Origin of the sequence: Gracilibacillus dipsosauri, from assembly GCF_003176895.1 — a bacterium.
Classification (GTDB): Bacteria; Bacillota; Bacilli; order Bacillales; family Amphibacillaceae; genus Gracilibacillus; species Gracilibacillus dipsosauri.
On the sequence record NZ_QGTD01000015.1, the window covers coordinates 1 to 57,671 of the forward strand.

Annotated in this window: 46 protein-coding genes, 11 tRNA genes and 3 pseudogenes; 14 read left to right on the forward strand and 46 right to left on the reverse strand. The window is 38.3% G+C overall.

The window, feature by feature from the left end; translation table 11 throughout:
• From DLJ74_RS15665 to DLJ74_RS15705, 9 genes are all read right to left on the reverse strand, one after another.
• Positions 1-7,611: SDR family NAD(P)-dependent oxidoreductase (locus DLJ74_RS15665; protein WP_146202441.1), on the reverse strand; the 7,611-nt coding region annotated here is incomplete at its 3' end.
• Positions 7,601-8,401, reverse strand: a complete 801-nt coding sequence (locus tag DLJ74_RS15670; RefSeq protein WP_109985161.1) for an alpha/beta hydrolase — start codon at positions 8,399-8,401, stop codon at positions 7,601-7,603. The genes DLJ74_RS15670 and DLJ74_RS15665, both read right to left, overlap by 11 nt.
• A gap of 15 nt (positions 8,402-8,416) precedes the next feature.
• Positions 8,417-9,085: an MBL fold metallo-hydrolase gene (locus DLJ74_RS15675; protein ID WP_109985162.1), complete on the reverse strand. Its 669-nt coding sequence runs from the start codon at positions 9,083-9,085 to the stop codon at positions 8,417-8,419.
• A complete protein-coding gene (locus DLJ74_RS15680) occupies positions 9,075-9,329 on the reverse strand; it encodes an acyl carrier protein (protein ID WP_054861643.1) in 255 nt (84 codons plus the stop codon). The genes DLJ74_RS15675 and DLJ74_RS15680 overlap by 11 nt, the downstream gene beginning before the upstream one ends.
• 12 nt (positions 9,330-9,341) lie before the next feature.
• Entirely contained in the window at positions 9,342-11,666 is a 2,325-nt protein-coding gene (gene fabD, locus DLJ74_RS15685; RefSeq protein ID WP_109985163.1) for an ACP S-malonyltransferase, read from the reverse strand.
• Positions 11,667-11,726: 60 nt separating this feature from the next.
• Entirely contained in the window at positions 11,727-12,497 is a 771-nt protein-coding gene (locus tag DLJ74_RS15690) for a 4'-phosphopantetheinyl transferase superfamily protein (RefSeq protein WP_181397602.1), read from the reverse strand.
• A gap of 121 nt (positions 12,498-12,618) precedes the next feature.
• Positions 12,619-13,287, reverse strand: coding sequence for a class I SAM-dependent methyltransferase (locus tag DLJ74_RS15695; RefSeq protein ID WP_109985165.1), 669 nt, complete (start codon positions 13,285-13,287; stop codon positions 12,619-12,621).
• A gap of 70 nt (positions 13,288-13,357) precedes the next feature.
• Entirely contained in the window at positions 13,358-14,707 is a 1,350-nt protein-coding gene (locus tag DLJ74_RS15700; protein WP_181397603.1) for an MATE family efflux transporter, read from the reverse strand.
• 1 nt (position 14,708) lies between these two features.
• The gene (locus DLJ74_RS15705) at positions 14,709-15,722 is read right to left on the reverse strand and encodes an acyltransferase domain-containing protein (protein WP_181397606.1); all 1,014 of its coding nucleotides are present in this window, start codon (positions 15,720-15,722) and stop codon (positions 14,709-14,711) included.
• Between the two features lie 1,000 nt (positions 15,723-16,722).
• Between DLJ74_RS15705 and DLJ74_RS20505 the strand changes: the two genes are divergently transcribed.
• Positions 16,723-16,884 (forward strand): hypothetical protein, encoded by a 162-nt coding sequence (locus DLJ74_RS20505; protein ID WP_181397608.1) that lies wholly within the window; start codon positions 16,723-16,725, stop codon positions 16,882-16,884.
• A 91-nt stretch (positions 16,885-16,975) separates the two neighbouring features.
• On the forward strand, positions 16,976-18,193 hold the full coding sequence (metK, locus tag DLJ74_RS15710; RefSeq protein WP_109985168.1) for a methionine adenosyltransferase: 1,218 nt from the start codon (positions 16,976-16,978) through the stop codon (positions 18,191-18,193).
• A gap of 398 nt (positions 18,194-18,591) precedes the next feature.
• Here metK and DLJ74_RS15715 read toward each other — a convergent pair whose 3' ends face one another.
• The 12 genes from DLJ74_RS15715 to DLJ74_RS15770 form a co-directional block, all read right to left on the reverse strand.
• On the reverse strand, positions 18,592-19,611 hold the full coding sequence (locus DLJ74_RS15715) for a LacI family DNA-binding transcriptional regulator (protein WP_054861651.1): 1,020 nt from the start codon (positions 19,609-19,611) through the stop codon (positions 18,592-18,594).
• An 81-nt stretch (positions 19,612-19,692) separates the two neighbouring features.
• Entirely contained in the window at positions 19,693-20,574 is an 882-nt protein-coding gene (locus DLJ74_RS15720; protein WP_109985170.1) for a carbohydrate ABC transporter permease, read from the reverse strand.
• Between the two features lie 11 nt (positions 20,575-20,585).
• On the reverse strand, positions 20,586-21,476 hold the full coding sequence (locus DLJ74_RS15725; protein ID WP_109985171.1) for a carbohydrate ABC transporter permease: 891 nt from the start codon (positions 21,474-21,476) through the stop codon (positions 20,586-20,588).
• A gap of 119 nt (positions 21,477-21,595) precedes the next feature.
• On the reverse strand, positions 21,596-22,918 hold the full coding sequence (locus DLJ74_RS15730) for an ABC transporter substrate-binding protein (protein ID WP_109985172.1): 1,323 nt from the start codon (positions 22,916-22,918) through the stop codon (positions 21,596-21,598).
• Between the two features lie 110 nt (positions 22,919-23,028).
• Entirely contained in the window at positions 23,029-23,883 is an 855-nt protein-coding gene (locus tag DLJ74_RS15735; RefSeq protein ID WP_109985173.1) for an NAD(P)-dependent oxidoreductase, read from the reverse strand.
• A gap of 25 nt (positions 23,884-23,908) precedes the next feature.
• Entirely contained in the window at positions 23,909-24,604 is a 696-nt protein-coding gene (locus DLJ74_RS15740; protein ID WP_109985174.1) for an RraA family protein, read from the reverse strand.
• A gap of 58 nt (positions 24,605-24,662) precedes the next feature.
• Positions 24,663-25,625, reverse strand: coding sequence for a 2-hydroxyacid dehydrogenase (locus DLJ74_RS15745; RefSeq protein WP_109985175.1), 963 nt, complete (start codon positions 25,623-25,625; stop codon positions 24,663-24,665).
• 40 nt (positions 25,626-25,665) lie between these two features.
• The gene (locus tag DLJ74_RS15750; RefSeq protein ID WP_109985176.1) at positions 25,666-27,156 is read right to left on the reverse strand and encodes an aldehyde dehydrogenase family protein; all 1,491 of its coding nucleotides are present in this window, start codon (positions 27,154-27,156) and stop codon (positions 25,666-25,668) included.
• 19 nt (positions 27,157-27,175) lie between these two features.
• On the reverse strand, positions 27,176-28,339 hold the full coding sequence (locus DLJ74_RS15755; RefSeq protein ID WP_109985177.1) for an iron-containing alcohol dehydrogenase: 1,164 nt from the start codon (positions 28,337-28,339) through the stop codon (positions 27,176-27,178).
• Positions 28,340-28,341: 2 nt separating this feature from the next.
• The gene (locus DLJ74_RS15760) at positions 28,342-29,433 is read right to left on the reverse strand and encodes an Ldh family oxidoreductase (protein ID WP_109985194.1); all 1,092 of its coding nucleotides are present in this window, start codon (positions 29,431-29,433) and stop codon (positions 28,342-28,344) included.
• Complete coding sequence (locus DLJ74_RS15765; protein ID WP_109985178.1) at positions 29,430-30,107, reverse strand: RraA family protein; 678 nt, start codon at positions 30,105-30,107, stop codon at positions 29,430-29,432. The genes DLJ74_RS15760 and DLJ74_RS15765 overlap by 4 nt, the downstream gene beginning before the upstream one ends.
• A gap of 39 nt (positions 30,108-30,146) precedes the next feature.
• The gene (locus tag DLJ74_RS15770; protein WP_109985179.1) at positions 30,147-30,842 is read right to left on the reverse strand and encodes an RraA family protein; all 696 of its coding nucleotides are present in this window, start codon (positions 30,840-30,842) and stop codon (positions 30,147-30,149) included.
• Between the two features lie 653 nt (positions 30,843-31,495).
• On the opposite strand from DLJ74_RS15770, the pseudogene DLJ74_RS20790 reads away from it, so the two are divergent.
• Together DLJ74_RS20790 and DLJ74_RS20970 are read left to right on the forward strand one after the other, a co-directional pair.
• A pseudogene (locus tag DLJ74_RS20790) lies at positions 31,496-32,401 on the forward strand (endo-1,4-beta-xylanase); the annotation flags it as partial.
• A 36-nt stretch (positions 32,402-32,437) separates the two neighbouring features.
• Positions 32,438-32,863: pseudogene (locus DLJ74_RS20970) on the forward strand (glycoside hydrolase family 5 protein); the annotation flags it as partial.
• An 83-nt stretch (positions 32,864-32,946) separates the two neighbouring features.
• Here DLJ74_RS20970 and DLJ74_RS20795 read toward each other — a convergent pair.
• Both DLJ74_RS20795 and DLJ74_RS15785 read right to left on the reverse strand, forming a co-directional pair.
• Positions 32,947-33,150: pseudogene (locus DLJ74_RS20795) on the reverse strand (IS3 family transposase); the annotation flags it as partial.
• Between the two features lie 735 nt (positions 33,151-33,885).
• Entirely contained in the window at positions 33,886-35,313 is a 1,428-nt protein-coding gene (locus tag DLJ74_RS15785; RefSeq protein ID WP_054861622.1) for a DHA2 family efflux MFS transporter permease subunit, read from the reverse strand.
• A gap of 281 nt (positions 35,314-35,594) precedes the next feature.
• Here DLJ74_RS15785 and DLJ74_RS15790 point away from each other — a divergent pair, with 281 nt between their 5' ends.
• On the forward strand, positions 35,595-36,179 hold the full coding sequence (locus DLJ74_RS15790) for a TetR/AcrR family transcriptional regulator (RefSeq protein WP_109985182.1): 585 nt from the start codon (positions 35,595-35,597) through the stop codon (positions 36,177-36,179).
• Between the two features lie 679 nt (positions 36,180-36,858).
• Here DLJ74_RS15790 and DLJ74_RS15800 read toward each other — a convergent pair.
• Together DLJ74_RS15800 and DLJ74_RS15805 are read right to left on the reverse strand one after the other, a co-directional pair.
• The gene (locus tag DLJ74_RS15800) at positions 36,859-38,397 is read right to left on the reverse strand and encodes a BCCT family transporter (RefSeq protein WP_109985184.1); all 1,539 of its coding nucleotides are present in this window, start codon (positions 38,395-38,397) and stop codon (positions 36,859-36,861) included.
• Positions 38,398-39,218: 821 nt separating this feature from the next.
• Positions 39,219-40,280 (reverse strand): tellurite resistance/C4-dicarboxylate transporter family protein, encoded by a 1,062-nt coding sequence (locus DLJ74_RS15805; RefSeq protein ID WP_245902361.1) that lies wholly within the window; start codon positions 40,278-40,280, stop codon positions 39,219-39,221.
• 165 nt (positions 40,281-40,445) lie between these two features.
• Here DLJ74_RS15805 and DLJ74_RS20300 point away from each other — a divergent pair, with 165 nt between their 5' ends.
• The 3 genes from DLJ74_RS20300 to DLJ74_RS15820 all read left to right on the forward strand — a co-directional run bounded on the left by DLJ74_RS20300 (position 40,446) and on the right by DLJ74_RS15820 (position 41,190).
• Complete coding sequence (locus tag DLJ74_RS20300) at positions 40,446-40,673, forward strand: hypothetical protein (RefSeq protein ID WP_146202442.1); 228 nt, start codon at positions 40,446-40,448, stop codon at positions 40,671-40,673.
• Between the two features lie 99 nt (positions 40,674-40,772).
• The gene (locus DLJ74_RS15815; RefSeq protein ID WP_109985185.1) at positions 40,773-41,015 is read left to right on the forward strand and encodes a DNA alkylation repair protein; all 243 of its coding nucleotides are present in this window, start codon (positions 40,773-40,775) and stop codon (positions 41,013-41,015) included.
• Positions 41,016-41,037: 22 nt separating this feature from the next.
• Positions 41,038-41,190 carry a small acid-soluble spore protein P gene (locus tag DLJ74_RS15820; RefSeq protein ID WP_054861617.1) on the forward strand — a complete coding sequence of 51 codons (153 nt, stop codon included), beginning with the start codon at positions 41,038-41,040 and terminating at the stop codon, positions 41,188-41,190.
• A gap of 273 nt (positions 41,191-41,463) precedes the next feature.
• Here the strand turns inward: DLJ74_RS15820 and DLJ74_RS15825 are convergent, their stop codons facing one another.
• The 10 genes from DLJ74_RS15825 to DLJ74_RS15865 all read right to left on the reverse strand — a co-directional run bounded on the left by DLJ74_RS15825 (position 41,464) and on the right by DLJ74_RS15865 (position 48,403).
• Positions 41,464-41,610, reverse strand: coding sequence for a DALR anticodon-binding domain-containing protein (locus DLJ74_RS15825; protein ID WP_109985196.1), 147 nt, complete (start codon positions 41,608-41,610; stop codon positions 41,464-41,466).
• Between the two features lie 61 nt (positions 41,611-41,671).
• On the reverse strand, positions 41,672-41,821 hold the full coding sequence (locus DLJ74_RS20510) for a hypothetical protein (RefSeq protein WP_181397613.1): 150 nt from the start codon (positions 41,819-41,821) through the stop codon (positions 41,672-41,674).
• A 127-nt stretch (positions 41,822-41,948) separates the two neighbouring features.
• A complete protein-coding gene (locus DLJ74_RS15830; RefSeq protein WP_054788347.1) occupies positions 41,949-42,233 on the reverse strand; it encodes a hypothetical protein in 285 nt (94 codons plus the stop codon).
• Positions 42,234-42,515: 282 nt separating this feature from the next.
• Positions 42,516-42,773, reverse strand: a complete 258-nt coding sequence (locus tag DLJ74_RS15835; protein WP_054861614.1) for a hypothetical protein — start codon at positions 42,771-42,773, stop codon at positions 42,516-42,518.
• A gap of 141 nt (positions 42,774-42,914) precedes the next feature.
• Positions 42,915-43,334 carry an NUDIX hydrolase gene (locus tag DLJ74_RS15840; protein WP_109985186.1) on the reverse strand — a complete coding sequence of 140 codons (420 nt, stop codon included), beginning with the start codon at positions 43,332-43,334 and terminating at the stop codon, positions 42,915-42,917.
• 291 nt (positions 43,335-43,625) lie between these two features.
• Positions 43,626-44,555: a prenyltransferase gene (locus tag DLJ74_RS15845; protein ID WP_054788349.1), complete on the reverse strand. Its 930-nt coding sequence runs from the start codon at positions 44,553-44,555 to the stop codon at positions 43,626-43,628.
• A gap of 659 nt (positions 44,556-45,214) precedes the next feature.
• Positions 45,215-45,973: a class I SAM-dependent methyltransferase gene (locus DLJ74_RS15850; protein WP_109985187.1), complete on the reverse strand. Its 759-nt coding sequence runs from the start codon at positions 45,971-45,973 to the stop codon at positions 45,215-45,217.
• A 166-nt stretch (positions 45,974-46,139) separates the two neighbouring features.
• Entirely contained in the window at positions 46,140-47,390 is a 1,251-nt protein-coding gene (locus DLJ74_RS15855) for an aminopeptidase (protein ID WP_245902362.1), read from the reverse strand.
• 436 nt (positions 47,391-47,826) lie between these two features.
• Positions 47,827-48,174: a DUF2178 domain-containing protein gene (locus DLJ74_RS15860; RefSeq protein WP_109985189.1), complete on the reverse strand. Its 348-nt coding sequence runs from the start codon at positions 48,172-48,174 to the stop codon at positions 47,827-47,829.
• Positions 48,164-48,403 (reverse strand): helix-turn-helix transcriptional regulator, encoded by a 240-nt coding sequence (locus tag DLJ74_RS15865; protein ID WP_054788350.1) that lies wholly within the window; start codon positions 48,401-48,403, stop codon positions 48,164-48,166. The genes DLJ74_RS15860 and DLJ74_RS15865 overlap by 11 nt, the downstream gene beginning before the upstream one ends.
• A gap of 629 nt (positions 48,404-49,032) precedes the next feature.
• Here DLJ74_RS15865 and DLJ74_RS15870 point away from each other — a divergent pair.
• The 6 genes from DLJ74_RS15870 to DLJ74_RS15895 all read left to right on the forward strand — a co-directional run bounded on the left by DLJ74_RS15870 (position 49,033) and on the right by DLJ74_RS15895 (position 55,745).
• Complete coding sequence (locus DLJ74_RS15870) at positions 49,033-50,541, forward strand: solute symporter family protein (protein WP_109985190.1); 1,509 nt, start codon at positions 49,033-49,035, stop codon at positions 50,539-50,541.
• Positions 50,534-52,273, forward strand: a complete 1,740-nt coding sequence (locus DLJ74_RS15875; protein WP_109985191.1) for a LytS/YhcK type 5TM receptor domain-containing protein — start codon at positions 50,534-50,536, stop codon at positions 52,271-52,273. Before DLJ74_RS15870 ends, DLJ74_RS15875 begins: the two co-directional genes overlap by 8 nt.
• A 26-nt stretch (positions 52,274-52,299) precedes the next feature.
• A complete protein-coding gene (locus DLJ74_RS15880) occupies positions 52,300-53,037 on the forward strand; it encodes a LytR/AlgR family response regulator transcription factor (protein WP_109985192.1) in 738 nt (245 codons plus the stop codon).
• A gap of 230 nt (positions 53,038-53,267) precedes the next feature.
• A complete protein-coding gene (locus DLJ74_RS15885; protein WP_425454589.1) occupies positions 53,268-53,564 on the forward strand; it encodes a DUF4212 domain-containing protein in 297 nt (98 codons plus the stop codon).
• Between the two features lie 3 nt (positions 53,565-53,567).
• Entirely contained in the window at positions 53,568-55,250 is a 1,683-nt protein-coding gene (locus DLJ74_RS15890) for a sodium:solute symporter family protein (RefSeq protein WP_109985193.1), read from the forward strand.
• A 30-nt stretch (positions 55,251-55,280) separates the two neighbouring features.
• On the forward strand, positions 55,281-55,745 hold the full coding sequence (locus tag DLJ74_RS15895; RefSeq protein WP_054788354.1) for a hypothetical protein: 465 nt from the start codon (positions 55,281-55,283) through the stop codon (positions 55,743-55,745).
• A gap of 617 nt (positions 55,746-56,362) precedes the next feature.
• Here the strand turns inward: DLJ74_RS15895 and DLJ74_RS15900 are convergent.
• The 11 genes from DLJ74_RS15900 to DLJ74_RS15950 form a co-directional block, all read right to left on the reverse strand.
• Positions 56,363-56,446: transfer RNA gene (locus DLJ74_RS15900), tRNA-Leu, on the reverse strand.
• Between the two features lie 10 nt (positions 56,447-56,456).
• Positions 56,457-56,530 (reverse strand) — tRNA-Cys (locus DLJ74_RS15905).
• 47 nt (positions 56,531-56,577) lie between these two features.
• A tRNA-Gly gene (locus DLJ74_RS15910) sits at positions 56,578-56,652 on the reverse strand.
• 4 nt (positions 56,653-56,656) lie between these two features.
• Positions 56,657-56,731 (reverse strand) — tRNA-Gln (locus DLJ74_RS15915).
• A gap of 15 nt (positions 56,732-56,746) precedes the next feature.
• A tRNA-His gene (locus DLJ74_RS15920) sits at positions 56,747-56,822 on the reverse strand.
• A gap of 14 nt (positions 56,823-56,836) precedes the next feature.
• Positions 56,837-56,907: transfer RNA gene (locus DLJ74_RS15925), tRNA-Trp, on the reverse strand.
• Positions 56,908-56,935: 28 nt separating this feature from the next.
• Positions 56,936-57,021 (reverse strand) — tRNA-Tyr (locus DLJ74_RS15930).
• Between the two features lie 34 nt (positions 57,022-57,055).
• Positions 57,056-57,131, reverse strand: a tRNA-Phe gene (locus tag DLJ74_RS15935).
• A 39-nt stretch (positions 57,132-57,170) separates the two neighbouring features.
• Positions 57,171-57,247: transfer RNA gene (locus DLJ74_RS15940), tRNA-Asp, on the reverse strand.
• Between the two features lie 26 nt (positions 57,248-57,273).
• Positions 57,274-57,350, reverse strand: a tRNA-Met gene (locus DLJ74_RS15945).
• 175 nt (positions 57,351-57,525) lie between these two features.
• Positions 57,526-57,601 (reverse strand) — tRNA-Val (locus DLJ74_RS15950).
• Positions 57,602-57,671 lie beyond the last annotated feature (70 nt).

Consider the following 57,671-nt stretch of genomic DNA (forward strand, 5'->3'; position numbering starts at 1 on the left):
CTGCGCTTCCCGTGGAGAAATCCCAAAAAATGTGGGATCAAATTCCCGTACGCCTGGCACCATGCCGAGGCGCCATGGTTCCCCCTCTTCCGACCAACGGGTCGTTGGTTGAACCTGCTCTTCTCCTTGGACCAGATGCTCCCACAGTTGCGCAATATTTCGTGCCCCAGGAAATCGGCCACTCATCCCTATCACGGCAATAGGTTCCGTATCTGGCTGGGTCGGTGCCGCTGGCACCTGAGGAGCGGATGGAGATTTTCGTTCCTCTAGCTTTTCTGATCTGACTGGCTGAGACGATTCCTTCGGCGCTGGCTGGTCCTCGGTTGATAAATGCAAGGATGGCTTTTCCCTTGTCGTCCCTTCCCTGTAAAAGTCGGCCATGGCTTCTTTGTGTTCCGTCATATAATAGTCCGTCAACTTCCCTAACGTAGGGTAGCCAAAAAAGAGAGCCGGGGTAATCTCCACCTGATAATGATCGGTCAATTGTTCGGCAAAGGTGGCTAAGGTAATCGAATCAAAGCCAAAGTCCGCCAGGTTACTCTCTACCTGCAATTGGTGCCGCGGGATTTGTAATAGCTGGGAGGCGATTTCCTTTAAATCCCACTCTACACATTGGGGGACACTTAACCCCTTCATTTCTTCGCGCCTTCCTTGCCCGGCTGGCACATCCAAGACATCAGGTTGCTTCGGTAATGGCTCCACTGTCTCCGGCTGGTCTATCCCTAGAAATCGGTAGACTCGCTCCGGTTGACCAGCCAGAACCAAATGCTGAGTGGAGGACTGACCGAGTAAGCGCTCAAAAAGAGCGAATCCTTCCTCTGTTTCCAAGGCTCGTTGGCCACTAGAAGCGAGATAGAGATGGGTCTGTTCCTCGTCTCCTAGCCCCATTCCCCCTTCTTTCCATAGAGGCCAATGGATCACGAGCGTCTTCCCAGGGTATATTGCTTGCCTTTGATCAGCATAGGCCAGGAGGAAACGGTTAGCGATCGCATAATCTCCTGCCCCCATATCTCCCAAAATTGCCGAGGAGGAGGAAAAATAACAGACAAAATCAAGGGATTCCGAGGCGAAAACCTCATCCAAGACCTGGACCCCTTGCACCTTCGGAGCTAACACATGTGCAAAATCAGCCGCAGACTTTGCCAAAAGAGGCGCTGTACTCGCTACCCCCGCCGTATGAATGACCCCGTCGATTCCTCCGAATCGATTCTTAGCCTCTGCAAGGACCGCTTCCATTGTCGCTCGATCACAAACATCCGCCTGACAGTACACCACTTGGCTGCCTGTTTCTTCCCATTGCTTGATCTCCGCCGCTAAGGAATCGGATAACGGGGACCGTCCTGTTAACACCAAATTGACAGATCGCGAGCGAGTGAGGTTAGCCGCCAATGAACGGCCTAAGCCCCCTCCACCGCCGGTGATAAGATACGTACCACCTTCTTGAATCTGCCCTTCCCCTTCCGTGATATCCGTCGACTTTATTCGGCAAACATGCCGTTTCCCTCCGTCATAGAGCACACTCTCTAGATCAGGGGTTCCGAGCTCGTCCGCGAGCCTATCCAGCCACTTCGTTATGTCCAGCGCTTCGGAGGTGGCTTTTTGTAGGATTCCTGCGACCTCCATCTGAGGGAACAGGAGACCCAGGGATCGCTCCCAGCCCATCCAAGATTCGAGATAGCTGCGTTCCAGTGGACTCGTCCACTCCCCTGCCCAGACAAAACGGGCTGGCTTCGCTTCCTGCGTTGCCTGGAATAGGTGGAAAAGGGGCCTATAATCGCTAAGGAAGTGCGGTTCCTCCAATGGCCACAGATAGAGTAAAGCAAAGCCCGTCCCCCAGTCAGCCGCTATGCGCTGAAGGGTTTGGCGGTAAGCCGCTCCATCCTCTCGAGGGAGCTGGTAAGAATAGGCATTTTCCCGAGAAGCTTTCGATCCTTGGGCAATAAAAATGACCTCTGTCCCAGGATAACGGGTTTGAAGGCCTGTACGCCATAATGATTGATAGCTAGGATCGGATAGAAAACAGACCCACACCTTCGGTGGGGCCCATCGCTCATCCGGTAGCTCTTGTTGTTGCCAGTTTTCCGCAAATGTCATTAACCGGGTTTCCTCCGCCGATTTTCCCATCGCTTCCGCTACTGGAGTCTGGGAGGAATCGGACGCAAAAGAGGCTTCCTTCGTAGGAGCCGTAACTTCCTCTGGTTGTGGTACCCAATACCGATCTGGCGAAAACGGATACGTAGGCAGGGGCACCCGACCATATTGACCTTCCGTAAACAGAGCAGGATAATCTAATTCATATCCCTGAACATATAAATCGGCCACGGTAGAAAGGTTGTCCATATAGTCTTCCTTATTAATTTTGCACTGAGCAATACAATGGTTACCAAATTTCTTTAATGCCGGCAGTTCCCTCTGTTCCCTTTCATATATAACATGAGTAAATATAGAAGAAGTAGATTTTCGCTCAAGCCATTGTGCTAATTGAGCAACCATATCCTGCTGATTACGTACTACACAGGCTAAACGATGATTAAAATGCTTTCGACCTACCATTAAGGTGTAGCAAATATTCCCAACATCCTCTGTATTGCTCTTACTATAATCAATCAGTTGTTGAGCTTGCTTTTGCAAAGCCTCCTCAGATCGAGCCGACAAAACTAATAAATAACCAAGCATATCCGGATGATTGCGGACTACTTCTGGTGCCTCTTCAATCACCATATGAGCATTCGTGCCACTCACTCCAAATGAGCTTACTGCGGCACAGCGTTTAGCACCTGATTTAACTTCCCACTCCTTTAATTCAGTATTGACATAAAAAGGACTATCTTTAAATTCAATATTGCTATTTCCTTGATCAAAGTGTAGTGAAGGGGGGATTTTGCGATGTTTTAAGGCCAAAAGAACCTTAATAACACCAGCAATTCCTGCAGCCATTTGCGTATGACCAATATTGGTTTTAATCGAGCCTATAGCACAGTAGGACTTCTTATCTGTGTAGTGTTTAAATGCCTGTGTCAACGCTTGATATTCAATTGGATCCCCCAATTTTGTTCCCGTTCCATGTGCCTCTACCATCTGAATATCCTTCGGGTTGATACCAAATTGTTTATAAATATTCTGCTCTAACTGAACCTGGGAACGAAGGCTGGGTGCTGTAATACCATTAGTTGTACCGTCTTGATTTATACCAGAACCCCGGATGACACCATAAATGTGGTCACCATTAGCAAGGGCATCTTCTAATCGTTTCAGTAAGACTACACCAACTCCTTCACCAGGAACAAATCCATTGGCTCGATCATCAAACGTATAGCATTGTCCTGAAGGAGATAACATTCCAGCCTGATGTTCTGCTTTATATAACTCAGGTGTGCAGCGTATAGATACTCCACCAGCTAATGCCATCTCTATTTCACCCGTCCATAATCCTTGACAGGCCACATGCATCGCTACCAATGAACTGGAACAAGCTGTGTCTATCGCAATAGCTGGACCCTGTAGATTCAGATAATAGGCAATCCGAGCTGGAATGACAGAACCTAGATTCCCCCAAAAGGCTTGGGGTACCTCATTGGAGGGGTAATTATGCATTAGATGGTGATAATCACCCTCACTACCTCCTACATATACACCACACGACCGACCTTGTATACTTTTTCCAGCATAGCCAGCATCCTCTAGGGCTTGCCAACATGCCATTAAAAATAGACGTTGCTGAGGGTCCATATGGTTTGCTTCTACGCCTGAAATATTAAAGAAGAAGGGGTCAAACTGATCAATATTCTCAATAAAGCTACCTATTTCCCACCTCTTTAAAGTTTCATCTTTATCATTTTGCTCCCTCCAGCGAGTTGTATGATCAACCAAATTAGTTCCCTTAGATAAATGCTCCCATAATTCATGCACATTTTCAGAATTAGCAAACCTGCCACTTATCCCTACAATAGCTATCTGGCCTTTCTTTTCAACATCTGACCCACGTTCTTTATAGCTTCTCTTCTCTTCTTTTGCTCCTACCACTTGTTCTGAAGAGGTTTCTTCCATAGATGATGGCGTCTCCTGTCCAAAAGAAGTAGTAATAGCTTCATTGTAATGAGTCAAAAGAAAATCCGTTAATTGATCAATGGTCGTAAAGTCAAAAAGTATGGTTGTTCCTAACTCAAGTGAAAAGGTGCTGTTAATTGTTTGAATGAGGTTAATTCCACTAATTGAATCAACACCGTAATCGCGAAATGCTGCCCCAAAATTAATGTTTTGAGCATCAGTTGATAAGGCATGTGATAAATGTTCTGCCATCCAGTCTTTCAATGCCCTCGCAATGTGATCATTCTTTACGGTGGTGACAGCTGGTTGTTTTTGCTCCCCTTGTTTAAAAGGTTGTTTTAGCATGGCTACTTGGCGCAGTTGGCCATCACTTAAACCCATAATAATCTGTTGACCTTTTTCATGGTCTTCTGCTACAGGAAATTGAACCTGTTTAAAGCCTTCTTGCTTCAATACTTCCTTCCATCCATTTGCAGATATAGCTGGACCACCAGATAGGCGCAATGTATCGTCTTGGAATAACCACCAGCCTTCCAAAAGACCAAAGGTCAAGTGTAGAAAAAGAGAGTTTTCACTAAGCTCATTTAAAATCAGCATACCATCCTTCTTTAATACCGCTTTAACCTGTTGCAAAGATTGCGCAATCTCTTTTGTGGCATGAAACACATTGGTCGCAATGGCAATATCATATGTATCAATTCGAATGCCTTGCTCCAAAGCTTCAGCCTCTACATTGTATACGGCATAATTGACAAAAGGATAAGCTTCTTTAAACCTTTTTTCCGCATAAACAAGAAAAGCTTTGGAAATGTCGGTATAGCAATATTCTTCTACATTGTCCCTATAGGGCTCTAAATTTTTCAACACAGAGGAACTTGTGGCCCCTGTACCTGCTCCGATTTCAATGATCCTTATACGCGCATTCGGATCCTGATGTAAAAGCTCCTGTATATATTCAACGACTTTCTGAGCAAGAATATTATTAAAATAATCAGCAATGTCATTATTTTGGTATATTCCTTCCACCAGTTCCATGGAGGAATTAGGAAACATAATATCTGTTGCCAGTATCTCACCAGTCAAAATCCGTGGTAAGGAACGAAGGGTATGTTCTACCAAAATCGTCTGTGCCTTAGCATCTTGATTAGTCAACCAATACTGTTTTTTCCTTTCCCAATCCTCCCAATCATCCATTTTCTGCGTAAAAGCAGGGTTCACACTATAGCGATTGGACTCATCACAAAATACACAGTGATTATCCATTAAAAACTGGAGACTGCGTTTCAACCATTTAGCATAAATTGATTGCAACCCCAGTTTCTTTTGCATATCCTCTAATGTCAACTTTTGATCATTTAAAATGCCAAGAGACTGTAATTGCCGTAACAATAATTTCGTAAGTAGTTCTTCCATATCCTCCATTTGAAGACCAAATGATGATAGATTTGTAGGTTCTTGATCAGTAGTTGCATCCTTCTCTTGTACCCAATAACTCGTTCTACAAAATGGATAAGGAGGAAGCGGTACCTTTCTATTTTTTTGATATAAGCCTGTCCAATCCATAGGATGGCCTTGTACATACAACTCGGATAATTTCACAACATAATCCTGATATCGATCCATATGTAATATCGTTTGATTAGACAAAGTATGAATTAACTGTTGTCCATAATTTATCCGTTCGAGATCTGATTGATAAGTAGTAACCCGATGACACCACGTCTCGTCTTCCTCAAGCCCCGCTTCTATCACTTTAAACAGTTGTTGCCTAAGTTCCGTCAAATTACTAGCAATAAAGGTACAACGAACATCATAATGACTTCGTGCCACCGATAAGGTATAAGCTACTTCTTCAGCAGAGTAATGCTCGCCTTCACTCTTTATCCAGAAAGCAAGATCGACTAGCTTTTGACGTAAAGCTTCTATGTTTTTAGCAGATAATAAAAATAGATAATATGGCTTAGGGATGGATGATATTGATTGCGGTGATTGGTCTACCCATTCTTCAATAATTATATGAGCATTGGTCCCATTGGAGCCCAACGCATTTAACCCTGCCCTTAAAGGTGTACCTGAAGAAGCTTTCCATGGAGCCAATGTAGTATTAAACACAAAAGGACTGTTTCTTAATGGATCCTCTTGATCTAGTTCTATTAAACGGTTTGGAGGTAAAACTTGATTTTTCATTGCCATCAGAATTTTAAATAATCCAGCCATACCAGCTGCCAGTGTAGCATGGCCAATGTTAGGTTTATGAGATCCGATAACACAATATTGAGTTTTATCTGTAAATTCTTCAAACACTTCGGAAAAAGCCTTTAGCTCCATTCGATCACCCAATACGGTACCAGTACCATGTGCTTCAATATAGCCTATCGTTTCAGGGTTAATCTGTGATTTAGTATAGACTTCTTTAATTAATTGCTTTTGGGAAGCAACACTTGGTGCTGTCATTCCATTAGTTTTACCAGCTTGATTAATAACAGATCCCTTAATAACCCCATAGATATGGTCCTGATCTCGAACTGCAGCATCTAGCCTTTTTAGCACAGCCATGCCTGCACCTTCTCCCAAAACCATTCCATTGGCCTCTGGATCAAACGCTTTACATTGCCCCTCCGGTGATAATAAACCAGCCTGAGAAGACATCTTAAAAAATTCAGGCGTACTTGCAATAAAAACTCCACCAGCTAGTGCCATTTCCGATTCACCCTTGCAAATACTATCACAAGCTAAATGAATGGCAACCAAAGAGGAAGAACAAGCTGTGTCCACTGTCAGACAAGGACCCTTAAAATTAAAGAAATACGAAATGCGAGATGCAAGCATTGACATCTCATTCCCCCAAAAGGTGTATGTATCCATCTCATCCTTTAATTTTGACCTGTAGTCAGATGTTCTTCCTCCAATAAATACGCCAACCTTTTTTCCAGCCAGTTTTTCAGCAGGGTAATCAGCATCCTCAAAAGCCTTATAGGTTTCCTCCAAACATATGCGCTGTTGTGGATCCATCCTTTCTGCTTCCTCTGTGGAAATATCAAAAAAGTCTGCATCAAATTGATCAATATGCGATAACATTCCGCCCCATTTACTGACTGAGCGATTTTTTTGGTTCGCCTGTGTTGTGAAGTACACCTTTTCATCCCATCCAGGGCGTTGAATTTCTTTCACACAACAATCTCCTGCTTTAAGATGTGTCCACAACTCCTCAATATTTTCAGAGTCTGCAAACTTACCAGCTATTCCGATAATTGCAATATCCGTAGATGAGTCTTCACTTATAGCATTCACAGAGGTGGCGCTTTTTTCTTCTATAAAGTATTGCTTTTCTATATGTTCAGCTAGCTCAGGAATACCACGAAAATCAAAGATTACTTCAACCCCTAATTCTAAATCTAGACTATCATTTACCGCTTCAACAAAGTCTACTGCCATAATGGAATTCATACCTAGCTCTAGAAAACTTTTATTGAGATCCAAAGGCTGATCTGTACCAACCACTTGAATAAACTTTTCAATTAATTTCTCTTTAATCGAATGTTCCGTTCCTTGATTACGCCTCATTTTTCCATTCAGTCCTCCTTTTTATAGTAAAAGCAAGGATATGTTCCGCAACCTCTTGCCAACGAGAACCCAACATCATGTCATGGCCCATTTCAGAAAAGATTATCGGTTCTGTTCGGTAAAATCGCCCAATCGAATGAGTGGTCTTTTTTGAGATCATAGCATCCTCATCCGTTCCTAGCACTAAAAGGGGAACTTGGGCTATTGTATTCTTAGGTACTACTCGTTTTAGGCAATCACTGCTAGCTTTTATTGATTCCGGTTGAAGCTTCTGGTTTAAGTCGTATTTTTCGGCAGGCTTTTCGTCATATAAAAATAAATCCACTGGAAAGTTGGTGGTTTTGCCCTGATTATATAGTTGTAGTTGAAAAAATTTCTTAGGGTGCTTGAACAACAGCCGTATTAAATCCTTCAGCATTCCTCCAGGCGGAATCGAAGCCAGTAAAACAGCTGAATCCATCCTATCCGGATGCTGATGCATGATTTTTTGTACGACTGCTCCTCCCATGGAATGACCAATAATAATAGGTTTTTGTTCAAAGGTTTGTAATACACGGTAGGCATCTTCTACATAATCATCCATTGTATAGGTATGTAGTTTTTCATACCCATCACTTTGGCCATGTCCCCGAAAGCTCATGGCATAGGACTGGAAACCATGAGCTTGGAAAAAAGGAAGGAAATATTCCTTCCAGCACCAGGCAGCATGATTTGCCCCATGAACAAAAAGGAGTGGTGGTGTTTCATTCCACTCCGAGGAGGTAGTTTGAATGACTTCTATTTCTCCCATATGGTCCTTTCCCTTCTATTGAAAATCAAATAAACCTAGTTGATTTTTTCGCATACGAAATTTAATAAAATGCTCACGATTTAGTTGAAGATAAATATTATTCTTACGAAGATGCTCCATCGTTTGTCCCGGTGGCATCCCAAATGAGTGTCCGGGAAAGATACAAACATCATTTTTTATTTCTCTTTTCAATCGTTGAATGCTAGAATACATGGCTTCCGGTGAACCTCCAGGCCTTATGCAGACACCACAGCCTTCTGTAAACAGGGTATCTCCTGTAAAAAGGCTGTTTCCTAGGTAAAAACACATGCTACCCGTTGTATGGCCCGGGGTTAATAGACAACGAAACGATAATCCTCCCAATGAAAGAGAGTCGTTATCGTTGATAGCGTGCAGTCGCTCACATCGAAAACCGGAAGCATTAATCTCCTTTTGCGACAAAAATACATCCGGTTGCATAGCTTCACTTAATGTTGGCACCAGATTCGTATGGTCGTAATGAGAATGAGTCAAAAGAATCGCTCGAAGTTTAGCATTATTTTTTTTCAGTAACTTGGTTATTTTTTCTAATTCCCATGCCGGATCAATCACAATAGCATTTCTAGAGTTTGGCTCCACAATTAAATAAGAGTAATTAATAAAAAATTGATAAGTCATTTTCAGAGAATATTGTTTATAAAGCATTCTTGTTGCTTTTTTCGAAAAGGATTTCAGCCAAACCTCCGAGATTTCTCGCTTCTGACAACTCAATACTAGGAATTTGTAAGGAAAGTGCTTCTAATGTCATCATAATAATTTCCGCTCGATCAACAGAATTGGCACCTAAATCCGCCAACCTGTCTTCCCACTCAAAATGATGTTGTTCAAGTTCTGGTACAATTTCACGTGTATGCTGTACTAATATAGAAAAAATGTCTTCTTTACTCATATTATTTCCTCCTTAGATAGTAACCGTTTGTAGTGATCCTGATTCTTTTACAGCCAAAAGCTGTTGAAAACGTTCGGTTAGTAGCTGCGCCGTCTCATCCATTAAATATTTTCCAATATGATCCACATGACGGTTATGCCAATTTTCTAAATCGGTTCCTTTGACCCATTCATTAAAGGACCCTAAAGCAGGTCCGCAATGAATCTGAAAATCTACTTTAGATTCCTGCTGATCGTTTAGTGTCAATTGATTGGTATAATGGAAATACCATTTAAATATTGCAGCCATTTTTTGTTTAGGGTTTTTTTCGAACTTCTGCAAATCTTCTGTCGTGTAGTGGTCTCTAATTTTTGCATAAACCTCTTCGTATTTGCACTTAAAATATATTTCTTCAATATGCTCCCGCACATGCTTATCTATAGATTCCCACGACTCATAATGACGGTACAATTCCCAAAGCTTATTGGCACGAGCAGGGAAAAATACTCCTTTTTTCAAGACTTGAATTTTGGCACCCAGTTCAAAAAGATCACCAGCAGGTGCATATTCCGTATCCTGTACATTCATTTGTTGCAACAAATTTTTTGCAGAATCACTAGTATTCGCTTCGACGGTACATTGATTAATGGAACCTGTTAGAATATATGCAGCACCGAGGGTAAAGGCCGCTGCTGCTGCTTCAGGTGTTCCAATCCCACCTGCTGCCCCAATACGAATCTCTCTATTATAAGCGTATTTTGTTTGAAGGCGATCTCGCAACCGAATAATGGTCGGAAGTAATGCATAGGCCACTCCAGCATCTGTATGCCCACCGGAATCAGCTTCAACGGTAAGGTCATCTGCCATTGGAATTTGTCGAAGCCATTTGGCCTCCTGGGAAGTAATTTTCCCTTCCATCTGTAGCTTATTGAGTAGACGTTCAGGTGGAGGACTTAAAAAAGCCTCAGCGACTTCCGGCCTCGAGACTTTAGCAATAATCCGATGATGACATCGAATGGAATTATCTGAAGAAGGCTTTAATCCTTTAGCTCGATAGATAATTAAGGCAGGTGTTATACCGAGAAAAGCGGATGCCTCCATAACTGTCACGTTATATTTTAATAGTAGATGGACGATTTCTTCTTCCCTTTGGGGATGATTAAACTGATGAACTAGATTAATACCATATGCTTCCCCTTGATTTAATCCCTTTTGGATAGTGATAATCGCTTGTTCAATTTCCACTGGTTTTAATCCACCACTACCAAAAAAGCCCATCATTCCTGCTTTTCCTACTTTCACCACTAAATCGGTAGAAGAAATGCCTCGGTACATCCCACCAGTTAAGTACGCATACTTAAGGTTGTAATCCCTCTTAAAACTATCACTTCCTAAGGAAGAGGCCGTCAAGCATAACCGAGGAGGTGAATCGGAAGGTGGAACCTTTTGTTCAGTCCTTCTTCCCATAGCTTCTTTATCCTTTGTCAACCTATCCTCTACGGTCAAAGGCTTTGATTTATTTTTAATTTGACCAATTAAACTGGTTAATACATGACCCGGACCTAGCTCTAGAAAATCCATCTCTCCCTTCCCCATTAAATAACGGATACTTTCGGTCCATTTCACCGGATGATCAATTTGAGCAATAAGATTAGCTTTTATATTCTCCCCATAAGGCCTAGCCTCAACATTGGATATGATAGGGATAGCTGGGGGAAAGAAGTGAAACTCATTTAAATAAGAGGAAAATTCCGATTTTACTTGTTGCATATAACGAGAATGAAAAGCACCACTTGTTTTTAAAGGGATAAACATCTGCACATTGGGCGTTTTTTCGAAAATTCCCTGTGCTTGTTTTATCTCCTCCTTCGGACCAGATAAAACTATTTGTGTAGGTGAGTTGAAGTTAGCAATATCCAATTGATCCAATCCGTTTAATGCTAATACTTCCGCAATTTGTTGTTCATTCAAACCGAGAACTGCAGCCATACCACCACCGTAGCATTGGCTCATCAACTCTCCTCTTTTTTTAACTAGCTTAAGACCTGTTTCGAAGTCAAATACCCCTGCCGCAAAAAGAGCATTATACTCCCCAAGACTATGACCTGCCACATAATTTGGCTTTTCATCTGTTTCTCTAGTCTTTTTAAGATAGTGAAATGCATTAACGGTATACAATGCTGGTTGTGTGTATTGAGTTTGTCCTAAAATCTCATCTGGGTTTTCCAAACAAACTGTTCGAATAGAATACCCTAATATGTCATCAGCAAGCTTCGTTAAGCGGGAGAACTCTGCAAATAATTCTTTACCCATCCCCTTTTGCTGGGACCCTTGCCCCGGAAAAACATAAACGGTCATTCTCTCATCTCCTTCATTTTGTTTTGCTAACTCCATTGAATGGAGTAGAACCATATCAAGTTATGTATTAATCCCATCTAATATAGGAATACCTTGACATAATAATTGATAAATAGAGTCCTTTGACCAATGAACCCCTTTAGGATGAGTAATCGAACAAACATAGGATGAAAAGATAAACGATGTCGTACAAAACTGTGGAAAGTAATTGAAATAACTTGTTATAACTGGATGAGCTACTTCTACTGTACGGATCGAAAAAATATCAATTGGGGATGTAAATCCCGTTTTTAATACTTTGGACAAGCTTTCTTTGACTGACCAGAAAAGTGTGAGCGAATGAACCGAAGAAAAAGGTAGTGATTTCATCACCATATGTTCTTCATCCGTCATCTGTCCAGCTAATACTACTTCTTTATCTGTTTGAATTCTCTCAATATCCACACCTAGGGGGCAGACATCACCATAAGCTAATGCCATACCTAAATCATCGCAATGGGAAATAGTGACTTGAGTTTCTAATCCATGAACAATCGGTTGGTGGAAAATACCTGGTTCAATTTCTATAGAACTTAACTTTTCTTCACCACTTAGTAAAGAAACAGCATTTTTACCTGCATATCTGCCCGCTAAATAGCTTTTGATTCTATTTTTAAACGTCAATTTATCTAAATAGGCAATTTCCTTCGGATGAAGAAATACTTTTGTTTGTAGGTAATCATCATAAGAATTGGAATAGCAAAGGCAACAAGTCGATAGAAAATTTCGTTCTTCCTCTTCTTTAAATACGAGATGGGTTGTCCACAGCATCGGTAAGCTTTCGATGTACATCAAGGCCATCCTTTCACCAATAAAATATGCTTTACATTAATAGAATAGATGGATAGTAGCAAAAAGGAGTATGAAGTTAGCCAATTTGTCTCTTCCTATCCTATTTTTTGGAGCTATCACGTTATCTCTCAAACCATGCCTCTATTCCAATAAGACCCTCATGTAAATCACATGTTTCGAAATCACTCTCTTTAACAAATCCCAGAAATTTCTCCTTCGTATAGGCTTGCTTAATCACTACATTCCGAAACATCCACTTGATAATCATAGCATTCAATCCTTTGAAGCCCATATCTTTCGTTACAAATTTATTAATGTCAGCTTTAGGCACATCCCCTTTAAAATCGATAATGACCACTTTTCCTCCAGGTTTTAAAACCCTTCTCATTTCATTTAAACATTTAACTGGTTGAGCAAAATTCTTAAAAGCGGCACGACAAACGATTAAATGAAAGCTTTGATCATCAAATGGCATATTTGCTGCATCACCATGACGGAAATCAATATTCAAACCTGCTTTATCAGCATTGTTTTTTGCCATTTGCACTAACTTATCACTAATATCCAATCCGGTAATTTGAAAATCGCCTAATTTAGCCAGTTCCATCGATAAATATCCAGGACCAGGAGCAAGATCAAGCACAGAATCTCCATCAGATAAGGCTTTTAATACCTTATTTGCATCTTGTGTGTATTTTTTGATTTTTTTCTTAGTGTTTTTAGCATACCACTTACCTATAAAACCGTTCATTTCTGGTCCCTTATAACTTTTAGTAGGATTTACAGACATTTCTTTTCACTCCTTCAAATAGTATTATTCCTTTCCTAATGGCAATAGATCGACGTACAATACAACCATTTCAAGATGGCATAGCCTTGTGTTCTTTCATCTCTGTTATTCCCCATTTCCATTTACCTGATCGATAATATAACCAACTACCTACTGCTAGTACGATAAAGCTGGCTAAAACAGCGTACCATACACCCGTTACATTCAAGCCCACTTGTGTAAGTATTGCAGCTACTGGTACCCTTATAACAATGAGAGAAACTAAAGAAAATAATAGCGTAACTCCGCTTTTTCCAGCTCCATTAATAATGCCATTGCAAGCATATAAAAGTGCAAAGAAGAGATACCCTAAGCTAATGATTTTCAAATAATCTACACCAATATTGACGACTGATGGGGTAGTGATAAAGATTTTAATAATATAATCTGGGAAGAGAAAACAGGATAGAGCAATTAAAAACGTAAAAGGAATATTAACAAGTAATCCTCCACGAAAAAGGCTTTTGATTCCCTCCATTTTTTTCCCATGTACAAATTGCTTTGTTAAAATTGTTATAGCTATCATTACCGCAATCGCCGGTAAAGCGACAATGGAATCAATTCGGCTAATAACATAAAACGCTGCAGTTGCGTCACTTCCAAAAGGGTTAACAAAAATAATAATGCACGTGTATCCTAAAGCTAACAGAGATTGTTGAATAAAAACAGGCATACTCACAGGTAATAAGGAGAATAGAATATCACGATCTAATCTCCATTGTGTCGGTTTAATGAATAGGCCCTTATAATTACGCAAGAGATATCCCAATGAAATAAAAAACGCCACTACTGAGACAATAAAAGAAGCAAATACAGCCCCATACAATCCTAACTCAGGGAAAGGCCCAAACCCGACGATCCACATAGGTACTAATAGTAAATTTCCAGCTGTAGCAATCGCTATAAAGAGCATTCTCGCAAAGGTATACCCTACATCTTTCAATAAGGATGTAATTAAAAATGAGAAATACATAATCGTGAACCCTAATGCCATAATCCGTAAGTATCCTGTAGCTAGCTCCATAACGCTTCCAGGAGTCCCCAATATGGTAAGAATCCCTCGAGCAGCTAAAAATACCCCTATGGTCACCAACAACACGCTTAAAACTGAAAAGGTCCATGACACATTAATTTGTTTTTGGTTATTATCTCGATCTATCTTTTTTTGAAAACCTTGTAACATTGGCTTTGAAGTTAATTTGGCTGCTCCATTAGCAATTGCGGACATTGCTAAAACGATAGGAAAGCATGCCCCTACAGCTGCGACAGCCTGGCTTCCTATCAAATGGCCGACCCAAATAATATGTATAAGGCCATCTACCATCACTAATGCACTTTCAATAAAAATTGGGAAAGCCAACTTTATAATTTTACCTCTCACTCTAACTTCTCCCTCCATGAACTCCTTGGATTTTTTGTTTACTACTTTTCCCTACATCATGAATTGACAATTTGGAATATACACTTTCCAACGCTTTGACATTATCCGCGTATGGTGAAAGAATACTAAAAATGGATAGATCATTTTGTTGCTTAAATTGAGCTTTTGCTAGATTAGCTAGAGTACCCGATGGACCTAAATCTATTAAGATCGCCCCATCATGATCCACCACTTCTGTTAAAGCACTAGTAAATCGAATTGGTTCTCTTAGCACTTCCCAAAAATAGGTAGCATTCATATTTTCCTTCCTATATCCAGTCACAGAGGAATAGAATGGGATAGTTGGTGTCTGATAATGTAATTCCGACAAGCGATTTTGGATAGCCTTACCAGCCACATCAATGTAACTAGAATGGAACGGAAAGGTTACAGGTAGCCTAAGAAAAGTAATTTCTTTTGTACGAAGATATTGCTCTATCTTTTTTACCCCCTCCAAATTGGAAGCGATTACAAAATGAGATTCATTGTTAATCGCAGCGAGATAGGAATGATGATGAAGAAGAGGTACCTCTTCATAAAGACTTGGAGAAGCTAGGATCGCAATCATTCCCCCTGGCTGACTAAATTTCTTTATAAAAAGCACTTGATCAATTAAACTATTTAAGACGTCTTCTTGGTGAAATACATTGGCCACTACTCCAGCTGCATATTCCCCTAAGCTTGATCCTATTACCGCATGTGGACGTATTCCTTTTTTGATCAGTAAATTAGCTAAAGCAACTTCAATCATAAAAATAGCCGGTTGCGTGTAGAACAAATCACTAAATTCATCGCTTTTCAATCGATGTTCATCATAGATATACTTTATTACCGAATTCCCTGTGGCCCTTTGAAAAGTAGCATCCAACTGATCCAAGTTCTCTTTAAAAATTGATTCCTGTTCATACAGCTCCTTTCCCATTTGAAAAAATTGAGATCCTTGTCCTGAAAACATAAAAATAATTTGGTCCTTCATGATTTCATCACACCTTACTTTCGACATCACTCTACTATGGATGTAATTATTCAAATAGACTAATAGAAGGAGTACCTTCATAAAAAGATAAATAGGAAATTACCGGAACTACTAAAGTTACTATTTAGCATTTTTCATATGCACATGTTCCACAGTCGCAATGGAAAGGAGCTTAATTATCGTTTTACTAATACTAAAAAAGCCCCCTCCAATTATATTGGGGAGACCTAGTGCAATTATTTAACAATGCATTACTGCCCGTCGAGAAACAGTGGAAATTCTCTACGGGGAAAAATAGTGCAGAGATGAACAGTAAAAATGGCAAACTGAATACTAGTCCACTCACTCCCCCTCTTTTTTAAGACCTACCTGAAGGCGGAAGTGGAACCGTCATACCAGCTATCAGTTTGTTCACAGATGCTTTAATATTATGTTATCTATAACTGCACTTTGCAATTTGCAAATATGTACATTCTAGCTTTATCTAACGTGCCGAAACATCGATTAGACCGCTAAAAATGATTATAGTTTATTACAAAAATTATTATAACATCCATTAATTATTAGTCAAGAGAATTTATGGCATTTAACTTTTTCTTAAAATAACATTTAAAAAAATATATTAAACTATTAATTTATCAAAAAAAGGTGCAATTTAAGTAAAATAATGTTAATATATAGAAAACATGGATAAAACTAAAGTTGTTTCGGCACTTTAGTTAAGATATGTTGTTATATTTTATTTTGTAGTGTACTGGTTCTAATAGATTTGTACATGAATAGGCGAAACCATGTTTTTATGAGGTTTGGCTTTATATAGAAATTTTCCTTATTCTCCTTTGAATTACTTAGATCAAAAAAAGTGCATAATATATCACTATATCCAAAACACATTCAATTGCCTATAGAATGTGTTTTTTCTATTAAGTTAATTTGGAATACTTAGTTGTTCACTGAAAAGCTTAATAAGCTTTCATATACAATGAAGGAGAGATAATCTATGAAAAAGAAGAAAATAGTAATGTTGAGTGTGTTGGGATGTGCTATGGTTTATAGTTTATTAAGTAATAAACCAATCGACAGAAAGAGCTTTAATAAAAGCAAAGGAGGTATTACAAGAAGAAAATATATCGAAATCCATCGACAACCCTATCAAATCTAATGTTTATCAATAACTAACCTTTCATTGTATTGCTATTTCAAATAACTTTTTTTATTTAATTAACTATATCTCTTTATGAGGAGGATGACAGATGTTAACAAATCGTCGTTTCTTTACTTCTGAATCAGTTACTGAAGGACATCCAGATAAAATTTGCGACCAAATTTCAGACGCTATTTTAGATGCCATTCTAACGAAAGATCCAAATGCACGTGTTGCAGCAGAAACTTCTGTTACAACAGGGCTTATTTTAGTCACTGGGGAAATTACAACGTCTATTTACGTTGATATTCCTAAAATTGTTCGTAAAACGGTGAAAGAAATTGGATATACTCGTGCGAAATACGGTTTTGATGCCGATACTTGTGCTGTATTAACCTCTATTGATGAACAATCATCCGATATTGCTATGGGTGTAGATAACTCATTGGAAGCTCGAGAAGGCAAAATGAGCAATGAGGAAATCGAAGCAATCGGTGCTGGCGATCAAGGTCTAATGTTTGGTTTTGCTTGTAACGAAACGGAAGAGCTTATGCCAATTTCCATATCTTTAGCACATCAATTATCTCGTCGTTTAACAGAAGTTCGTAAAAAAGAAGCTCTTCCTTACCTTCGTCCAGATGGCAAAACGCAAGTTACTGTAGAATATGATATAAATAACCATCCTGTCAGAGTCGACACGATTGTTATTTCAACCCAGCATGATCCTGAAGTTTCACTAGAGAAAATTAAACGTGACATTAACGAACAAGTTATTCAACCTGTCATACCGAAAGAATTATTAGATAACGAAACAAAATATTTTATTAATCCGACTGGCCGCTTTGTTGTAGGTGGACCTCAAGGGGATGCCGGTTTGACCGGTCGTAAAATTATCGTCGATACATATGGTGGATATGCTCGCCATGGCGGTGGTGCATTTTCAGGTAAGGATCCTACAAAAGTTGACCGTTCCGCGGCTTATGCGGCCCGCTATGTTGCAAAAAACATCATAGCTGCAGGTTTAGCAGAAAAAGCAGAAGTCCAGCTAGCATATGCAATTGGGGTAGCACAACCTGTATCCATTATGGTCGATACTTTTGGAACTGGTAAAATAAGTGAGGATATCCTTGTTAATTTAATCAGAAGTAACTTTGACCTTCGTCCAGTAGGTATCATTAAAATGTTAGACCTACTTCGTCCAATTTATAGACAAACCGCAGCCTATGGTCACTTTGGTCGTACAGATATTGTTCTTCCTTGGGAACGTACCGATAAAGCAGCATCTTTACTTGAACAACTTCGAGAATCAAACCCTTCATTGGTCTAAGTAGATATTTCCATATTTCCACAAAGTACAAAAAAGAAGCCTGTACGAGATACGTAAGGAGAGAGACTAACCCTTACAATTTTTTCAAAAAATCACAGACTCTTTTTAAATAGATTTATTCCGTTTAATTTCCTTTATTTCTGCCCATAGCTTTACGATTTCATCACCCATTCTTATCAATCAAAAAAAGATAGAAGATAGATCATTTAGATCCATCTCTATCTTTTTGTTTTTCGCTTATTTCCGTACAAATATAACTGACGACCAACCATTTATTATCTTATGCTTCGTCTCTATTTTAGCATTCTTCTAATAAGATAACAGAGTAAGAAGAATGATAGGGGATTGCAAGATGATTGAATCATAGCTTCTCTAACACAATTTTATTCTAGATAAAGTTAGTCTATCATTTTAATTTCTTGTGAAGATTCTCTTACTACAAGCTCTGGTTGAAAGATAATATCTTTAATAGTGGGAGATTCCTTAGATTTAATTTCATTAATGAGAAGCTTTGCTGATTCTTTTCCTATATCATATGAAGGTTGCCTAATAGTAGTTAAAGGAGGATTAATATGTTTCGCCCATATCGTATCATCGTAGCCTACAATACCAATATCTTCAGGCACTTTTTTATCTAATTTTTTTAATGCCTCTATCAATTCAAGCGTTAACATATTGTTAGTGGAAAATACCCCATCTATCATGGCATGATCTACTAAATATTTTTTTATTTGTTGGTTTGCTTTTCTAAGACTTGTAATTTCTAAAATATAATAAAAGTTTTCCGTCAAACCATGAGAAGTAAGTGCTTCTTGATAACCCTCTATTCTTTCCTGCCAGGTACTAATATTTTCATGTTTAAAAGTAATTGCCAATATATGCTTTCGACCATTTTCCAACAAGTGATTGACTGCCATAAAACCACCTTTAATATTATCAACAACGACATTGTTTGCATGGATGCTAGGTATTTTTCTATTGATGACGACCATGGGATACTTATTTGCTACTAATTTTTCATATAGGGATTGATTTCTAACGGTTGGGTTAATAACTATTCCATCAACCTGCCTCATCTGAAATTCTTTAATATATTGCTCTTCAAGTTTTGGATCACCATCAGAGTTACATATCATGAGGTTATAACCTTGCTCTTTACAAGTATCCTCAACACCTTCTAGTACTTTAAACCAAAATTCGTTTCGAAAATTAGACAAAACAATGCCAATTACATTCGTTTTCATTGACTTTAACCCTTTTGCTAACGCATTAGGTCGATACTCTAACTCTTCTACTACTTTTAATACTGTTTTAATAGTTTCAGGGGTATTATGATCAAGATTACCATTTAAGATCCGCGAAACTGTTGTTTTGGACACTCCGGCTTTTTCAGCAACATCAGCTATTGTCACCCTCACAGCTATCACCAATTTCCCATTTATTCATTATTTTCCAATTCCATGCACTTATCATATCATAATAAATACATATCTCCTAAATTATCCCTTTAAACCGCCTGTAGTGATTCCTTCGATTAAATACTTCTGAAAAAATATAAATACACCGAATAAAGGAATTAACGATAAAGTAGACATAGCGAACATTGGCCCCCAGGCACTCTCTCCAGCGGAATCCAAGAACATTCTAAGTCCCAGGGCCACCGTATATAATTTGATGTCGCTAATGTATAACAACTGACCGAAGAAATCATTCCATGTCCATATAAAAGTAAAAATCATTGTAGTTACAAGAGCGGGAATAGACAATGGTAAAATTAGATACCAATATGTCTTAATCTTTCCACATCCATCTATCTCTGCTGCTTGTACCAATTCATTTGGAATCCCTCGTATAAATTGAACCATTAAAAAGACAAAAAACCCTTCCACTGCAAAGAATTTCGGTAATACCAGTGGATAATACGTATTGATCCAGTCTAAATGATTAAACACGATGTATTGCGGGATGACAGTAACATGGAATGGTAGCATAAGAGTCATCAGCATCAATGCAAATAGGATAGATTTAAATTTAAACTTCAATTTGGCAAAAGCATATGCTGCCATGGAACAAGCCATCACATTACCAATAATCGCTAATACCACAATCAACAGCGTGTTGCCAAAAAATAATCCAAATGTATATCCAGACACACCTTTCCAGCCCTGTGTGTAATTATCCATTGTCCATTCTGACGGAAAAAATGATACAGAATTAAAAATATCTGAAGGTTGCTTAAAGGAACTGCTAACCATCCAAAACAATGGATAAAGCATCACTATCCCTAAAATGATAATAAAACTATGGATAACAATTTTCTTTATCTCCCTCTTATGTTTGGATTGCTTAGACTTCAGTACTACTCTGGAACTACTTTCCATTTTTATCACCTCTAGCCTTGATAATAGACCCACTTTTTCGATGTAGCAAAAACAATAGCAGTTGCAAGTGCAATAACAATTAGTAAAATCCAAGCCATTGCTGAAGCATATCCCATCGCAAATTGAGTAAACCCTTTTTGATAAAGGTATAATGTATAGAATAAAGTTGAATTTAGAGGACCACCAGTTCCACCTGAGACAATATAGGCAGGAGTGAATGCTTGGAATGCTCCAATAATCCCCATTACTAAGTTGAAAAAGACAACCGGAGTAATCAAAGGCAGAGTTATCATAAAAAATTGCTTTAATGGCCCCGCGCCGTCAATCTTTGCTGACTCATAAAGCTCGATTGGTACTTGCTTCAGTCCCGCTAAAAAAATCACCATAGATGCTCCAAATTGCCAAACCATTAATATAATCAAAGTGTAAAGTGCAGTATCTGGAGTAGATATCCAGTTAATGCCCCCCAATCCGAACTTATCTAGAATATTATTCACTAAGCCATTGCCTCCAAATATTTGTCTCCACAGAATGGCAATAGCTACACTGCCACCAAATAATGATGGGACATAGTAAACGGCCCGATATATTCTCAAGCCACCAATTCCCTTATTTAACAATACCGCTATAAATAAGGCAAAGGCCAACTGTAAAGGGACGCCTATTAACACATAAATAAAGGTGACTTTTACACTTTGCAACCACTTCGGATCTGAGAAAAGCGCCTCATAATTTTCAAGACCAATCCAAGTAGGAGCATTAAACATGTCATAACTAGTAAATGAAAAGTAAAGGGATGCCCCCATCGGAATTGCAGTTAATGTTAAAATACCTATTATCCAAGGAGTTAGAAATAGGTAGCCTATCCCATTATTCTTCCAAAATAATTTGAATTTTCCCATAGCGAATACTCCTTATCCCCAGAATCTCAACATTTAACGTGTTATAAAAAATCAGATTCAATTAAGAATAAAGAGATTTTTTAGCATAATTGAATCTGATCTTTAACTGTTAAACTTGGCTATTGTTCCAATATACTTCTTGCCTCATTCAAGAAGTCTGCCACTGCCTGTTCTACCGATTTTTGACCGAAAGCAATTGCTTCTGCATTGTCGGAAAATAGGGTTTCCACTTGATTTACCCCTTCTGGAGCATAAGCAGCAGGTTCAGCTAATTCCACAGTAGTTTGAATATATTCCACTGCTCTTTGCTCTGGTAGGGTAAGTTCTTCCAACACTAAATTAGAAGCCTTTGTACCTGCTGGAGGACCTTGTTCCGTTTTGAATATTTTTATAGCTTCATCATTACTGACAAAAAACTCAATAAATTTGGCAGCGGCATCTTTATGAGGGGAGTCTTCTGTAATACTGAGATAGGCTCCTTCGATATATTCACCATTTGGACCACCTTCAATATGTGGATGACGTACTATATTAATTTCACCTTCTGCCATCTGTTCTTCATATAGATACATCTGGTTGGCTGGTAATCCAAGTAACGCTACTTTTTTTGTGGCGAACATATTCGCTTCTAATGGCAACCCCTCATACTCATTGCTAGTAGCGGCATCTGGTATCACACCATCTTGTCTCATTTGATCCCACATTGTCCACCAATCTGTTAATACTTGTTCATCAAAGCCTAATTTTCCATCCTCAGTAAAGAGATCTTGACCACTTTGCCGTGCAAAATATCGAAACAATGGTTGTAGCTGGCCACCACTTCCATCCTCCACAGCCCATCCATCTCCGCCCATTGCTTCTTTAATTTCATAGGCCTTATCGACAAAGTCATCCCAAGTCCAATCAGATTCAGGATAGTCAATTCCTAAGTCATCAAAGACTGCTGTATTATACACAAAACCAGGCATGGTAATTCCTTTGGCAACCATAACAATATCTTCCCCAACTTTCCCACTATCTAGAGCAGCCTCTGGAAAATCTGATAAATCTAGTTCTCCATTTTCCACCTTATCATTCAGTACATGCAGTGCACCTCTCCTAGCATAATCTGATACATAAAATTGGTGCATACTAACAACATCTGGAGCATTCCCTCCCGAAACTTGTGTAGTTAACCGATCCCAGTAATCTTCCCAGCCTCCAAATTGTCTATCTACTTTTATATTAGGATACGCTTCTTCGAATAAATCAATGATTTCATTGTATTTTTCATGACGGCCTGTATCTCCCCACCAGGAAAAACTTATCTCAATTTGCTCACCAGACTTCGTACTATCGTCATCTGATTCACCTTTATCTGCTTCCTCATTATTACTAGAACAACCTAATAGTAATAAAAAGGTAAATGTTATCATGATGAACAACCATAAACTTTTCTTCATTGTTTGATCTCCCCTTTTTCAATACATTAGCCAAACAATACAAATAAATAGAAAAAATTGATCCACAAACTTAGCCAAGCTATCAGTAAACGACACAGATCAAACACATTCTAATGAATAAGGTTTTTACTTATTGCTGCGAAATCTAATTCTCCATCTTCCTTTTCTGCTAATTTATACAATTGTAAAGCAAGGGATGCTATTGGTAATACCGATGTTCTGCCTTCATCTACTGCTATTTGTACATCCTTTTTCATTAATTTCAACTTAAAACCAGGATCAAATTGTTGATTTACAATGGAATCAAGTTTATTCATTAACATCCATGACTGACCAGAGCTATCCCCAATTACTTCCTTCAGTATGGCAGTATCTACATCTAGTTCTTTTGCTAGGCTAATAGCTTCAGATGTTGCAATCATATGAATGCCTGCTAGCATTTGATTGATCGCTTTGATTGCTTTACCAGTACTTACATCACCAACAGAATAGACATTCTTCGCCATGGCACCTATTACTTCCTCTACTTCATTTAGTGTAAATGGATCACCTCCCACCATCGCGGTTAATGTTCCATTTTCTGCACCAGAGGTTCCCCCGCTAACAGGAGCATCTAGTATTCGAATCCCATTTTTGCGATAGACTCTATCCAAATTTTTGATGGCATCAGGCGATCCAGAGGTCATTTCTATTAAAATAGCATTTTCCTGAAAGGCTGCTATTATTTCCTCTGAAAGTAAAACTTCATTTAACTCTTGATCTGTTGGCAGAATCGAAATAACAACCTCGCTGCTTCGTATTACTTCTACTAAATTAGAATGAACTTGTGCGCCTTGTTTTTGGAGAACTATTACAGGGTCGGGATTTACATGTTGAGCAACCTGTAGTTCAAACCCTTGTTTTAGTAAATTTTGCGCCATTGGTAATCCCATAGCTCCTAACCCAATAAATCCTACCTTTTTCATAATTATCCCCCCACCTATTAGATTACTATTGAACCGTATCGTCTAATTCCCAGCCAAGTTTCTCATACAACTTTTTACGTCCTGCTTTATCCCCGGTTAATTCCTGATGAGCATATTTGGCAACTTCCTTGGCATATTTACTTGGTACCACTACTACCCCATCCCCATCTGCTACGATGACATCATTAGGATAAACAGCCACACCACCAATAGCGACGGGAACATCTTTCTCATAATAACGGATTCGCGTCTGATCCATTCCTTGCGAGACAAACCTTGACCATACGGGAATCCTTTGCATGATTACTTCATCGGTATCACGGATCCCTCCACCATTTGTAAGGTAACCTACTACCCCTTTATGGAGATGGTCTAAGGTATTATTGGAACCTAATATCCCTACATCTGTTCCAGCTACATCCATGACGATGAAATCCCCTTCTTCGATATCGTTTGCCCACTCATCTGTACAAACTTCACTGTAATACCATTTCACCCACTTCGTATATTCGTCCCCCGTCACGTTTGGGACAGGCCCTTCAAAAGGTAAATAACGGGCGGTCCTAGCTATCCCTACTACTTTTGTACGGAATAGTGGACGAATATGATGATCTACGGTGCCATAACCATGTAGCCCTACCCAGTCCATCCCATCACGTACGTCGGTTACTCGTAAGTCTTTGTACAAATCTAGTATTTCTTCACGATTAAATTTACTCATCTTTCATCACTCCTAATTATTTATTGGAAATCGTTACACCAATGAACACGAAGAAACCTTAGACCACTCTATATAAAGGAGGCTTATCCTGTAATACCCTTAGTAGATTTTTCGCTGCAACTTCCTCCATTTTCAGTCGAGTTTCTACGCTTGCACTCCCAATATGCGGTAAAGTAACCACATTAGGTAAAGACACAAATCGATTGGTGCTATCTATTGGTTCTTGTTCAAAAACATCAAGACCGGCTGCCCAAATTTGTTGATTCGTTAGAGCATGGTAGAGTGCATCTTCCTTTACAATTCCACCTCTTGACGTATTAATCAAAATACAGGTATCCTTCATTAAACTAAATTCTTTTTCCGCAATCAGGTTTTTCGTTTCTTCACTATACGGCACCAACACACATATATAGTCAGAAGTTTTTAATAACTCCTCCCATTCAAGATAATGAACGCCTAGTTCCTTTTCATGCCTTGGCCGCCGATTCCGATTATGGTACACGACATTCATTTTAAAACCTTTCGCCCTTCTTGCTAAAGCAGATCCAATACGTCCCATACCAATAATTCCTAGTGTTGCGCCATAAATATCTCTACCTGTTAATTGCATAGGGGACCATGTTAACCATTGGTTCGTTTTAATATAGTCAACCGCTTCTACAATTCGACGGGCAGTAGCCATTAATAAGGCAAACGTTAAATCTGCCGTTGTCTCTGTCAAAATATCAGGGGTATTCGTGACAATAATGCTGTGTTTCTTAGCTTCTTCGAGATCTATATTGTTATAGCCAACAGCCATGTTGCTAATCACCTTTAAATTGGGGGCCAAGCTTATTATTTCTTTATCAATTGTTTCAGTGAGTAAACAATAAAGACCTTCTACCTGAGACACTTCTTTCATTAATACCTCTTTTGGTACAGGTAGATCTTCTCTTCCCCACATGGAAACCTCACAGTACATTTCCAATTTCTCTTTCACACAAGCCTCTAACTTTCTCGTCACATATATTTTCGGTTTCATAAAGAGCTCCCCTTTTCTAACTAATCATGAGAGGGAAAGATTAATATTCAATATATACTGTTTTTAATTCTGTAAAAAACTCAATATTAGAGCTACCAACAGAGAATGCCCCAAAGCCAGAATTTTTGGTGCCTCCAAAAGGTAAATGAGCTGCGCTTGCCGTTCCATGATTGATATGCACCATTCCCGATTCGATTTTTTCCGCAAAGGAATGAGCAACAGTAAGATCTTCTGTAAAGATAGATGCTGCCAGCCCATAATCTACATCATTCGCAACAGATAAGGCCTCTTCCAGATTGTCTACCTCAATGATGGTTATAACTGGGCCAAATATTTCTTCCTTAGCTATCCTCATAGTAAGATTTACATTATCCAATAGTGCCGGCTTCATATAAGCACCTTGCTCATAGCGATTAGTCTTTAACACTTCTCCACCGTATATAAGATTAGCTCCTTCTTGAATACCTATCTCAATATAGCTTTGCACACTATCCAAGTGCTTCTTATTTACTAGTGGGCCCATATTTGCTTTATCATCCCAGGCAGGACCAATATTTATTTTTTCTAATTCATTGATTAATGCATGGACAAGCTCCTCTTTTTTGTCTTGTAATACAATCACTCTACTAATTGAGGTACACCGTTGCCCGCTGCAATTACAGGCAGCACTGATAATTTGCGTAGCTACTTGATGGACATCCGAATAGTCCAGTACAACAGCTGGATTTTTTCCGCCTAATTCTAATTGTGTTTTGGCAAACCTTGAAGAAGTCAATTGATTAATTCGTTTGCCTAAATCAGTAGAGCCAGTAAAACTAATCCCCTTCACATCTGGATGAGCAACTAGTGAGTCGCCAACGGTAGACCCACTGCCCACGATTAAATTAACTACACCATTGGGAATTCCAGCTTGGGTAAGTAATTCCATTATTTTAGCAGACGTCCATGGTGTTGCAGTTGCAGGCTTATAAACAACCGTACATCCATAAGCTAGTGCTGGTGCTATTTTGCGAATTGGGGTTACCATAGGGAAATTCCATGGAGCGATTTCTGCGATCACACCTATAGGATTTCTGGTAGTAGCATTCCAAACATTTTTTCTTTCCGCAGGCAGTGTATTTCCTTCCATTCTGAAAGCTTCTCCAGCACAAAAGCGCGCTTCCTTTGCCGCTCTAGTTACTTCACCAATAGATTCACTTAAAACTTTTCCTTGCTCTGCCGATACCATAAAAGCTAGTTCATGAAGATTTTCTTCTAACAAATCTGCTACTTTATAAAGAATAGCTCCTCGCTCAGGGCCAGGTAATGTAGACCAAGTTTCAAATGCATTACTTGCTGCCTTTACTGCTTGGTTAACATCTTCCTTAGTAGATTTAGGGAAAAATGCTAATGCTTGCTTATTATTGGCAGCATTATAAATGGTATAAACCTCTCCACTTGTGCTAGATACCCACCTGCCATTTATATAGTTTCCATAAGAATATGGCTGAAGATTTTTAAGGAACTGTCGCATTTTTTCTCCCAAGGTCATGACATTCATCACTCCTCACTTAAACCATGACAGATTTGCAAATATTTATTAAATCATTTACGGTTGGTTTGACAGGGTTAATCGGGGTGTTTCCAGATAACATCGCTTCTTTAGCAACTTCTTCTAAGTCTTCTTCTTTGACATGAAAGTCAGATAAATTTTGGCTTATCCCAATATCCTCGTTTAGTTTTTTAATAGCATTGACAGCTCTTTCAGCAGCTTCTCTATCAGATAAGCCAGCTATTTCCTCACCAAAAATTTCAGCAATTTCAATGAATTTTTTTGTATTTCCAATTAAGTTAAATCGCATTACTTCTGGTAATAATATGGCATTTACTAATCCATGTGGAATATTGAATTTTGCACCTAATGGAATGGCTAAAGAATGTGCGAGACCAAGTCTTGTCGTGTTAAATGCCATAGCTGCCATTGTACTCGCCAATAACATGTCTTTTCTAGCATTCAAATTCTCCCCTTGTACAACAGCCAGCCTTAAACTTCTAGATATAAGTTTCATAGCCTCTTTGGATAATGCTTCAGATATTGGCTGTGTTTCTTTATTAACAAAGGATTCTAACGCATGAGTTAATGCGTCCATACCAGTTGTAGCCGTAAGATGTGGAGGCAAGGTCAGGGTTAGTTCCGGATCCACTAACGCAATAGTTGGGCAATTAAACATACTGCCAACACTTAATTTCACTTTTTTTGTTTTATCAGATAATACCGAAAATCTCGTAATTTCACTACCAGTACCAGCAGTAGTTGGGATAGCAATAACTGGGTTACCCTGGGTAGGTACTTTATCTAAGCCAACATAATTACGGATGTCTCCACCATTACCAAGTAAAAGTCCAACTGATTTTGCAATATCAAGTGAGCTTCCACCACCAACCCCAATCACTACATCACAGTGACTTTCCTCTGCCAGCTGGTAAGCTTTATCCACTGATTCTATCGTTGCTTCTGTGCCAATATCATTAAACACTAGGTATGGAATGTTGGCTTTCTTTAGTGGAGCCTCGACTTTTTCAATAATTCCAGCGTGTAAAACACCTTGATCACCTACAATCAGCACTTTATTCCCTCTTACCTCATCTATATAATTTGCTAGATGGTCTACTTTACCAGCACCAAATTCTATTTTTACAGGCATTTCATATCTGAATTTTTCATTGACAAACATTGCTACACACCTTTACCTTCTGTATTATGGTTGAGCATTAAGGCATCCTTTAGCGATACGCCATATTTCATACCTATATTGGTTAATTCTCTTTGTACGTTCTGAGATAAATTAATACCATTCTTTTTCCTTTGTTCCGATCTTCTGCTTTCCATCTCACCAGGTATGAAAATTTCCTCAACATCTTCTGCCTTTGGTTCTGTTTTAATATCACGGATATATAGGTCCATTCTATGTTTAAATGTTTTAATATCCATAAACTTATTCACGTCAATGGTTATAAAAAAGTGACCAACGTTCTGAGGGGCCTTCCAATTTTCATACATGTTGTTGACATATTTCCCAAACCCAGCTCCGGTTAATACACCTGAAAAAATATCGATAAACATCGAAATGCCATAGCCTTTAGGCCCTCCTAATGGTAAAACAGAACCCTTCAATGCCTCTTCTGCATTTGTAGTGGATTTACCATTTTTGTCAATGGCCCATCCATGTGGAATGGCTTCTCCTTTTTGCGCGGCAACTATAATTTTACCTCTTGCCACTACACTTGTTGCCATATCTAATAAGAATGGTTCACATTCTCCACATGGAATGCCAACAGCTAAAGGATTCGTCCCGATAAATGGTTTTATCCCTCCCGTTGGTGGCATCGTCTGTGACGCATTGGACATAACGATGGTAACCAAATCTTCCTTTAAGCCCCTTAAAGCATAAAAGGCTCCTGTTCCAAAATGATTAGAATTTTTTACTCCAACCATTCCAACACCGTTTGCTTTTGCCTTTTTCATCGCTAGCTTCAATGCTTTATCTCCCACTACTGCACCAAAGTGATTGCATCCGTCTATTAAAGCGGTGGACTCATCTTCTTTTTCGATTCGGATTTTTGCTTTGGGGTTAATCATTTTTTGCTCGACCCTTTTTAAATAGATAGCTGTTCGAACCACACCATGAGAGTCTACACCACGCAAATCAGCTTGAACCAATGATGCAGCTACGATATCAGCTTGTTCCTTCTCCACTCCCGCTTTAACAAAAACACTAGAACAAAATTCCTGCAACCTTTTGTAGTGATAATGATTGAGGGTTGTCAATTCCATTCACACCCTTTTTCTTTTAAGATTGCATCTACCCAAGTTCGATCTACACTGCCATTTTCTATTGCTTGAAATATTTCTAACTCATTTTTCTCTTGAGATTTTATGTGTTCCAGTATGTCTAATGTTAAGGTCTGCGGAATAGCAATCACACCATCTTCATCGCCCAACACCAAATCACCTGGTTGTATGACCATTCCATCGATTGATATTGGGACGTTTATTTCACCTGGTCCATCCTTGTATGGTCCTCTATGTGTTACTCCTCTAGCATAAACTGGGAAATCGCCATTCCAAAAAGCTGAGGAATCTCGGATTGCTCCATTGATGACAAAACCTTTGATTCCTTTTTTTATCGATAATTTCATCATGATTTCCCCAACAATTGCATTCGTTGTATCCCCGCCAGCATCGACAACTAACACATCCCCAGGTTCTGCAAGATCAATCGCTTTGTGTACCATTAAATTGTCCCCTGGTCTTGTTTTGACAGTTAAAGCTGCGCCTAGTAATTTTCCCAGCATACAATAAGGTTTCAATTTAGTTCCACCAGAAAACATTCTGCTCATGTTGTCGCTCACATGTGGTGTCACCACATTTTCAAATTTTTTAATCACTGTTGAACTAACCTTCGACTCTCTTTTTAAAATTCTAAAGCCTATATTCTCCAAACATCCTTCACCTCTTTTGCCTACTACTAATATTGCGGATTATTGAACCGTATCGTCTAATTCCCAGCCAAGTTTCTCATACAACTTTTTACGTCCTGCTTTATCCCCAGTTAATTCCTGATGAGCATATTTGGCAACTTCCTTGGCATATTTACTTGGTACCACTACTACCCCATCCCCATCTGCTACGATGACATCATTAGGATAAACAGCCACACCACCAATAGCGACGGGAACATCTTTCTCATAATAACGGATTCGCGTCTGGTCCATTCCTTGCGAGACAAACCTTGACCATACGGGAATCCTTTGCATGATTACTTCATCGGTATCACGGATCCCTCCACCATTTGTAAGGTAACCTACTACCCCTTTATGGAGATGGTCTAAGGTATTATTGGAACCTAATATCCCTACATCTGTTCCAGCTACATCCATGACGATGAAATCCCCTTCTTCGATATCGTTTGCCCACTCATCTGTACAAACTTCACTGTAATACCATTTCACCCACTTCGTATATTCGTTCCCCGTCACGTTTGGGACAGGCCCTTCAAAAGGTAAATAACGGGCGGTCCTAGCTATCCCTACTACTTTTGTACGGAATAGTGGACGAATATGATGATCTACGGTGCCATAACCATGTAGCCCTACCCAGTCCATCCCATCACGTACGTCGGTTACTCGTAAGTCTTTGTACAAATCTAGTATTTCTTCACGATTAAATTTACTCATTTCCCATCGCTCCTTTTTCAATTTATCGTTTTCCAAAAACCTTTTCCATTTGCGTTTGCTACATCATTTTCGATATTTGAGAGCAAGTATGATAAGACTTTTCCTTTACTCTAAGCTGTTTATTAGATCATGTGTCTTGGAAATCGATTTCTAAACAGAGATAAAAACATAATTAAAAAGGTTATATTCCCATTTATATTGATTGATTTTTAATTAATTCCACTTTTCTATAAAATTTTAAAAAAACACTGAAAGTTATAGAAGTTATCGTTTTTTAATTGATAGTGTTAAAAATAGGATAATCGTATAGATAGAGCTTTACGTTTGTTGATTGGGATATGCTATATGCCTATCTAAACTTGCAAGTAATATATAAATATAAACGCTGGTACAATCTTTGCAATTAAAGACCCTAATTAATTTCGTTATCTTACTCCCCTCTCAAATCCCTATATTTTTCAAAGTTAAACCTAAACAAATTAAAGTATAATCTAGCAATAATTGTGCTATGATGTGACCAAAGGTAATGGAAGGAGATGGTAAATACAAACCATTTAATGTAAGCGTTTCATTTATGGGTTTGATAGATTAACGATGAACAGGAGGTTTTTATAATGAAAAAATTATCGAAGGTTAGCATTATAGTAATTCTCATGTTTTCAGCTTTTTCCTTAAGTTTTACGAAAGAAGTTTCGGCAGGGATAGCAGATGAAAAGTTTCTTGGGAATATTATCAGTCATTATGTGCCATCTGACTTTGGAGTTTATTGGGATCAGGTAACACCCGAGAACTCAACTAAATGGGGAAGTGTGGAATCAACGAGAGATAATATGAACTGGACGAATGCGGACACAAGCTACAATTTTGCCAAAAGTAATGGTTACCCATTTAAATTTCACACATTAGTTTGGGGGAGCCAGGAGCCGAGTTGGGTTAGTGGCTTATCTACTTTCGAGCAAAGGGCAGAATTACTAGAGTGGATTCAAGCATCTGCCCAAAGATATGGTGATGCAGAATATATTGATGTCGTTAATGAGCCTTTACATGCCCCTCCTTCTTATAAAAATGCCATTGGTGGCGATGGAGCAACTGGATGGGATTGGGTTATATGGTCTTTTGAACAAGCAAGACAAGCCTTTCCTAATGCAGAATTACATTTAAACGATTATGGTATCATTAGCGATCCGAATGCTGCTGCCCAATATGTAGAAATTGTTAATCTGTTAAACGAAAGAGGTTTAATCGATGGAATTGGTATTCAATCACACCATTTTAATATGAATAACGTCAGTGTCACTACAATGAACCAAGTATTAGATATGCTTGCTGCTACGGGTGTCCCAATCTATGTGTCTGAATTGGATATGAGCGGTGACGACCAAACACAATTAGCTAGATACCAGGAAAAATTCCCCGTCCTTTGGGAGCATCCAGCTGTTAAAGGAGTGACATTATGGGGGTACAAAGAAGGGGAAACATGGGCACAGGATACGCATCTAATCACGAGTTCAGGCGAGGAACGGCCAGCTCTTCAATGGCTAAAGCAATATTTTAGCTCATCAGGAGAAACTGGTGCGTACGCTAATTTCGAATCGGGTTTAGATGGTTGGAGTGGCACGAATTTAAACGCTGGCCCGTGGTCGACTGATGCATGGAGCTCTAAGGATTTGCGTTCATTACAGGGTGATATTAATATGTCTAGCGGGGATCAACATTATTTATCGAAAAAAGGACATTTCTCCTTTGCTGGTAATGAGCTAAGAGCCACTGTAAAAGGCGCTTCTTGGGGTAACTATGGTAATGGACTTGGCGTGAAATTATTTGTTAAGCATGGAGAAAATTATGACTGGAAAGCAAGTGATTGGCAAACAATTCGTGCAGGGGGAGAAATTAATCTAAGTTTAAATTTATCAGGAGTCCATAAATCAGATATTCGTGAATACGGTGTGCAGTTTATTGACGGCAGTAATTCATCAGGAGTGACAGCTGTTTATGTAGATAATGTTTATTTGTCTAATTAAGGTACTTGGAATGAACCGACTTTTCTCACACAAAAACAGCTACTAATCTGAAGTGACTCCATAAAGTTAAACAAGTTATTTTTTTAGACAGCTTGCGAGGTCTGAACCCGGTATTGAACTGAGCTCAGGCCTTTAAGTTTTGCATTGATACGTTTGTTGTTTTAGTAATCGATATACTTTGCTAATTCTTTCTTAGAATGTTCTACACTTTCGAATTCGTTTAGATAAAGAAATTCTGATCTCATAATGCCAAAGAAGTTTTCCATGACTGCATTATAGTAACAGCTTTACGTGGGATTCTGCGAGCCTCAAGAGTCCTTTCGCCAAAAATTCATGCCCTAGTTCATAGACTACTTGCGCTTTATTGGTGATTTTTCCTTGTTTTGAACTAAGGCATTCACCATACGCACAAACTCTTCAGTTGGTGCTTATTTTTTGTTGCTTTTTTATTTTCCATGGGTGGACGCCCTTTTTTTTGACTTTAAGGCGTCTATATCCGTGATATTCAAATTGCTTCACCCACATTCGAACGATTTAATGAATCGCCCCTAATGATGTTGAAATATCTCGCACACTTTCCCTGCCACTTTGATAAAGTAATACAGCGTTCATTTTTTGTTCTGATGTAAATTTAGTCACAAAATAATCCACCTCTAATTGCTGGTTATGTCTAACAATTGGGGTACAGTTCACTTTTCATACATTTGCAAGTATAGAGGGTCTAAAACAACTAGTAACTCTTTTTGAGGAAAACAACTGGATAAAAAATCATGGAATTGCGACTAGTCTTCAAAAAAAGTTAAACCATAATCAGTTAAAATCTTTCATTCATGCAGTAAAAGCACAAAGAGGAAAACAAATTGGTGAAGAGGCTGCTGATTACCTTCACAGAGATGCAAATGAATTAATGGAATAATTCGTGCCTCATAGTGGATTAGATGCAAAAAAGCAAAAATAGAGTAGTAGCACCTTAGCTACTGCTCTATTCATTCATTGTGATTCAAGATGATGAAGATCTCTTCTCATTCTTCTGGTTTTGAATTTTTTTTTGTAGTTTGCATGCTTTCTTCTGGTGCTTGTGTTACGCGTTTAATAAAGAACGAGAGCACAAGACTGATGAATGCAAAGAATAACATGGTAAAGTATGCGTCATTAATACCTTGAATAGATGCTTCCATTATCAAATCTTCATCTGTTCCGGTGGCACCATTTGTCATCATTTCTTGGAGGTGATCCTTCGTTCTGCTTGTCATAATTGTAACAATTAGTGATGTACCGATTGCTCCTGCTACTTGACGGGTTGTATTTGATATTGCTGTTCCGTGAGCGTGTAAACTGTTCGGTAATTGATTTAAACCTGCCGTTTGAAGAGGCATCAGGAATAGTGCCATACCTAATCGACGGCCGGCATACATTAAAATCAATACGGTGTAGCTTATCGAATCTGTCAAATTAGTAAAGGTATAAGTCGTAAGCAAGATGATGATTAATCCGATAATCGCGAGCCACTTCACTCCAAATCGATCAAACAGCTTTCCAACCATAGGACTTAATAAACCCATTAATAGAGCACCAGGTAACATTAACAAACCTGATTCAAAAGCAGTAAAGCCCCTTGCGTTTTGTAAATACAGTGGTAATAAAATCATATCTGCATACATGACAAACGTTACAGTACAGTTAATAATAGTCGTTAAGGAAAACATATTATAACGGAAAGCTCGCAGGTCAAGAAAAGGATCATTTGATTTAAGCTGCCTCCAACTAAATATCCAGATGGTGCTAAAGCCGACAAAGAGCGATATTACAACTTCCCAATGCCCCCAGCCAATATTACCTGCCTCACTAAATCCGTATAAAATACCGCCGAACCCAATAGTAGACAACACGAGACTGATAAAATCCATTTTGCTGGTTGTAGTTTCCGATACATTCTTCAAAAAGATCGACGCGCAAATAATAATGATAAAAACAAATGGAATCATTCCATAAAATAAAACGCGCCAAGAGAAATTATCTAATATATATCCGGCTAATGTTGGGCCAACAGCAGGCGCAAAAATAATTGCCAGTCCAACTGTTCCCATTGCTGTTCCTCGTTTTTCTGGTGGAAATAATGATAATACGACATTCATTAATAATGGCATCATGATACCTGTTGATGCGGCTTGGATCAGTCTACCAATAAGTAATACGGCAAATGTTGGTGCAATTGCCGATACAATTGTCCCTGCTAGGAAAATTATCATGGCCGCTAAATATAATTGTCTTGTTGAGAAGCGTTTCATTAAGAATCCGGTGACTGGGATTAATACACCGTTGACAAGCATATAGCCAGTAGTTAGCCATTGTCCAGTAGACGCTTCTATATTGAATGCTTCCATCAATGGTGGAAGTGCAACTGTCATAGTGGTTTGATTAAATAATGCAAAAAAAGAGCCTAGAATCATAATGGATAAAATCGACCATTTTTTCACATTATCACCAGTGTTAGCGCTAGATGTCAATCTTGTTCATCCTTTCTGTAACCGTCATTGTCTATAAAACTACTTAATTTACAAACTGTTGTCTAAATACAAGCACAAGGAATATTATAAGGGTTATCGTACTAGCATTCAACAAACAATAATTTATAAAGTGTAAATTAGTTTACAAAGTAGTTAATAGTGTAGCAAAATAGAAACAAATACTACATTAAATAATTAAATGTAAATAGTCTGGAGAAAAAAGAATGGTAAATAAAAAGGAGAAGATCGACCCACGTATCCTTCGTACAAGAAAGCTGCTACGAGATGCCTTTATCGAGTTGCTGTTAGAAATGGATATCAAAAAGATTTCAGTTAACAGATTGGCAGAAAAAGCAACCATTAATCGCGTTACCTTTTATCTGCATTACAAGGATATTACCGATATGATGGACAAGATGGCGGATGATATGGTAGAAGATATTTCAAATGTAATTGAAGAGGCAAGAGTCAATCGGACATCCAATCAGCCTACAGGTGAAGTATTGGCCAAATGTCTGGAATACATTGCAGTTAATGCTAACTTTTATAAAGTCGTTCTGACAACAAGGGGAGTTCCATTATTTAAAGATCGCCTCATGCAGCTTTTGGTGGAAAAGATCATGTCAGGAATAGAAAATAGAGGCAGTGAATCTTTTGGCGAGAAAGCAGGTATCCAAAAAGAAATTTTAATCTGGTATGATTCTTCAGCGTTGATAGGTACTATCGTTGCATGGCTAAAAAACGACATGCCCTATAGTCCAAATTATTTAGCACAGCAGTTCGCTTTAATTCATAACCGGCATAAATGAAGCTAGCACATAAAATGATTGAAACGCTTTTCGGGTTTAATTATTTCGTATTGAACATTAATCCGTATTCAAAATAGAAAATTATACTACTTATATCTCATGAAGGTGGATATCATCTACTAAAACTATAGCTACAAAAACTTTGACAATGGGGCTTTCACTTAATACGTTAAAAACACACAAAATTTAGCATTTTAGAATTAAAAACAAAAAGACAGGGAAAACCTGTCTTTTCACTTTGCTAATAACATTTTGTAACTTGTGTATATAAAACCTGACAGATGTATGATAACCTAACACCCTAGAGTTTAGATACATACTTGGCACACCAGCAACCACTTCTGCTTGGAGATAGTGGCTGTTTTTAGCAGTTAAGCTAATGCTAGCTTAAAATAGAATCATTAGACTTTCTAGCTTTTAATTAATCCACACTCTTCTTCCGAATTAACCAGGTTATGATAAATATTTTTCCTTGAAATTAACTCATGATGTTCCCCTTCTTCCACTACTAATCCTTTTTCTATCACAAATATATGGTCCGCATTTTTTATCGTTGACAGCCTATGTGCAATGATAATTGTTGATTTACCCCACATATATTTTAACGCCTTACTTTAGAGCCATAAAATCACCCCCGGAAGTTAGATTTTTCACTCTAACTTTCGGAGGCAGTTTCTCATTATTTTTTTCCAATAATATTTTGCTCTTTTGCCATTTTCTTCGCTATCCTTGGTGCATCCCATAGTGATGGGAGAAGAAGTAATGAAACTGGCGCTGCTGTTACAACAATAAAGTTTTGCAACATATCGACCGTTTCTTCGCCAATCGCTAATAAGGAAACAGCAACAACTCCAAACATTAGTGCCCAAAAGACGCGAATTAAACGACTAGGCTCATCGGTACCACTTAAAGTCACCGCAACAGTATAGGACATTGAATCGGCCGTTGTCGCAACAAAAATAATCGATACAATGATAAAACCAATCGCCAGTACGATGCCAAATGGGATTTGATTCATGATTGCCATCACAGTTGCCGGCATACCACTTTCATTTAGTGCAGTTGAAACAGAACCAGGGTTTTCCATTTCATAAAAAATACCTGAACCACCAACTACAGTGAACCAAAAATTACTAACAATCGGAGCAATAATGGATACTGCGATAATCAATTCTCTTATTGTTCTTCCTCGAGATATCCTGCTGATAAAAATAGCCATCATTGGACCATAGCCGATAAACCAACCCCAGAAAAAAATCGTCCATGACCCTAGCCAAGCCTGATCTACCCGATATAAGCTCATAGTCAAAAAGTTTTGCAGATAAAAGGCTTCCGAACCGATAAATAGATCGATAATAAATAAGGTTGGTCCGAGAATTAACATAGCAAACATTAAAACAACAACCAAACTAACATTTACTCGGCTTAGCCATTGGATACCACGCTCAATACCAGTTGCCGCCGAAATCGAAGCAATCACAGCTAAAAAAATAATGATCAAAGACTGTGTGATAAAAGTATTTGGAATACCCCATACCGCCTCCAATCCATAACCAACTTGAAGCCCAAGGAAACCGATTGGTCCTATTGTTCCAGCTGCTGTTGCTATAATGGAGACAATGTCAGCCGAAGAGCCAATAAAACTATTTTTAAATATTCTCTTACCAAACATTGGGTATAAAAAGGTGCGCGGCTTAAGTGGATAGCCTTTGTGATAATGGGCATACATAAGCACAATCGTCGCTAAAGTACCCAAGCTTGCCCATGCTGTGAAGCCCCAGTGTAGGTAACTTTGTGCCATTGCAGGAAATGAAGCTACCATTGTTCCTTCTTCAATACCTGTAAATAGCGGTGGCGTAGTCAAAAAGTGAAACATTGGTCCAGCCGCGGCCCAAAAGACTCCCCCACTAGCTAAAAGTGTACACAAAATCATAGCAATCCAACGAAAATTGCTATTCTCCGGTTTCTCCATTTTGCCAAGCCGTACTCTTCCATAATTGCTAAAAGCTAGTATCAATCCAATGACAAACATCACGAGCAGTAACACTTGCCAATAGGCACCAAAATACTTTGCTGCAAAAAAGAAGGATTCACTGATCCACTGCCCCACTAATTTTTCATTTAAAATGGAAGCGATGACGAATAGAACAAGCAGTCCTCCACTTACAATTAAGGTTATCCAATCCAATCTTTTCTTCTTCCTAGTATGGTCATCCATTCTTTTCCTCCTATAATAAATCCACCACATAACTTTTTATGTCACTTATTATTCGTGTCCTTTATCGATAAACTTATTAATTCAAAAAAGTTAAAGATAAATTTATATGTATTTAAACACAGACAATAAATTATAGATTAGTGAGGAAAATAAGTCAAAAACATACTGCCAAACTGCCTCGATAATATAATAAGTTCTACAAAAAAAGCGTTAATCCTTCCTTCCTGAATTAACGTTACCCGATAGCAAAACCCCCCCCTTGGATAGGCATAATGAAGGAATGAAAGGGCAATAGATCCGTTGAGGCATGGGAGGGATAGTCTCCAAGGACGGCGTGGAGAATGCGTGCAGTATATTTTGGAGATAAATGGAGAGTTTTTAAAGGCTCCTCTATTCCCACATGCCTTCATGTAGCCTTTATTATCAATATTCATTCCATCCATCGGTCATTGTTCTTAGAAGTGGTTTGAAATCCTGCGAATAAGCGAGCATTTGTGATTAAATAGAAGCTAACTGAGGGAGTTTTAAGTGAATTCCTTCACTTTCTAATGGTATTAGCTATAATAAAAAATTACTTATCCCAATAAAAATGATAGTGAGAGTACTGGTCAAAGCCTATGGATTTATAAAAGGATCATTATTATGAGTGAGAAGTATCATTAGTATCATCCATATGGATACCTGAAGAAGTCTTTACAGAGTATACAAACGCATGCTCTATGGAAGAACATGCGTCTCAAGAAAGGCTTTTTTATTAATATTTTTTAGAGGATCAGGTAACCACAGCGTACATTGCGTTCTTTTTCGTCGTGTGTTGCCTATTATACTCTCTCCCCACTAATTGATTTAAAATCAACCTTAGAATTTTTATAAAGGTGGTACAAAAGACTAATGAATACATAAGTCCAAGCAATGATTGCTATATACACCATAAACCTAGGAATCACCATTAATATTGGTAAATTTATGGCTTTGGATAGTTGCAATGTACTAGTTGTATACATGGCAATTGGGAAAACCATTCCCCATAATTGTGGTTCATAAGAAAGTGGATAGCGATTATATAAATGTCTCCATATCATCAGTATAAACAATAATGGTATCCACCATGTACCTGTAATCCAAAAGAATAGTGTAAAGCCTTTTAAAAAAGGGGTAATTTCAACCAGCAAAGACCATTTTTCTGCATGAAGAATTAGTGTAGAACCAGCTAATGTAGTAATTGCAACTGCCCCCATGTTAATCCAATACGGTGGTGTAAGTGCTGCGAATTCCAATTTTAAAAAAGTGAACCTGTAAAAAATAAGCGTAATAATATTTAAATAGAGCATACAGCCAAGGAAATACATGCATAATGTCAAAAATAATACAATGACTTGACCATTTTCCATAGATGGTGTTAGAAGCGTACCGAGTATGGAAATGGATTGTGTTGCAACAGCTGCGATCAACCAAGCCCCATTTATCCCCTCCGTAATGGAAGGCTTATCCTTTCTAATGGTGACAGCTGTAAAGAATGTATACATAATAAATAACCATAGTATTATGGCAAGTCCCCATAAATAAATAGCAATAGCAAATTGTTCAGCAATTATGATTAGTTGACTTCCGAATACACAAGTCCCAGCAACAAAAGTAAAAAAACCAGGTCCGAGAGTGTGGCTAGTTATGTCGGCCAGTACCCTTGGAAAAAAGAATATTATCCGGAAAATAGTGAGCACCCATAAAGTAATATAGGCGAACACATTCATGTATAACAGGATAGTGGAAAATAAAACCATATCAAGGAGATAGGCACCGATAGACAATGCACCCGTAGCCATTACAAGTGCAAAATAGCCAGGGAAAAAATTTTTTAAATTGTACTTTACTAAACGTAACACATACTCACTCCCGATTGTTGAAGCTACTTAATTAGTTTCCATTTAATTTTTACTTTTGGTCTCTCTTTAATCAATAGCCATACATCTAAAAGGAAAACAGAGATAATAAACGATAGTATTGCCTTGTTCATACTACTGCTCAGATTGCCCACAGGAGGCTTATTTATGGTTAATGCCATGAAAAATTCAATAATAGCATACAGAAAAAAAGACATCATTATAAGTAACAGGCTTAGGTTAAGGGCTTTCAAATCAACTCCACCTCCACTATTTATTAAAACAATTATAAACAAAAAGATGGATATTTACTGTGATTGTCATCACTTAACATCCTATATTGAGAGAGTTTATAACAATTTTACTCTTACTGTTCAAGCCTTATACCTTTCATAAAAAAAGTGAAGGCCTCTGTATAATTTAACAGAAATTAGAGAAAATAAAAGGAAAGTATCCGTCAAACTATCACTAATTATACAAATGGAGGTGTTTTACTTGAATCAGCCTTACCAGTGCCCTAAGTGTAAAACAAACCGTTCTCGTTTTAATGTAATTGAACAAGTTGCCAAACCAGTGAAATTAAACGCAGCTACTGGAGAAGTGATTAATAATTACGAGCAGGAAACGTTAGAGGCTTTTCATGTCGCGTACAACGGTCCTAACAGGAGAATACAATGCGGTATATGTGGCTTAATTGAAGATGAAAACACCTTTATTAAGCATGCCCAAACACGATAAATAAATCATGGAGGATGAAAATATGACCAAAAATCGTAAAGGACCGAAACAACAGGAACAACCTGATTTACCTAAAAGTGCTCAACAGCCCTATGGTGAACCATTAGCAGGATCACATAAAGTAAAAAATAAAAATCATACCCGTCAAAAAAATGATGCATCACATGATATGTGAGAATTCTGGAGTAGGAATTATTCAACACAATTTATCATCAAAAGTACTTTACTTCCTGATATTCAAAAAGGCAAACCCTCAAAATTTCTTGACTATAAACGGATTTAGAGGGTTTCCTTATTATTCTACTATGTTAAAACGTGTATTGCTCATTCAACATAAGAACCCTTTTACTAAGTTACACCTCATAAGGTGCTTCAATACCTAATAATTTCAACCCTTCTTTTAATACAATTTATGAACGGAATGTACAAGAGACTTGATTGTTTTTGCTCATGATCTTCTAAAAATACGAACGGAGCCATAATATTTATTAAACGCCTTGGAAAGTTCAAGTACATATTTTGCTATTTGTGATAGGTCATTCCCTTTAAATGCTCGTTCAATAATATCTGGAAAAGCAATTAAATTCGTTATAATGGACCAAGTTTTCCATCAACTATATCTATCTCTCCATTACTTTCCTGATAATTTCCTTTCCTTAATAGGGATGATGCTCGTGCATGACATATGGACCTGTTTCTCCTTCAAATCTCAACATATCTTCCAATGAGAATTCAATATCATTTAAACGATAGTTCTTTAAATCATGGAATATAACAGCACCAACCCCAACCTGTTGAGCCAGCATCGCTTTTGACTCAAGCATAAGTTCTACAAAAATAGCATTAATCCTTCTTGAATTAACGCCCCCGTTAGTTATACATAAAAACTTACACATTAATTGCATATTATATAAATAATGTGACAATAAGGAATTATTTCTTACCTTTTAGTTCTAAAAGTATAGGTGCTATATTTAGTAAGATAGAAACAATTGTCAAAAACCATAATGCCCTTTCCATACCAGGTACTACATCTGATAAAGCTGCCCAATCTTCCACTTTTACCCACCGAGATACAAGACTGTATTCTGCACAAAGTGTTAATGCTGTAAATGATAATCCCATCGCCATAGCAAGCTTATAATCCTTTCCTGCTTTATACATATAAAGATTTATAAAAGTTGCTACTATAGCAATCACCCCTAATATTACCCACATAACGATACCTCCCTATAGTTTTATTTATGTCCTGTAATAATACTAATGTGCTTCACTCAATTTTTTGCATTACTTTTTTATTGGACACTTAATACGGCTAATCTTATCTCACAGTAAATGCTCAATCCTTTTGTAATTGCTTATTGAACAAATCTGTTTCGTTACTTTAATAACTCCATGCTAACATAATATTCCAAGAGACAACATAGAATTTAAATAAGAAGGCAATCATTTTAACTGATTGCCTTCTAAACTTTTCCCCCTTTGTTAATAGTTTTATATTTATTTTGATAAGATATCACCTTTTTTATAAATCTTATATCCTGCTAGTATACCTACCAAAATCAATAAAATAGCGAATAGGTTTATAACAGTGAAATTAACTATATAGTCACTTCGAGAATAGCTACCTGCCATTGCAGCCTGAAAAGCAATCCGTCCCATCATAGGAAATACCTCATCCAAAATATTTGTTATAAACAATATACAAATTCCTATAACAGCTATTAGATTGCAAAAGAAAAAAAGAATTTTATTCATCTTAACTTCCCCCTACCATTTTTATTTCTCTAAATTTAACTAATTCTTGTTGAACTCTACTGCTCGCTCGTACAATAAAGCGACTTCCTTATTAAACAATCATACCCGTTAAGGCAGTAAGAAACGTTTCTATTAGCTCATCTAATTGAATATAAGGTTTAAATAATCTCCATGTCCTCTTATGAGTTCAATTTCATTTTCAGAAGAAATCCAAAAGTAATGAAATGTTAGACCTTCTTCTTTGTCTCCACCAGTAGGTTTATAATCCCATTTATCTTCGACAACGTCTACAGTTAGCTTATAAAAAAATCGATTATGTATCGCACCATCATCATTCTCCCAAAAGTCTTCAGTGATTAAATCTACAACCTTAAAATTCCTTAGTCCCGTTTCCTCTTTCATTTCCCTAATAACTGCATTTTTTGTATCCTCATTAGGCTTAACTGTTCCTTTAGGCACCTGTATGCCTGCTTCGGTGATTGGATGTTGAAAAACTAGTACCTGTGTTTTCCCATCTTTTATTCTTGTTACATAACCATAAGCCTTTTTAATTGGATTCATCCATATTTCCTTTCTATCTCTAAATATTTTTAATTAATTTTATTAACAACCCTTCTCATTTCCAAAAAAATACGCAGCAACAAACACCTTATTGTGTCACTCGCACGCTTTGCATCTAAATCACCATTTTAATATTAAACCCCTGCCATATTGGGGAAATTGTAACTCTTAATCGTAACTTCATTTTTATACCAGTCAGTACTCGCTCAGCAGGAGGACGAATAGAATGCATTTCAGCCCGAAGGACCCCAACTTGTGACGCTAACACCGACCGATGGAAGTCTCACTTTATTATACAAAAATACCTAACCATATTGCGATAGCAAGAGCGAGGCAAAGCAGCCGCTTCTCAACTGCTGTTAATTCCTCTACGTTCTCACCATTTACTCTTAAGACAATCCTGATTGCATAAACTAAGATCATACCAACACCTATTGCGGCAATCGGACGTGTACAAGCAATCCAGATGAATAGCAATCCTACAATCATGAAGTAAAGTAAAACAGGAAATTTGGCTCCTTTAGTTCCCATACGTTCTACTGCCCATACGACAGACGTTCGTTTCATTGGTTTTGCTTTTTGGTCTGCATGTCTGTCAGGAATATGATGAAACATGACCCATGCCATGCACCAAACGGCATTAACGAGCGCATTTTGCCATGCCCAAACTGGTATAGATTCTAGCATTATCCATGGCAAGGCAATGGCTATCGCTAGCATGGTAGGAAATAAGCTGAACCATTCTCCTATAAAAGGAATATAAGCAAATTGAAATGGCTTCAAAGAATACGACACTGCACCCCATATACCAACTAAGGTTAAAATGGCGAATTCTAGATAACCGAATATAGTAAAGAGAAAAGCCATTAAAATTAAGAAAACACTCATCATTGCACCAAGCTGTTTTAGCATGGTGACCGTCATTGTATTCGTTTGGATCACTCTACTTCCACCAGAAAGTATACCTGGACTATATTGATCTGTTCCCGATTGATGGTCCGCTATATCATTTAACACATGCGTTAATACACCATGAATCAAAATAGCACCTACCAAAAGCACAGAGGTGTTTCCCAATAAGGTTAACCACGAAATTTGATAATAGAAAATCAATGGCAGGAGCGTAGATAGGATCGTTGCTGCACTGGAGAATACAACGGCAACTAGACGTAATAACATACCAATTCCTTTTAGACTAAATGCTGATTGGGCTGGAATCATGGCAGACATCCTTTTTATTTTTAATTATGGGGTACAGACAATACTTTAACGAAAATATTCGAACAAATATCTATATAACCAAAATTCTTAATAACTTCATCTATGCGAGTAACGTGTTGCTTTAATAATGAACTATGCATACCTTTATTTCTAATAATCGGTAAAGTTTGTCGAAATCACATACAATTTGACTTTTTCTAAATTAAAAAAGATGGTACAGATGAAGTAGTAAATCATAATTGTTACTTTTTAAGCTTGTTTCAAAAGCATTTCATTTCCGTGTTCAAAAGAAGGATTGAATTAGTAACGCTATTCTTCTTACTATGAAAATCAATACCCAATATGCATCCCCCTCTTCTACTTCGTTATATTCAACGAGCATCTACTTATAACGTTCATCTAATAATTGTATTATCTTTTGGTTCTGTTTCACTTGAGTTTCACTATTTGATTTGATTTTGTAAATTTATATCAATAACAAAACTACCGCAACAGGTAAACCGATATATACAAACAAAATCCAAATAAATGCTAAACCCTCCATTATAATCCCCCTTTTTTGTTTGTATCTTCTCTTTTACGCCGGTAATTAGATAAATTACCACTTTCCATTCTAATTTCATTGCCAGATAAGGTACGGCTTATATTGCCGACCTCGTTTATCTCTTTTTCAATTTAAAAACAATAAAATCAGGACATCTAAAATCCTCTTCGAATGTTGGATATTTATTTAACATCTCTTCACTTGGCTTGGGCTCAACTAATCCTTCTAATGTAAAACCCGCTTTGAGGAAGGCATTCACGTAACTGGTTAGGGTTCGGTGGAATAATAGGATTTTTTCCTGTCCTCCCATCCTTTGTTCATAGGCACCTTCATAGAAATATTGATCTACATTCCAGTGCAATTTTTCGCCGTCATCTTTTTTCTCCCATCCACTAACTGGAGTAATAAAACAGGGATGTAAAATCGAGAAAATAAAACTGCCATTGTTTAGTAATAAACGATACATTTCTTTGAAAACCTTTTCATAATTAGCAAGGTCTTGTATGACCATATTCGAAACAATTAGATCAAAGCTCTCGTTTTCTAAAAAATTTAAATCCTCACAATTCCCATGTCTATAATCAATTGATAAATTAGGAGAAGTTCGTTTCCTAGCAATTTCTATCATCTTTTTTGAATAATCAACTGCTGTAACATGAGCCCCAGATTTGGCTAAAATTCTACTAAAATATCCTTCTCCACAGCCAGCATCTAAAATCTTTTTGTCGCTTTCTTTGCCAATCAGTGATAACAATGTTGGATTTAGAAAAACCTCCTTATGAAGGTCTCCTTGTTCTGCATGACTCTCAGAATATGTATCGGCATACCTATCCCACCTCTCAATAGCTTCCTCCGTACCGATAGATTTTTTCATTTTCCACCCAACCCCTTTATTTGTAACTCTCATTCTTAAAACTTTATCATTTTCACAGGTTTAAGTATATTCTTTAAAGGGATTTTGCACAGTATATTTTCACAATAACTAACACCAGATATAATCCAATTGAAATCAGCAGTCCCTTTTTTTAAGTTAAAAAGATTTAGAATTGAAAATCCCCATTCTTCATTAGCAGGACTTCAGTTCCATCTCCTTCTATCCCCACCACTTTCATATCTTCGGTACCAAAGGTCACATTGACTAACAAAAGTGAAGCATTGAGACCCGCTGCCTTCAACTCTTCCTCAGATTGGCTAATGCCATTTTGAATATTGGAAGGAGAGGCATTTCCGATTCCAATATGACAGGACGTATTTTCATCAAACAAGGTATTGTAAAAAAGAGTATCTGTCTGAGCAAGAGGTGATTGATTAGAGACTAGGGCAATTTCACCTAGATAACGTGAACCCTCGTCTGTTTCGATTAGCTGTTGTAATACTTCCTGTCCCTTTGCGGCATAATAGTCGGTAATCCGTCCCTCTTGAAAGGTGAAATAAAAATCATCAATGACCCTTCCCCCATAGATAAGAGGTTTAGTACCTACCAGTTTACCGTTTACCTTATTTTTATGTGGAGCAGTAAATATTTCTTCCGTAGGTATGTTTGGAAAGAAAGGTATTCCATTTTTATCTATGACACCTCCACCGAGATAAAGGTGATTTTTCGGTAGACCGATTAATAAATTCGTTCCACGGCTATTTGTAAAATGTAGTGCTTCCAATCGGCTCTCGTTTAAGAATTTTTTTCGGGACTCAAAGGCCCTATTGTGACTCTCCCAATCATTTATAGGATTTCCCCCATCTGCTCGAGATCCTTTTAAAATTAACTTCCATAATGATTGGACAGCTTCTTCTTTACTTAAGTCGGGAAACACTTTAGTTGCCCATGCAGCGTACGGGACAGCTAGAAGGCACCAACGTATCTCGTGGGATCTAATTTTCGCATAATAATCACTCAATTTGGTACGAGAAGCTTTTTGGAAACGACTTATCCTTTCTGCGGGAACCTCCTTAAAGACATCTAAGTTTTCAGAAATAATATGGATGTAAGCAGCACCTGCATCGTCCCATTCCTTAAAACGGGCAGCCTTCCAATCAGGAAAGTGATCGATGGCACTATCAGCTGCATGTAAGTAGAATTCTTTGGTTGATTGTTCATCTGTCCAATCGATAAACACATCGGAAGCTCCTGACTCATAGGCAACAGTTTGGATTAGACGTGCAAACGTAGCATTTTGTATATCACTATGAATAATCAATAATTGATTTTTTTGCAGATTTACACCAGCTCGTACAGCAAGTTCTGCATATTTTTTTAACTGTACTTCACTTATAAATTCATATATTTCTTTCATTATTTAGTATCTCCTCTGTGATGTTTTTGTATAATTTTAAACAGAACTCTAGCCTACTTAAACTTCACCTATACTATCCCTTAGCATTATTTTTTTACCATTTTAACATAATATCCCAATACGCTTTTAATTTTAGACAAAAAAAAGACGATCATTAAAAGATCGTCATGGGTGTAGAGCAAGGTTTGTATCTTAGACGTATCACTATTTCTTACTTAGATAGTACTGAAATAAACGTATTTAAAGCTAAACGGTTATTTAACATACTTGAACAAAGTATTCTTCTCTCCCAAAACCCTTCTAATGTTGAGACTTCTGTGATTCCCCATTTTATTTTCAATCAGAATTTTGAGTGTACCTGAGTTATTCATTTGCGCTATGGAGCCATGTCTCGTCTGTCTTTGTTTCACTTCATCTCCTCGTAGAAGAGCTACAATTAGAAAAAATCCTTTTTGTACCGAACAGCTAAGTAGATTGCTGAGGCAAGGAATGCAAAAGAATATTTATATAAGAAGAAAATTTGCCACATATATTCTTTTGGGAAAATCACATCACACAAAACAATTACACATAAGATTAGGAGGGCACTTTTTAATTTTATTTGATCTGTTCTCTCATCAGCTTTACCCATTTTTTTCTGTAATACGTAGGATAGAATTCCCGCAACAAATAACAACACAAAACCGCTAACAATGAGAATATTCCAATTTCCTTGCGATTGTTCCGCCCAAGACTTTAATGGGTTAAACATTGTGTTAGAGATATCCGAGATATTAATTATCATTTTGATCATTTCCTTTCACATAAGTAAAAATATCGTTTATATCGACTTTAAAATATTCAGCAATTCGATAAGCTAACAGCAGAGTCGGAACATAATTTCCTTTCTCCATGACGAAGATGGTTTGTTTGGAAACCCCGACTTTCTCTGCCAACTCTTGCTGAGACATTCTGGCAAGTACACGATATTCATAAACCCTATTTGATATCGAATCGCCAAAATCTTTCTTCATGAACATCACCTCTTGTCTCAAATTATAAAATATTTCATTATAAAAGTAAAGTATACTTATACAAAAGATTATTCTACTTTACCTTTAAAAAGAAAAAAGCAGATCAGACGCATATTTCGGAAGGGGAATTTTAATTTTCTATAATTATAAAAATGTACAAAATGGTGATCCTTGCAGGTATGTTCCTAAATGTTTAGACAGATAAATCAAATACTTTATTCTACAGAAAGAGGCCTCTTTTCTCTATGAACATCCTTTCATGCATGTCTTTTTACACAAAATATTTTTCACTCTCATTTTTCCAATATTGACCCAATTATAAAAACTCCTATATAATAACCTTACATTTAGTCTCATTAGGAGTGATCGCCATTCAACAGTTAATCAAACAGAAAGTGTTGATCTTACTTATAATCTCCATTCTATTAATTAGTTTCTATATTTTTTTCCCACTTCTATTATCAAGCATGTTGTCCAAGCAGCATTCGATGTACCTGCCCCTTGCCTGGGGGTATGTTTTTTCCATATTTGTTTTGACGTGGAGCATTGGGCTGTTTTATACGTATTACATGAAAGCAGTTGACCGCAAATCCTTAAGTGAACAAGCTAAGGATTAGGAGCGTCTAATTATGAATGTTACCTACCTTGTATTCTTTGCGATTATCTTAATTGGAACATTAGTTATTACACATTGGGCGGCGGCGCGTAGCCGGACTACCCACCAATTCTATGTGGTCTCCGGTAGTTTAACAGGTTTTCAAAATGGTCTAGCAATTGCAGGGGATTACATTAGTTCAGCATCTTTTCTTGGAATTACAGGATTAATTGCCTTTTATGGATATGATGGTTTTTTATATGCAACGGGTTTTCTCATTTCGTATGTGGTGTTGCTTCTTTGGGTGGCAGAGCCTGTTCAGCGTCTTGGAACCTACTCAGTTGCAGATGTAGTGTATGAACGGTTTCCGAAGCGGGGGATTCGGGTAATGGTCGCGATTAGCAGTATTCTCATTTCCATTTTATATATGATTCCACAGCTTGTCGCATCAGGTCTTCTCGTTCGATTATTGTTAGGTGTTGATTATACAGCCTCTGTCTGGATCATCGGTATATTAATGACTTTATACGTCGTTTCAGGCGGGATGGTTGCGACTTCTTGGGTACAGATCATTAAAACAGTGCTGCTTATGGGTGGCACATTACTTGTCGTACTGATCTTACTCTCATGGGTGAATTGGGATATTCCACAGTTGATTCATGATGCCAAAACTCAAAGCCCTCACGGTGAGTCGTTCTTTTATCCTGGGCATTTATTTGATCATTCGATGGAAAAAGCATCCCTTACCTTGTCATTAATTCTAGGCACTTCAGGCTTACCTCATATTTTGCTTCGATTTTTAACCGTAAAAAATGCGAAGGAAGCTCGTATGTCCGCCATGTCAGCCACTTGGGGGATTGGGCTATTCTATTTAATGGCCCTTGTGTTAGGAGTTGGAACCATTGCGATTGTAGGATGGGATTCCTTAGTCAGTTCTGATCCTAGTGGAAATCTAGCGGCACTTTTACTTGCAGAAGTGGTGGGTGGTGACTTTTTAGTAGCATTTGTGATGGCTGTTGCTTTTGCCACGATTATTGCAGTAGTGACGGGACTTATTTTTGCTGCGACATCAGCTTTTTCTTATGATCTTTATCATCACATTTGGAAACGAGAACAGACAGGTGAGAAAGAATTATTACTAGTTGCTCGTAGTGGCGCTGTCGCCATTGGGCTCATTTCTATTATTCTATCGATTGGGATGGAGGGTGTGAATGTTGCTTTTTTAGTCTCTATGACGTTTGCAATTGCGGCATCTAGTATGTTCCCACTACTTATTCTAACGTTTTATTGGAAGCGCTTCAATATAATAGGGGCATATTCAACATTATTAACAGGTTTTGTTGCTGCTATCCTGTTTATTTTCCTCGGTACTGAAGGTGCGGGTATTTTGCCATTAAGTAACCCTGCGATTTTTTCCGTTCCCTTAGGCTTTTTAGGAGGACTTATAGGAACATTATGGGCGAAACAAAAGCCAAGCTACAATGATGAATCCTTTATGTTACGTGTGCATATTGACAAGCAGGAGGTTTCACCACATGATTGAGTTGATGGTGATATTACTTGAACGTATTGGACTTCTATTATTAGTTGCGTTTATGTTAACCCAAATTCCAGGATTCCGGTCATTGTTGGATCGGGACATAGCTTGGGACACCGTATTTTATCATGCACTCATTTTTGGTCTTATGGGCATCTTAGGTGCACACACAGGAGTCATTATGGATCAGGAATCATTAGTCATCGAATCATGGAAGCTAACGGTGGATAATCATGAAATTTTAATAGGTTCTGGAATGGTTATCGTGATGATCGCAGGGCTTCTTGGTGGTCCTTATGTGGGTCTTGGGTCTGGATTAATAGTCAGTTTATATATGGTTTATATTGGCGGAGGTGCGTGGTTTGCTAATAGTCTGATCAATCCATTTGCCGGGTTGATTACGGGATGGACGGGTCAGTTTTTTTCAGATGAAAGGGTCATAGCTCCTGTAAAGGCGTTATTTATTGGGATGTTCCCGCCTGTATTGTACATGGGCATGATCTTAATGTTTATCCCAGATCAAGAGGCAGGAATTAGAATTGTCAATCATATTGGAATTCCGCTCGTCCTTACAAATGCAATTGCCCTTGCGATTATTACGATGATGATTCGTTCTGCTTTAAAAGAAATGGAACGTGAAGCGGCGCTCGAGACAAACCGGGCGCTATCCATTGCGGAGAAAACTCTTCCACATTTAAAGGATGCGACACTAGACAGTAATGCCAAAGCGATGGCTGATTTACTGTATGAAGAGTTAGATGCTGCGGCAATTGCTATTGCGGATCAACATAAGGTGCTAAGTTTTGTTGGGGAAGGACAGGATCATCACCAAGTTGGAGATCCAATCAAGATGCGGTTGTCACAAGTAGCGTTAAATACAGGAGAAATTCAGGTAGCGTATAATCAAAGTGAACTTCAGTGTTTGCATGAATCATGTCCACTTCAGACGGCCATTATGATACCCCTTTATCGCTCAAGAGAAGTTATTGGCTTAATTAATTTGTATTTTAAACACTCCCAACAAATCCGAGCTGTTGAAGTGGAATTGGCAAAAGGACTTGGAACCATCATTTCTAATCAGCTGAGCGGGTTTGAAGCAGAGAGAATGAAAGAACTATTAAAAGAGACTGAAATTAGAAATCTCCAGGCGCAAATTAATCCACATTTTTTATTTAACACATTTAACTTAATCCATTCGCTAATGAGGGTTGATTATGAGGAAGCTCGTCGCATTCTAGTTCGGTTTAGTCAATATATGAGAGCTAATCTAAATATCGCAAGTAAATCACTTATTCCATTAACAGAGGAAATGAATCATGTCGATGCCTATTTGGATATTGTGAAGGCTCGCTTTCCTGATCGTCTAAAAATCTATCGAAAAATTGATGCCAGCATTATGGATGTTCTCATACCTTCTGCAACCTTACAGCCACTAGTCGAAAACTGTATAGAGCACGGGTTAAAAAATGTGACATATACAGGTGTTATCAACATTCATATTGGACAAAGCTTGGAAGGAATAACGATGGAGGTTTCCGATAATGGGGTTGGCTTTCCTGAATCATTACTCACAACAATCGGGAAGAAGCCTTATTCAAATCGAACTGGAAATGGTACTGCTTTATATAACGTGAACGAACGACTTAAAGGCTTACTTGGAGACGAGGCACAGCTAATGTTCCGTAATTTAAAACAAGGTAGTTCGGTGTCATTTACCATTCCGATTGAGGAATACTAAACGATTAGAAAGGAGCGTGAGGTCACTTGAGTATACATGTGTTAATTGCAGAAGATGAACGTTTAGCAAGGGAAGAATTAAGCTATCTTTTAGAAAATGAACAGGATGTCGTCCTTTGTCCAAGTGCGAGAAATGGAGATGAGTTAATGAAGCATTACCAAGATCATGCACCTGACGTGTTATTTTTAGATATACACATGCCTGGTATGAACGGTATTGAAATAGCGGAAACTATCCGACGAGCAAATCCGCTCAAGCAGCCCCTGATTGTTTTTACTACGGCATATGACCATTACGCCGTTCAAGCTTTTGAACTTCAAGCCATTGATTATTTACTAAAACCTTTTGATCAAGAGCGATTCAGTGTCACCATGCAAAGAGTGAGGCATGCTCTGAATGCACGGTCCCCTAAGACTAAAGCAAAAGTGGATAAATTAATTATACAAACTGATGAAAAGATGGTCGTATTAAATCCGAGTGATATTGGCTATGCGGAGCGTATTGATCGTATGATTAAAATTTACACATTAAAAAATGAAGTCATTATAACGAAAATGAGCTTGAAAGAATTAGAAGAGAAGTTAAGTGCATTTCCTTTTTATCGCCCTCATCGTAGTTATCTTGTGAATTTGGATGCCATTGAGGAAATCACTCCTTGGTTTAACGGAGCTTATAATGTCGTCATTCGGGAACCACTCCACTCAAAAATCCCAGTAAGCCGAACCGCTGCGAAAGAGTTTTTTGAAGTACTTGAAAATATATAAAGGTGAGAGAAAAAGGTAATAACGAAAGCTATTTGTAGTAATATTAATATTTTTAATACCAACATTTTAAACCAGCTATTCTACATTTCAAACAAGAATTTCTACAATTTAAGCATGTCTACAATTGAATAAAGGACTCTGTTAATATACTGAAAACAAAAGTTAGAGTATTCCGTATTTTTATTGAATGAAAGCGTTTTCTATATCGGATACTCTATCAAAGCGAAAGGGTGAGGAAATTGAATCAAAAGAAGCAGCTCAATGAGAGACAAAAGTGGTATTGGAAAAAAAATATTCGATTCATTATAAGTTTATTGGTTGTTTGGGCAGCCGTTGCTTATGGCGGTGGTATTCTATTCGCAAAACCGTTATCTAATATTCAGTTATTCGGTGTCTCCTTTTCCTTTTGGATTGCACACCAAGGTGCGATCATCGTCTTTTTCTTGCTTATTTTAACTTATGCAATCAGAATGGACCGGCTGGACCGAGAATATGCCAAGTTACTTAAAGAGGATAGGGAGGGATAAGGATTGAGTGTTGAAGCGATTACGATTACGTTGGTTGTTATTACGTTCATTATTTATACAGGGATTGGCTGGTGGTCACGGGTTAAGGATACATCAAGCTTCTATGTGGCAGGTCAAAATGTTCCGACCGTCGCAAACGGGGCAGCGATTGCGGCTGACTGGATGTCGGCAGCATCCTTTATTTCGATGGCTGGCCTTGTTGCCTTTTTAGGCTATGATGGAACGATCTACTTAATGGGATGGACAGGTGGTTATGTTTTATTAGCATTACTGCTTGCTCCTTATTTACGTAAGTTTGGGAAGTTTACGGTTCCAGATTTTATTGGGGATCGTTTCTACTCAAGTAGTGCTCGCGCTGTTGCCGCGATTGCGACAATTTTCATTTCATTAACCTATATATCAGGACAGATGCGTGGTGTAGGGATTGTCTTTAGTCGGTACTTACAAGTCGACATCATTGTCGGTGTTCTAATCGGGATGGCGGTTGTTGGTTTCTTCGCACTACTTGGCGGAATGAAAGGTGTTACTTGGACTCAGGCAGTTCAATATTTCGTTATTATTATCGCATTCCTAATCCCGGCTTGTGCGATTTCAGCTCAGTTAACAGGTAATCCTGTACCGCAATTAAGCTTTATTACAAGCGATATTGTAGAGCGACTTAGCCAAATTCAAATTGATCTTGGGATGACGGAATATATGGCACCATTTACGAATTTGTCGATGTTAAATGTATTCATGATGACGTTAGCTCTTATGGCTGGTACAGCAGGTTTACCTCACGTCATCGTCCGTTTTTACACAGTTAAAAGTGTACGTGCTGCTAGATGGTCTGCTGTTTGGGCGATTATCTTTATTGGACTATTATACTTAACAGCTCCTGCAGTTGGGGCATTCGCAAAGTATAATTTAATTGATACGATTGCGGATAAACCAGTTGAAGAAGTTCAAGACATCGAATGGGTGAAAAAATGGGAGACAACGGGCTTACTTCAGTTTGATGATAAAAACGGCGATGGCAACGTCAATTATACAGCTGGTGATGATAATGAAGTGATGATTGATGGAGATATCATTGTATTATCGACACCAGAAATTGCGAACCTAGCGCCATTTATTATCGCCCTGGTTGCTGCAGGTGGGCTTGCAGCCGCCTTATCAACCGCCTCAGGATTACTGATCACGATGACCAGTGCCGTCTCGCATGATATTTACTATAGGATTTTTAATAAATCAGCAAGCGAGGCGCAGAGATTGCGTGTTGGAAGGATCACGTTATTAATTGCTTTACTCGTTGCGGCCTATGTTGGTATTAACCCACCAGGATTCGCAGGTGAAGTGGTTGCCCTTGCCTTTGGGCTTGGGGCTGCAAGTTTATTCCCAGTCATCTTGCTTGGAATTTTTGATAAACGAATGAATAAGGAAGGCGCGATCGCAGGTATTCTAACCGGTTTGGTCTTTACATTGTTTATGATCGGAACTATTCTATCCGAATCCATTTTTGGTACAGAAGGGGCACTCATTGATAGTTTCTTTGGCATTAATGCTCAAGGTGTCGGAGTTGTCGGAATGTTATTAAACTTCATTGTGAGCTTTATTGTGTCAAGAATGACAACAGAGCCACCTCAAGAAATTCAAGAGCTTATTGAAGATGTAAGAGCACCAGAGATTGATGAGGATGTAAGCTAAAAACTTTAGATAAACGAAAGGGGTAGCGTGATGAATTGGACACTCATATTTGGTTGTTTAGCGATACTTGTGTATTTATTAAGTCCTTGGATGAATATAAAAACAGTGCAACGGGTGATTGGCATAACATTATTTCTTGAGATCTTCTATCTCTCCGGCCACTACATTATGGAATGGCCGTTTCCAACACCGATAATATTATTGCAGTTATTAGTCGTATCTGGCCTAGGTGTGGCGTTAGGAGTCTGTTTTTCAAAAATTTGGCCTTTACCGCTTCATAAAGGGTTTGAGCGGATCTTTCGAACATTTTTAATCATCATTCCATCTTTAGGGCTAGGGATGGGACTGCAAATTCTGCTTCAAGGCGCTTACGCAACACAGGCAATTTATCTACTCTTTGCGTTAGCAGCATGGATTGGATCAGGTCAATTTATTAAGGTAGAAGATAGTGAAGAATCTGTTTCTAATAGTAAAATAGCTAGTGGAGTGTCTTAATTATTTGCGCTACCTATTCTATGAAAACAGTCTTAAGGTTAAATTTAACTTTAAGGCTGTTTTATTTAGTAATGATTATAATTCAATTTGTATTCTAGTTATCCAAATCAAAAGTTTATTTTCTAATTTTTCATCTCATTCCCCGTCATAACTAAGTTGCTACATTCTGGCATGTCTTATAACTGTCAATATTCTCTTCTCTAATAGATCCTTAAGTAAACTGATCGGCCCATTAACCTTTAGCATAATCCCTCTTTCAACTTTGATTTTTCTAAGTACGATTGTCGAAGTTTAGCATTTTTCTTAATTAATTTGATTTCTCGTAAATTAGAAGGACATGTTACCTCTATGAAAATATCGGCCCAGAGTTAAGGCAGTATTTATGTGATAGTAATATGTGAGAATTCCTTGATTATCAAATTTACCAATGGAATCGAATCTTTACAGATTCTAGATGAAAAGTGACATTAAAGGACAAGTTGACCAAGCTGCTCATATAATAGCGTTTCAGTGAAATTTGGTTCTACAATCGCGTGATAAAAATCGATCAGTGAAAAAAAAGAACACAAAAAAGGCGATACGCTCCGTAGAGAATACCGCTATATCGATGTTTTAAATACCGGTGGTCGGGGTCGAACCGACACGTCCGTGAGGACACGGGATTTTGAGTCCCGCGCGTCTGCCAATTCCGCCACACCGGCATAAATAAAATGGAGGCGGCAACCGGATTTGAACCGGTGATAAAGGTTTTGCAGACCTCTGCCTTACCACTTGGCTATGCCGCCTCGATAAAATCATTATATGGTTATTAGGTGAAAATGTTAATTAATAATGGAGCGGAAGACGGGATTCGAACCCGCGACCCCCACCTTGGCAAGGTGATGTTCTACCACTGAACTACTTCCGCAAAATGGCTGGGCTAGCTGGATTCGAACCAGCGCATGACGGTACCAAAAACCGTTGCCTTACCGCTTGGCTATAGCCCAACATTTGAAAGTAAATGGGGCGGCCAGTGGGGATCGAACCCACGCATGCCGGAACCACAATCCGGTGCGTTAACCACTTCGCCATGACCGCCATCATACAAAAAACAGGGGTAGTAGGAATCGAACCCACACTGGAGGTTTTGGAGACCTCTGTTCTACCGTTAAACTATACCCCTACGAAAAATAATACATATATTAATAAAATGGTGGAGGGAGTAGGACTCGAACCTACGAACCCGATGGGAGCGGATTTACAGTCCGCCGCGTTTGGCCAACTTCGCTATCCCTCCAAATAAAATAAATTAATTGAGAAAAAATAAAAGGTGGTGGCTCGGGACGGAATCGAACCGCCGACACACGGATTTTCAGTCCGTTGCTCTACCGACTGAGCTACCGAGCCATTTTCAATGAATGATTTAATTTTGATAAGTAAATTTAGTGGCGGTCCGGACGGGACTCGAACCCGCGACCTCCTGCGTGACAGGCAGGCATTCTAACCAACTGAACTACCGGACCATTGTAGAAAATACTTGAAAGTATTTTGGTTGCGGGGGCAGGATTTGAACCTACGACCTTCGGGTTATGAGCCCGACGAGCTACCAGACTGCTCCACCCCGCGATGATAAGAAATATTAAATTGAAATCCATAATGTTACAAATAGTGTAGTCTACGGTGACCTCTGCATCTACTAGCTTACTCTTAGATGTAGGGTGCTTCGAGGTTACTCGAAGTTTATTCGGTGGATGTTTTACTCGTTGCTCCACCCCGCGATGATATGAAATATTTAATTAAATGGTGGAGGATGCAGGGCTCGAACCTGCGACCCCTTGCTTGTAAGGCAAGTGCTCTCCCAGCTGAGCTAATCCTCCGCCGCACAGGATGTGCAAGTGCATGCATTGCGACAGGACGTCGCGATCTTAGCATGCCATCCTTAATAAA

What these genes read in the sequence shown, in the direction of transcription:
- DLJ74_RS15725 (WP_109985171.1), bottom strand. Translation starts at nt 21,476, where the DNA reads ATGGGAAAATTCAAATTATTTTGGAAGAATAATGGGATAGGCTACCTA.
- metK (WP_109985168.1), top strand. Translation starts at nt 16,976, where the DNA reads ATGTTAACAAATCGTCGTTTCTTTACTTCTGAATCAGTTACTGAAGGA.
- DLJ74_RS20505 (WP_181397608.1), top strand. Translation starts at nt 16,723, where the DNA reads ATGAAAAAGAAGAAAATAGTAATGTTGAGTGTGTTGGGATGTGCTATG.
- DLJ74_RS15870 (WP_109985190.1), top strand. Translation starts at nt 49,033, where the DNA reads ATGAATGTTACCTACCTTGTATTCTTTGCGATTATCTTAATTGGAACA.
- DLJ74_RS15720 (WP_109985170.1), bottom strand. Translation starts at nt 20,574, where the DNA reads ATGGAAAGTAGTTCCAGAGTAGTACTGAAGTCTAAGCAATCCAAACAT.
- DLJ74_RS15745 (WP_109985175.1), bottom strand. Translation starts at nt 25,625, where the DNA reads ATGAAACCGAAAATATATGTGACGAGAAAGTTAGAGGCTTGTGTGAAA.
- DLJ74_RS15830 (WP_054788347.1), bottom strand. Translation starts at nt 42,233, where the DNA reads ATGTGGGTAATATTAGGGGTGATTGCTATAGTAGCAACTTTTATAAAT.
- DLJ74_RS15695 (WP_109985165.1), bottom strand. Translation starts at nt 13,287, where the DNA reads ATGTCTGTAAATCCTACTAAAAGTTATAAGGGACCAGAAATGAACGGT.
- DLJ74_RS15740 (WP_109985174.1), bottom strand. Translation starts at nt 24,604, where the DNA reads ATGAGTAAATTTAATCGTGAAGAAATACTAGATTTGTACAAAGACTTA.
- DLJ74_RS20510 (WP_181397613.1), bottom strand. Translation starts at nt 41,821, where the DNA reads ATGCTGGCTCAACAGGTTGGGGTTGGTGCTGTTATATTCCATGATTTA.
- DLJ74_RS15750 (WP_109985176.1), bottom strand. Translation starts at nt 27,156, where the DNA reads ATGACCTTGGGAGAAAAAATGCGACAGTTCCTTAAAAATCTTCAGCCA.
- DLJ74_RS15690 (WP_181397602.1), bottom strand. Translation starts at nt 12,497, where the DNA reads ATGTACATCGAAAGCTTACCGATGCTGTGGACAACCCATCTCGTATTT.
- DLJ74_RS15845 (WP_054788349.1), bottom strand. Translation starts at nt 44,555, where the DNA reads ATGATTCCAGCCCAATCAGCATTTAGTCTAAAAGGAATTGGTATGTTA.
- DLJ74_RS15800 (WP_109985184.1), bottom strand. Translation starts at nt 38,397, where the DNA reads ATGGATGACCATACTAGGAAGAAGAAAAGATTGGATTGGATAACCTTA.
- DLJ74_RS15755 (WP_109985177.1), bottom strand. Translation starts at nt 28,339, where the DNA reads ATGTTTGTCAATGAAAAATTCAGATATGAAATGCCTGTAAAAATAGAA.
- fabD (WP_109985163.1), bottom strand. Translation starts at nt 11,666, where the DNA reads ATGACCGTTTATGTTTTTCCGGGGCAAGGGTCCCAGCAAAAGGGGATG.
- DLJ74_RS15730 (WP_109985172.1), bottom strand. Translation starts at nt 22,918, where the DNA reads ATGAAGAAAAGTTTATGGTTGTTCATCATGATAACATTTACCTTTTTA.
- DLJ74_RS15840 (WP_109985186.1), bottom strand. Translation starts at nt 43,334, where the DNA reads ATGAATCCAATTAAAAAGGCTTATGGTTATGTAACAAGAATAAAAGAT.
- DLJ74_RS15680 (WP_054861643.1), bottom strand. Translation starts at nt 9,329, where the DNA reads ATGAGTAAAGAAGACATTTTTTCTATATTAGTACAGCATACACGTGAA.
- DLJ74_RS15670 (WP_109985161.1), bottom strand. Translation starts at nt 8,401, where the DNA reads ATGGGAGAAATAGAAGTCATTCAAACTACCTCCTCGGAGTGGAATGAA.
- DLJ74_RS15675 (WP_109985162.1), bottom strand. Translation starts at nt 9,085, where the DNA reads ATGCTTTATAAACAATATTCTCTGAAAATGACTTATCAATTTTTTATT.
- DLJ74_RS15850 (WP_109985187.1), bottom strand. Translation starts at nt 45,973, where the DNA reads ATGAAAAAATCTATCGGTACGGAGGAAGCTATTGAGAGGTGGGATAGG.
- DLJ74_RS15835 (WP_054861614.1), bottom strand. Translation starts at nt 42,773, where the DNA reads ATGAATAAAATTCTTTTTTTCTTTTGCAATCTAATAGCTGTTATAGGA.
- DLJ74_RS20300 (WP_146202442.1), top strand. Translation starts at nt 40,446, where the DNA reads ATGGTTAATGCCATGAAAAATTCAATAATAGCATACAGAAAAAAAGAC.
- DLJ74_RS15735 (WP_109985173.1), bottom strand. Translation starts at nt 23,883, where the DNA reads ATGAAAAAGGTAGGATTTATTGGGTTAGGAGCTATGGGATTACCAATG.
- DLJ74_RS15860 (WP_109985189.1), bottom strand. Translation starts at nt 48,174, where the DNA reads ATGATAATTAATATCTCGGATATCTCTAACACAATGTTTAACCCATTA.
- DLJ74_RS15705 (WP_181397606.1), bottom strand. Translation starts at nt 15,722, where the DNA reads ATGAAGGACCAAATTATTTTTATGTTTTCAGGACAAGGATCTCAATTT.
- DLJ74_RS15875 (WP_109985191.1), top strand. Translation starts at nt 50,534, where the DNA reads ATGATTGAGTTGATGGTGATATTACTTGAACGTATTGGACTTCTATTA.
- DLJ74_RS15790 (WP_109985182.1), top strand. Translation starts at nt 35,595, where the DNA reads ATGGTAAATAAAAAGGAGAAGATCGACCCACGTATCCTTCGTACAAGA.
- DLJ74_RS15785 (WP_054861622.1), bottom strand. Translation starts at nt 35,313, where the DNA reads ATGATTCTAGGCTCTTTTTTTGCATTATTTAATCAAACCACTATGACA.
- DLJ74_RS15865 (WP_054788350.1), bottom strand. Translation starts at nt 48,403, where the DNA reads ATGAAGAAAGATTTTGGCGATTCGATATCAAATAGGGTTTATGAATAT.
- DLJ74_RS15820 (WP_054861617.1), top strand. Translation starts at nt 41,038, where the DNA reads ATGACCAAAAATCGTAAAGGACCGAAACAACAGGAACAACCTGATTTA.
- DLJ74_RS15895 (WP_054788354.1), top strand. Translation starts at nt 55,281, where the DNA reads ATGAATTGGACACTCATATTTGGTTGTTTAGCGATACTTGTGTATTTA.
- DLJ74_RS15855 (WP_245902362.1), bottom strand. Translation starts at nt 47,390, where the DNA reads ATGAAAGAAATATATGAATTTATAAGTGAAGTACAGTTAAAAAAATAT.
- DLJ74_RS15770 (WP_109985179.1), bottom strand. Translation starts at nt 30,842, where the DNA reads ATGAGTAAATTTAATCGTGAAGAAATACTAGATTTGTACAAAGACTTA.